This window comes from Citrobacter sp. Cb080 (assembly GCF_030334745.1).
GTDB classification, from domain to species: Bacteria; Pseudomonadota; Gammaproteobacteria; order Enterobacterales; family Enterobacteriaceae; genus Citrobacter; species Citrobacter braakii.
Window position 1 is genome coordinate 113,965 of sequence record NZ_JAOWDG010000081.1, and the last position, 47,166, is coordinate 161,130.

A 47,166-nucleotide genomic window follows, 5' to 3' on the forward strand; every position below is an offset into this window, starting at 1 on the left:
AACCTGACAATAGTGCCGTGATTGCCGCACGCGAGGCGCGTAAGGCGCAAGCTCGCGCAACCCGGATGGAAAACCCTCCCCAAGCTGGAGGCAGCAGCACAGAGGTCGACCCGCGTAAAGCTGCAGTTGAAGCGGCAATCGCTCGTGCCAAAGCCCGCAAGCTTGAGCAGGAAACCGTAACGGAAACAGCCGAACCGGTGGATCCGCGTAAAGCCGCCGTGGAAGCGGCTATCGCCCGCGCCAAAGCTCGCAAGCTCGAGCAGCAGACGGTTACGGAAACAGTCGAACCGGTGGATCCGCGTAAAGCCGCCGTCGCGGCCGCTATTGCACGCGCTCAGGCAAAGAAAGCCGCCCAGCAGCAGGTTGTAAACGAGGAATAAATGGTATTCAGAATAGCAAGCTCCCCTTATACCCATAACCAGCGCCAGACATCGCGTATCATGATGCTGGTATTACTGGCTGCATTGCCGGGGATCGCCGCTCAGCTGTGGTTCTTTGGCTGGGGTACGTTGTTCCAGATAGTTCTGGCCGCCATCAGCGCTATCGCCGCCGAAGCGGGCGTGCTTAAACTGCGCAAACAACCCATTGCCGCGATTTTAAAAGACAACTCCGCGTTGCTCACCGGGTTACTGCTGGCCGTAAGTATTCCCCCGCTCGCCCCCTGGTGGATGGTAGTTTTAGGCACGGTATTCGCCGTTATCATTGCTAAACAGCTGTATGGCGGCCTCGGTCAGAACCCGTTTAACCCCGCCATGATTGGTTACGTGGTGCTGCTTATCTCATTCCCGGTACAGATGACAAGCTGGCTGCCGCCGCATGAAATTGCGGCGACTGTGCCTGGTTTTTTTGACGCCCTGAACGTTATCTTTAGCGGACATACCGCCAGCGGCGGGGATATGAACACGCTGCGTATGGGTATTGATGGTATCAGTCAGGCAACACCTCTCGATACCTTTAAGACTTCGCTGCATGCGGGACGTACTGTTGAGCAGGTGATGCAATACCCAATCTACAGCGGCATGCTTGCAGGTGCTGGCTGGCAGTGGGTTAACCTTGCCTGGCTGGTGGGCGGCGTCGTGTTGCTATGGCAGAAAGCGATTCGCTGGCATATCCCGGTGAGCTTCCTGCTGTCGCTCGCCGTTTGTGCCACTTTAGGCTGGATTTTCTCGCCAGATTCGCTGGCCTCGCCTCAGTTGCACCTACTTTCCGGCGCGACCATGCTGGGTGCATTTTTTATTCTTACCGATCCCGTTACAGCATCAACAACCAACCGTGGTCGCCTGATTTTTGGCGCACTTGCGGGCCTGTTAGTGTGGTTGATTCGCAGTTTTGGCGGTTATCCTGATGGCGTGGCTTTTGCCGTATTGCTGGCAAATATCACGGTTCCCCTGATTGATTATTACACCCGCCCTCGCGTGTACGGACATCGCTAAGGACTCCCTATGCTGAAAACGATTCGTAAACACGGTATTACTCTGGCGCTGTTTGCAGCGGGCTCGACGGGGTTAACCGCGGCAATCAATCAATTAACCAAGTCCACCATTGATGAACAAGCCGCGCTGCAGCAAAAAACGCTGTTCGATCAGGTTCTGCCAGGCGATCGCTACAATAATAACTTGTCCGAAAGTTGTTATCTGGTCGATGCGCAGGCGTTGGGCAAAGGCACTCACCGAGTGTATATTGCCCGCCAGGACGATCGTCCCGTTGCAGCAATTCTTGAAGCTACGGCGCCAGATGGTTATTCCGGGGCTATTCAACTGCTGGTTGGTGTCGATTTTTCGGGTACCGTGTTGGGTACGCGGGTGACCGAACATCATGAAACGCCAGGGCTGGGTGATAAAATCGAACTGCGACTGTCCGACTGGATCACCCACTTTAGCGGCAAAACGATCGCTGCGGGTAACGACGCTCACTGGGCGGTGAAAAAAGACGGCGGCGACTTTGACCAGTTTACTGGCGCAACCATTACGCCGCGTGCGGTAGTTAATGCAGTAAAACGCGCCGGTTTGTATGCGCAGACGCTGCCCGCGAAACTTCCTCAACTTAGCGCCTGTGGAGAATAAACCATGAGCGAAATTAAAGACGTTATTGTCCAAGGGTTATGGAAAAATAACTCCGCGCTTGTGCAGTTACTCGGGATGTGTCCGCTGTTGGCCGTCACCTCGACCGCCACTAACGCGCTGGGCCTGGGACTCGCGACTACGCTCGTCCTGACGCTGACGAACCTGACGATTTCTGCCCTTCGTCGCTGGACACCGCCTGAAATACGTATTCCGATTTATGTCATGATCATCGCCTCCGTGGTGAGCGCGGTGCAAATGTTGATCAATGCCTACGCTTTTGGCCTGTATCAGTCTCTGGGCATTTTTATCCCGCTGATTGTGACCAACTGTATTGTTGTTGGCCGCGCTGAAGCCTTCGCAGCCAAAAAAGGCCCTGCGCTATCCGCACTCGATGGCTTTTCCATCGGCATGGGCGCAACTGGCGCCATGTTTGTTCTGGGCTCGCTACGTGAAATAATTGGTAACGGTACACTCTTTGATGGCGCAGACGGTTTGTTGGGTAGCTGGGCCAAAGTATTGCGCGTTGAGATCTTCCATACCGATACGCCGTTTCTGCTGGCCATGCTGCCACCAGGCGCGTTTATTGGCCTGGGTCTGATGCTGGCTGTTAAGTATCTGATTGATGAGAAAATGAAGAAACGTCGTGCCGAGGCGGCTGTCACGGACAGTCCGGCCGGTGAAACAGGGAATGTGTAATGAACAAAGCAAAACGGCTGGAAATACTGACGCGCCTGCGTGAGAACAATCCGCATCCGACAACCGAGCTAAATTTTACATCGCCGTTCGAACTGCTGATTTCAGTCTTGCTCTCCGCGCAGGCCACCGATGTCAGCGTCAATAAAGCGACGGCTAAGCTCTACCCCATCGCCAATACGCCAGCCGCGATGCTGGAGCTTGGCGTTGAAGGGGTTAAGTCCTACATCAAGACAATCGGTTTGTTTAACAGCAAAGCGGAGAACGTGATTAAAACCTGCCGCATTCTGCTGGAGCAACATAATGGCGAAGTGCCTGAAGACCGGGCCGCATTAGAAGCCCTGCCCGGGGTTGGGCGAAAGACGGCTAATGTGGTGTTAAATACCGCCTTTGGCTGGCCCACTATTGCCGTAGATACCCATATTTTTCGCGTTTGTAATCGTACCCAGTTCGCCCCGGGTAAAAACGTCGAGCAGGTTGAAGAGAAGCTGCTGAAAGTCGTACCTAGTGAATTTAAAGTCGATTGCCATCACTGGTTAATTCTTCATGGCCGCTACACCTGTATAGCCAGAAAGCCGCGCTGCGGTTCCTGCATTATCGAAGATCTTTGCGAATTCAAAGAGAAAGTCGATATCTGATGCTGCCGGGGCATACTGCTTGCCCCTCGCTAACATAACGATTAGTTATGCACTCCCCTGAGTTTATTTTCCCGACAATGATGCCGCTCAACCGCCCATATCTAATGCAATATTCTTGTTAATTAACACCTGAGCAGGTTAATCGTTTTTTTAGTAAAAGAAATTTCTATCTATACGTGATCCAGATCATCCAGATAACATAATGTTAAAAAATATTTATTTTTTAGTTAAAGTGACAATCAGATGACCTAACTGAACAGTTTCTAAACAAAACATTACACTGGCTATTTTTCAGATAATGGCCTATATCACTGGATTCAAGCGCAAATAGCAGAACATATCGCCACATTGCGGTTTTTACCCTGATTAAACAGTGTAAAAATCTGCCATTTTTCAAATGAAGAAATTTAACGCTAGATAACATTTCACAGTCCCGACGATTTCACCAGTCATGATATATGTAACAGATTATTACAAACCACTTGTCTGAATGGTCAAGATAGTGAACATTACTTGCCGTTTCCCCTCCCACTATAACAATCGGACGGATGAACTTGACTCATCACGTGCCTGAACACCCCCGTTGATATGGGATGTAAAAAAAGAGGTAAAAGTGTCTACTGCAAACAATAAACCAACAGAAAGCGTGAGTTTAAACGCCTTCAAACAACCAAAAGCGTTCTATCTCATTTTCTCTATTGAGCTGTGGGAGCGTTTTGGTTATTACGGCCTGCAAGGAATTATGGCCGTCTACCTGGTTAAACAACTGGGTATGTCAGAAGCGGATTCCATCACCCTTTTCTCGTCCTTTAGCGCCCTGGTGTACGGTCTGGTTGCCATTGGCGGCTGGTTAGGTGATAAAGTTCTGGGTACAAAACGTGTCATTATGCTGGGTGCCGTTGTCCTGGCCATCGGTTATGCGTTGGTAGCATGGTCTGGTCACGATGCGGGTATCGTTTATATGGGCATGGCGGCCATCGCGGTCGGTAACGGCCTGTTTAAAGCAAACCCATCATCCCTGCTCTCTACCTGCTATGCCAAAGATGACCCGCGTCTTGATGGTGCATTTACCATGTACTACATGTCCGTCAACATCGGTTCATTCTTCTCTATGCTGGCAACACCGTGGTTGGCTGCGCATTACGGCTGGAGCACCGCGTTCGCTCTGAGCGTCGTGGGTATGCTGATTACCGTTGTTAACTTCGCATTCTGTCAGCGCTGGGTTAAACAGTACGGTTCTAAACCTGACTTTGAGCCGATCAACTTCCGTAACCTGTTGCTGACTATTGTTGGCGTCGTGGTGCTGATCGCGATTGCAACCTGGTTGCTGCACAACCAGCAGATCGCACGTATGGTTCTGGGCGTCATTGCTCTGGGTATCGTGTTTATCTTCGGTAAAGAAGCATTCACCATGCACGGTGCTGCGCGTCGTAAAATGATCGTCGCCTTCATTCTGATGCTGGAAGCGATTATCTTCTTCGTGCTGTACAGCCAGATGCCGACCTCACTGAACTTCTTCGCGATTCGTAACGTTGAGCACTCTATTCTTGGCATTGCTTTCGAACCTGAGCAGTACCAGGCACTGAACCCGTTCTGGATCATCATTGGTAGCCCAATCCTCGCCGCTATCTATAACAAGATGGGCGATACCCTGCCGATGCCAACCAAGTTTGCGATTGGTATGGTGCTGTGTTCCGGTGCATTCCTGATCCTGCCGCTGGGTGCTAAATTCGCTACCGATGCGGGCATCGTTTCCGTTAACTGGCTGATCATCTGCTACGGTCTGCAAAGTATCGGTGAACTGATGATCTCCGGCCTGGGTCTGGCAATGGTGGCTCAGTTGGTTCCGCAACGCCTGATGGGCTTCATCATGGGTAGCTGGTTCCTGACCACTGCCGGTGCAAACATCATCGGTGGTTACGTAGCCAACATGATGGCTGTACCAGAGAACGTCACTGACCCGCTGATGTCCCTTGAAGTCTACGGTCGTGTGTTCCTGCAGATTGGTGTTGCTACGGCTGTTATCGCTGTTCTGATGCTGCTGACGGCACCGAAACTGAATCGTATGACTCAGGACGATGACGTCAATGAGAAAGCCTCTAAGGCTGCGACAGCGTAATTCTCAGGGAAACTCTTTTTCAGGCCGCTAACTAGTGTTAGCGGCTTTTTTTTTGCCTGAGCTAGCACTACCATACGATATACCTCAGCCAAAAGGAGTTACCGATGAAACTGTTCTACAAACCGGGCGCTTGTTCTCTTGCTTCCCACATCACACTTCGTGAGAGCGGTAAAGATTTCACGCTGGATGGTGTTGATCTGATGAAGAAGCGTCTGGAAAACGGCGATGATTTTTTCGCGGTAAACCCAAAAGGGCAAGTTCCCGCGCTGCTGCTGGATGACGGTACGCTACTGACCGAAGGCGTCGCCATCATGCAATACCTGGCGGACACCGTTCCAGACCGTCAACTCCTTGCCCCGACCAGCAGCCTCTCCCGTTACAAAACCATTGAATGGCTTAACTACATTGCGACAGAACTGCATAAAGGCTTTACCCCACTGTTCCGTCCCGATACGCCGGAAGACTTCAAGCCAACCGTTCGCGCGCTGCTGGAGAAAAAAATGCAGTATGTGAACGATGCGCTGCAAGATAACCAATGGATCTGCGGTTCGCGCTTCAGCATTGCGGACGCCTATCTGTTCACCGTGCTGCGTTGGGCGTATGCGGTTAAGCTGAATATGGCAGGATTAAGCAATATCGATGCGTATATGGCGCGTATGGCTGAACGTCCGGCGGTTGCCGCGGCGTTGAAAGCAGAAGGGTTAAATTAATTGTTGTTGCCGGGTAGCGCTTGCGCTTACCCGGCCTTCAGCCAAACGCAGGCCCGATAAGCGTGAGCGCCATCGGGCATTGCTTACAGCTGCGTCGCGCTGAAGTAGTGTTCAGGCTTCGCGATACAATCCTGCGCAGCCACGACCTGCAGCTCATACTCGTGCATTTTTTTGGTGGCAATCATCACTTCGTACACCGCCGCCGTCACGTGCTCCAGCGCCTGCTGTAAAGACGCGCCCTGCAGCAGTTTAACTAACAATAAGCCGCTGGTGACATCACCTACGCCAACCGGTTGACGTGCGCCAAAATCGACTAACGGTCGGCTGATATGCCACGCCTGTTCAGCAGTAACTAACAGCATCTCGAAACGATCTGCGCTGATACCCGCGCGAGCCAGATGCTTCACCAGCACAATTTCTGGTCCCTGAGCGATGAGCTCACGCGCTGCCGCCACGGCCTCATTGACATTATTCACCGCATGCTCGCACAGAATTTCGAGCTCAACCAAATTCGGGGCGATAATATCGCTGGCCGGAAGCGCATGGCGTACATGAAACTCCGCTACGCCCGGCGCGACGATACACCCTTTTTCCGGATGGCCCATCACCGGGTCACAAAAATATTTCGCCTGCGGATTGGCCGCTTTTACTTTGCGTACAATACCCAGAATATGCTCGCCCTGTTCAGCCGAGCCAAGATAGCCGCTCAGTACTGCGTCACAAGTCTGGAGTTTATCGATATCGGCAATGCCCTGGACAATGTCAGTCAGATGACTCGGCGGCATAACGCAACCGGTCCATTTGCCGTACTGTGTGTGGTTAGAAAACTGAACGGTATTCAGCGGCCAGACATTTGCGCCAAGACGACGCATTGGAAATTCTGCTGCACTGTTGCCCGCATGACCAAAAACAACGTGGGACTGGATGGCGAGGATATTCTTCATTTTACTTACCACAACCCTGAAAAAATAAAGGGGCGTAGTTTCCCACGCCCCTGCTAACTAAATCTTACTTCCAGCAAATCAGACAATAGTTCTTCTTGCCACGGCGCAGTAAGGTGTAGCGCCCGAACAGGATATCACTCTCCTGGAAGAAATATTCCGGATCGGATTGCTTCTCACCGTTGATAGTCACCGCATTAGACGCGATAGTCTTACGTGCCTGGCCGCGAGAAGGTTGCAGCTCGGAGTCCACCAGCGCCTGCATCAGATCGGCACCTTTGTCCATCTCGATCATCGGCACGCCATCTTGCGCCAGCTGTTCGAAATCCGCTTCGCTCAAATCGCTCAGATTACCGTTGAACAAGCTTTCGGTAATACGTTTTGCCGCTACCAGACCTTCTTCGCCGTGAACCAGACGCGTTACTTGCTCAGCCAGAACATACTGGGCGCGCGGCGCTTTACCGCTATTTTTATCTTCTTCTTCCAGCGCATTGATCTCTTCAATGTCCATGAAGGTGAAGAATTTCAGGAAGCGATAAACATCCGCATCGGCGGTATTGATCCAGAACTGGTAGAATTTGTACGGACTGGTTTTCTTCGGATCCAGCCACACAGCGCCGCCTTCCGTCTTACCGAATTTCGTGCCGTCAGCTTTAGTGATCAACGGAACGGTCAGGCCAAACACCTGGTTCTGGTGCAGGCGACGGGTCAAATCGATACCCGAAGTAATGTTACCCCACTGGTCAGAACCGCCAATCTGCAGCGCAACACCGTGCAGTTTGTTCAGGCAAGCAAAATCATAACCCTGCAGCAGGTTGTAAGAAAACTCGGTAAAAGAGATCCCCTGATCGTCACGGTTCAGACGCTGCTTCACCGCTTCTTTGTTGATCATCTGGTTAACGGAGAAGTGTTTGCCGATATCACGCAGGAAAGTCAGTACATTCATACTGCCAAACCAGTCGTAGTTGTTCGCAGCAATCGCCGAGTTGTCGCCACAGTCGAAATCGAGGAACGGCGCAACCTGTTTGCGGATTTTATCCACCCACTCCTGCACGGTGTCTTCGGTATTCAGTTTACGCTCGGCGGCTTTAAAGCTCGGGTCACCAATCAGACCGGTTGCGCCACCCACCAGTGCGACAGGCTTATGGCCTGCCTGCTGGAAGCGTTTCAGGCATAACAATGGAACCAGATGCCCCAAATGCAAGCTGTCAGCGGTAGGATCGAAGCCGCAATAGAGCGCGATCGGGCCTTGCGCCAGTCGCTCTGCTAACGCTTCCTCGTCCGTCACCTGGGCCACCAGCCCCCGCTCTTGCAATTGTTTAATCAAGTTACTGCTTGCCATCAAAATCTCCATGTATAAAACGACTGCACCTTAGCCGGTACACGACTTTTCGCCTGATGCGAAAGAAACATAGAATAAAGCGCCGGATTGTTCAGCACCAGCGCTTAAAACAAGAATTTTGCATCTTTAGGGGGCCAGGCGATCAATTTTCCACGCGTTATCTTCGCGTTGGTATAAAAAACGATCGTGCAGACGGTTTTCGCCACCCTGCCAGAACTCCATCTGCTCAATACTTACGCGAAAGCCTCCCCAGAAACTGGGCAGTGGAACTTCTCCTTGCTGAAACTTCTGCTTCAGTTCGAGGAATTTGCTTTCCAGAATACCGCGCGCGGAGATCCGACTGGATTGCTTAGAGACCCAGGCACCAATCTGGCTATCACGTGGGCGACTGTGGAAGTATTTCACCACTTCCAGCGTGGAAAGGCGCTCAGCCTTGCCGATCACCATCACCTGCCGTTCCAGCGTATGCCAGGGAAACAGGAGGCTGATGCGTGGGTTTTTCTCAATCTGATGGGCCTTACGGCTACCGAGGTTGGTATAGAACACCAGCCCTTTGTCATCATAATGTTTGAGCAACACGATACGCTGATAAGGCTGACCGTTTTCATCGACGGTAGCAACGACCATCGCAGTGGGATCGGCCAGTTTGGCGTCACAGGCTTGCCCCAGCCAGCGCTCGAACAGCGCAAGGGGCTCGGCGGGAAGATCGCGGCGGCGGAGACCGCCTTTCGTGTATTCACGGCGCAAATGTGCGATTTGCTGCAATTCGTCGTTATCAGACATGATGTTGGCTACGGATTGTCAGTGGGTGACGCTATTGTGCGCCGCCCAGGTGAAAATCTCAACGCTTCGGGTTCTGTAACTGACAGTTATTTAGCACAATTCTGTCTCGTTTATAGACCGTTGCCTCGTCGCCTTTAGACCAGAAGACGTAAATACCATCGGTATAGCGAGCACCTGATGCCGACACGCCCTGTTTGAGGTTCAATAGCTGATTATCATAAACAAAACTCGCCATCTGACGGGTATTGTTCAGCTTCACGGTAAGCGGTTTTTCGTCACAGCGGTATTCAAGCGTATCCGTTTGCATACGCTCGACAAATTGGTTGTACACGCTGCACCCGCTAAGCAGTACCGGCAGACACACTAACAACAGTTTTTTCATAGCCATATCCTGAAGACTTTCCTGGTCCTGGAGGGTAATGGCACCCTCCCTAATATCCCTAGTTTATCGACATATGGCGCTGAATAATTTCAGTTAACTCTGAGTTCGTGGGTTAGCAGGATAAATCGCCCCTAAAACGCTCGGTTCTGATGCGCCGGTCACGGAAGGCAGATTTCCCGGTAATCCCGCCAGCGTTCGCCACGCCAGCCAGGCAAAAGCCAGGGCCTCCATATCATCGCCGCTGATCCCAGCCTCATCGGTTGAAGTGACCTCTGTCCCTGGCAATAATGCCGCCAGACGCATCATCAGCAGCGGATTACGGCTGCCGCCGCCGCATACCATTAGCCGTTCACAGCCTCCGCTTAGCAAGACCTGCTCGGAAATGGTCACGGCCGTCAGTTCGGCAAGCGTCGCCTGCACATCCCGCGGGCTTATTCCCGGGAACTGCGCCATATGACGTTCTATCCAGCCATAATTGAAATACTCGCGGCCAGTGCTTTTCGGCGCAGGCGCAGAAAAATAAGGATCGTTAAGCATATTTTGCAGTAAAGGCAGGATCACCGTTCCCGATGTGGCCCACTGCGCATCTTTGTCGTAGGGTTGGCCGCATTGCCGCCAGATCCAGGCATCCATCAACATATTGCCCGGCCCGGTGTCGTAACCGCGAACGGGTTGCTGTGGGATAAGCAGAGACAGATTGGCAATTCCGCCGATGTTTAGCACCATCCGCCGCTCCGTTGGATGAGCCAACAGCGCCTGATGAAAGGCGGGAACCAACGGCGCGCCCTGCCCGCCGAGAGCGATATCGCGGCGACGAAAATCGCCGATCACCGTTATCCCGGTACGCGCAACGATTTGATTGTTGTCGCCAATTTGCAGCGTGTGCGGCGCGATTCCCGTCGGTTCATGCCACACGGTTTGCCCATGACAGCCAATCGCAACGATCTCCTGCGGTTTCAATTTTTCCTGTGCCAACAGTGCATTCACCGCCTCGGCAAACAGATAACCGAGCTGTGCGTCGAGTTGGCCAAACTGCGATAGCGTAAGCTGCTGCCCCTGGCAGATATCCAGGATCGCCTGCTTTATATGGAGAGGGATAGGCCAGGTCAGACTCGCCTGTTGCGCAACCATCGTTTCATCTATTGTCGCCAGCACAACATCGACACCATCAAGGCTGGTTCCAGACATTACACCGATAAAACGGCCCGATTTCATATGTCATCCTTTTAAGCAAATTAGCCTTGACACTCAACCATAAAGTGCCGACTAATGCCATGCTTCCTTAATGATTTTTGAGGGTTAATCATTACAATGGACGCTTTATTACATCAATTATATGAATGATTCGTTTATACTCGGTATATCCGATTTCGGTTAAGATTTTCATATTGTTCCAGTAGAACATGTGACCTTAGGCTCACAAGTGCCATATAATTTAGCCATGAAGGGTGCTTTATTAGCGTTTCGTGGTGTTAAAGGAGATTTGTAAATGATTAAACGTGTGCTGACTGTTGCATTAATGGGTGTATCTTTGGCGGGCTGCGTTAACAATGATAGCCTTTCAGGCGACGTATACACCGCATCCGAAGCGAAACAAGTTCAGAACGTTACCTACGGTACAATTGTTCATGTTCGTCCGGTGCAAATCCAGGGTGGCGATGACGCAAACGTGATTGGCGCCATTGGTGGTGCGGTACTCGGCGGGTTCCTGGGTAACACCGTCGGCGGCGGTACGGGTCGTTCATTAGCCACGGCGGCTGGCGCAGTTGCCGGTGGCGTAGCGGGTCAAGGCGTACAAGGTGCGATGAATAAAACCCAGGGTGTAGAACTGGAAATCCGTAAGGACGACGGTAATACCATCATGGTGGTTCAGAAACAGGGTGCGACCAAGTTCTCAGCTGGCCAGCGCGTTGTTATGGCTAACAACGGCAGCCAGGTTACCGTGTCTCCACGCTAATCGAATTCACGTGTGGTCAGGCTCTGGCCACACGTCATCTCATCGTTTCAGCCCTGTGACTGCAGTTCAATAATATTGTGTTCCAGTCTGGCGACCAGTTTAATCAGCAGATCAATTTCCTCAGCTGAAATCCCTTCCAAAATTTCTCCACGCGTCTTGTTGATAACCGCTTCCATATCTGCAATCAGCGGCTCTGCTTTTTCTGTCAGTTTAATTCTCTTTGCCCGACGATCGCTGGCGCAAGTCTGTCGTGAAATGAGTCCCTTTTCTTCCAGCTGGTCAAGCGTGCGTACCAACGAAGGCTGCTCGATGCCAATCGCTTTAGCCAACTGAATCTGCGATTGATCAGGCGGCAATTGATGAATGTTGTGCAGCGTAACCCAATGCGTCTGCGTCAACTCCAGAGGTTTCAGGCGATGGTCAATCAGAGCACGCCAAATGCGCACCAACCGTGCCAGATCAGAACCTAATGGCGATTCCAATTTCATCTCCTTATAATTAGCTTGCTAAGTTATTATGCTGATTTTAGAATAGTGTGCAGCATTTGTATTCCCAAAACAAATGTATTGCCAAATTTGCTTACCGGCTGACATTTTTTCAGACATTATGCGTTACAGAGACTCATTGTCTCTTTTTTGCTAAACCTATAGCAATGCTCTCTTCCGCCAAGGATTTTGCCCGTGAAGTTTATGTTTAATGCAACAGGATTGCCCCTACAAGATTTAATGATCGGAGCATCTGTCTACTTCCCTCCTGTTTTCAAGGCGTTTGTAGCAGGATTTATTCTCTGGCTGGTTGTTCATCGCCTCCTGCGCGACTGGATTTACTCCGGCGAAATCTGGCATCCCCTGTTAATGGATCTGTCACTCTTTACGCTTTGCGTATGTCTGGCCTTTGTAATGCTGATTGTGTGGTGATTATGTCGCTTAAAACCATTAAATACTTCTCCACCATTATAGCCGCTGCCATCGCAGTTTTCGCCGGATGGTGGATGTGGAATTACTATATGCAATCGCCCTGGACACGTGATGGCAAAGTGCGTGCTGAGCAGGTCAGCATCACGCCGCAGGTCTCAGGCAGCATTAGCGAACTCAATATAAAAGATAACCAGTTTGTTAACAAAGGCGATGTCCTTTTTATCATCGACAAGACGCCGTTTCACATTGCTGAACTGAATGCGCAAGCGCAGCTGGCGAAGGCACAGTCCGATCTGGCGAAAGCCAATAACGAAGCCAACCGCCGCCGTCATTTATCGCAAAATTATATCTCAGCCGAAGATCTGGATACTGCTAACCTCAACGTGAAAGCCATGCAGGCCAGCGTTGAAGCAGCCGAGGCCAGCCTGCGCCAGGCACAGTGGCAACTGACGCAGACGGTGGTCAAAGCGCCCGTAGCGGGCTGGGTCACCAACCTATCAACTCGTACTGGAGACTACGCCTCAACCGGTAAGCCCCTGTTTGCCCTTGTCGACAGCCACTCTTTCTATGTGATGGGGTATTTTGAAGAAACCAAGTTGCGCCACATTCGTGAAGGTGCACCTGCGGTTATCACGCTCTACAGCGGCAACATAAAGTTACAGGGTCACGTATCCAGTATTGGTCGCGCCATCTACGACCAAAGTGTGGAAAGCGATTCCGGCCTGATTCCCGACATCAAACCCAATGTGCCGTGGGTGCGTCTGGCCCAACGCGTTCCGGTCCGCATCGAATTCGACGCTCTGCCGCAGGATGTCACCCTGGTTTCTGGTACGACCTGCAGCGTGTCTATCGGCCAGCGTAAATGAAACTGTCCCACCTGATGCCAGGCCATTGGCCGTGGTTTAAAGCCACGGTAGCGCAGTGGCGTTATGCGTTGCGAAATACCATTGCGATGTGTCTGGCGTTAACGTTCGCCTATTACCTGAATCTGGATGAGCCCTACTGGGCGATGACCTCGGCGGCAGTGGTCAGCTTTCCCACCGTCGGCGGGGTTATCAGCAAAAGTCTGGGTCGTGTTGCGGGTAGCTTGCTGGGTGCCACCGCCGCGTTGATTATTGCCGGTCATACCCTCAATGAGCCGTGGTTGTTTTTGCTGAGCATGTCAGTGTGGATCGGTTTTTGTACCTGGGCCTGCGCTCACTTCACCAATAACGTCGCCTACGCCTTTCAACTGGCCGGTTATACGGCGGCGATCATTGCTTTTCCCATGGTCAATACCATAGAGATTACGCAGTTGTGGGATATCGCTCAGGCCCGCGTATGCGAGGTCATCGTCGGTATCCTGTGCGGCGGCATGATGATGATGATCCTCCCCAGCACCTCCGATGGCACCACATTGCTTACCGCGCTGAAAAACATGCATTCGCGTTTACTGGAGCATGCCAGCTTACTCTGGCAACCGGAGACAACGGATGCGATTCGCACAGCTCATGAAGGTGTTATTGGTCAGATTTTGACCATGAACCTGCTACGTATTCAGGCGTTCTGGAGTCACTACCGTTTTCGCCGTCAAAATGCGTTGCTCAATTCGCTGTTGCATCAGCAGTTACGTATGACCAGCGTGATCTCCAGTCTGCGCAGGATGCTCCTGAACTGGCCCACTCCCCCGGCTAATACCCGGGAAATCATCGAACAACTGCTCAGCGAGCTGGTCAAATCCAATACCGACACCTACACCGTCGCGCGTATTATCGCCCCCTTGCGTCCTCTCGATGCGCGCGACTATCGGCACGTCGCCTTCTGGCAAAGACTGCGTTATTTTTGTCGGCTCTACTTACGCAGCAGTCATTATCTGCATTTACTGGAAAATGGCGTTACCGCCGAGCGTATTACTATCGCCCGCACGCCAGGACTTGCCCGTCATACCGATAATGCGGAAGCTCTCTGGAGCGGATTGCGTACGTTCTGTACCCTGATGCTTATCGGCGCATGGAGCATTGGCGCGCAATGGGAATCAGGCTCTGGCGCACTAACGCTCGCGGCCATCAGCAGCGTGCTCTATTCCGCCGTAGCCACGCCGTTCAAGTCACTTTCTTTGCTGATGCGCACGCTGGTTCTGCTGTCGCTGTTTAGCTTTGTGGTTAAGTTTGGCCTGATGGTGCAAATCTCTGACCTCTGGCAATTCATTCTGTTTCTCTTCCCGCTGCTCGCTACCATGCAACTCCTGAAGCTGCAAATGCCCGCGCTGGCGGGTCTTTGGGGACAGCTAATCGTGTTTATGGGATCGTTTATCGCGGTGACTAATCCGCCGGTTTATGATTTTGCTGATTTCCTGAATGACAATATGGCGAAAATAACCGGCGTGGCGCTATCGTGGCTGGCATTCGCCATTCTACGGCCCGGATCGGATGCGCGGAAAGGTCGCCGCCATATTCGCGCCCTGCGCCGGGATTTTGTCGATCAGCTCAGCCGACATCCCTCGCTCAGTGAAAACGAATTTGAGTCGCTGACCTATCACCACGTCAGCCAGCTCAGCAACAGTCAGGATGCACTGGCGCGACGCTGGCTATTGCGTTGGGGGGTTGTCTTGCTTAACTGCTCGCACGTGGTGTGGCAACTGCGCACCTGGGAGGTGCGTTCAGATCCTCTGGCTCGCGTCAGAGACGTGTGTATCTCGCTGCTTCGCGACGTAATGAGTGAGCGCGGCGTTCAGCAACGACCGCTGAATGCCACGCTGAGTGAGCTACAGCGTATTTGCGACACGCTCGCCCACCATCATCAACCTGCGGCGCAAGAACTGTCGGCGCTTATCTGGCGACTACACTGCTCGCTTTCTCAGCTCGAACAGGCGCCTCCGCCGGGTACGCTAGGCAATTGATTATTTGATAACGCCACAGGCGTAGCGCGCTCCACCACCGCCAAGCGGTTTTGGTTGATCGGACATATTATCGCCACCGACATGGATCATCAGCGCTTTGCCTTTAACCTCATCGAGCGTTTTCAGCTGCGGCGCAATGACCGGTGTTGTGGCGTTACCGTCGTTATTCACCACCAGCAGCGGCAGGTCGCCCATGTGGCCTGCGCCTTCCGGACCTTCGTGCTTGCCGGTTTGGTGCGGATCATAATGGCCTCCAGCCGATTCCGCGGCTGAGGCTTTTCCTTCTTTAATCGCCGGTTGGCAACTGCCATTCGCATGGACATGGAAGCCATGTTCACCCGGCGGCAGCGCTTTCAGATCGGGCGTAAACTCCAGCCCTTTCCCGGTTTCAGCAATAGTGACCGTACCAATCGCCTGGCCGACGCCTTGCGACGTTACCAGATTCATCGTCACTTTTTCTTCACTGGCAGCCTGCGCACCTGCACAGGCGAGTAGAGTAATAATGGCCAAACTCAAACGCTTCATAAGACCTCCGTCCAAAAGGTGTCTGATTGATAAGTGTAAACCAGTGACACAAATTTGAACGGAGAAGCGTCAAAAACGCGATTACGGTACGTCGTAACCCAGCGCAGCTTTGCGAATACGGAACCACTGCTGGCGAGACATGTTCAATGACTCAGACTCAACGGCGGCGCGTACACGCTCTATCTTCCCTGAGCCAATAATCGGCAGCGGCTGAGACGGCAGACGTAAAATCCAGGCATACACCACCTGCTCAATGGACTGCGCGTTTAACTCTTCTGCGATTGTGGCAAGTTCATTACGTAATGGCTGGAACGCATCGTCATTAAACAGACGACCACCGCCGAGGCAGGACCAGGCCATCGGACGAATGCGCAGTTGTTGCAGTTGATCTAAAGTACCATCCAGCAGGAGCGGCTGATGTACCGGTGAGATCTCAACCTGGTTAGTCGCCAGCGTGAACGGCAGACGCGATTGCAGCAGTGAGAACTGTGCCGGGGTGAAGTTAGATACGCCAAAGTGACGCACTTTTCCGCTATGGTGCAATTTTTTGAACGCGTCGGCTACGTCGTCCGCATCCATGAGCGGATCGGGACGGTGGATGAGCAGCAAATCAATATGATCGGTCGCCAGTAACTTCAACGATGCTTCCGCACTGGCAATGATATGCGCGCTGTCGGTAATGTAATGACCCAGCGCATTTTCCGTGCGTGCCGTCGTGGCGATCCCGCACTTGGTAACAATCTGCATTTTTTCACGCAGATGCGGAGCCAGCCTCAGTGCCTCACCAAACGCCGCTTCACACTGGTATCCGCCGTAAATATCGGCGTGATCGACGGTGGTAACACCCAGATCCAGATGTTCTTCAATAAAGCTGACTAGCTGGCGCGCGGACATATTCCAGTCCATCAGGCGCCAATACCCCATTACAAAGCGAGAAAATTCCGGACCTTGCGGCGCAATAGTAATACGCTGAACCATAGCAGCTTCCTTATAAGTGAATGTGCATCGAGTATACGCAATTACGCTTTTAAAAGAGTGAAGGTTGTTGCGGTTCTTCCGAAGGGTTGGCTTTGTTTGCTCGTAATTTACGCATCAGGCGCTGACGACAAAGCCGTAGCACTTCCTGCTTTTCGGCATCGCTCATCTTTTGCCAGTTAAAACGCTCATCCCGACTGCGAAAACAGCCGCGGCAAAAACCGCGCTCGTCAGACTGACATATTCCACGGCATGGGCTCTGGACGGGGAAAAACTCCAGCTGTTCGGCCACATCCCCTCCTTTCGTAAGATTGATATACATATTGAAGACGTTAACTGAATTTCTCGCAAGCGCTATTGCATTAGACCGACTGGTCTATTACACTCCTTTCCATGAACAAAATCACTGAACACGATACACGCGAACATCTGCTGGCGACTGGCGAACTGCTGTGCATGCAGCGCGGTTTCACCGGTATGGGCTTAAGCGAACTACTGAAAACCGCTGAAGTCCCCAAAGGTTCGTTTTATCACTATTTTCGCTCTAAAGAAGCGTTCGGTGTTGCGATGCTGGAACGCCACTATGCGGCCTATCATCAGCGACTGGCTACGCACTTTGATACGGGGGCAGGAAACTATCGCGACCGCATTCTGGCCTACTATCAGGAAACACTGAACCAGTTTAGCCAGCACGGCATTATCAGCGGTTGTTTAACCGTAAAACTGTCCGCCGAAGTGTGCGATCTGTCAGAAGATATGCGCACGGCGATGGATAAAGGCGCGCGGCACATTATTGCGCTGTTAGCGCAGGCGCTGGAGAAAGGTCAGGCAAACCATTGTCTGTCCTTTGTTGGCGAGCCGTTACAACAGGCGCAGGTATTGTATGCTCTGTGGCTGGGCGCCAACCTGCAGGCCAAGATTTCTCGTAGCGCCACCCCGCTGGAAAATGCGCTGGCGCACGTTAAAACCATCATTACTACGCCTGCCGTTTAACAGGCGTTTTTATTTCTTTTATTACTAGACGACCGGTCTATTCAGGAGTGTCATATGTCATCTGAAAAACTTTTTTCCCCACTGAAAGTGGGTGCTATTACGGCAGCAAACCGCGTATTCATGGCGCCACTGACGCGTCTGCGCAGCATTGAGCCTGGCGACATCCCTACTCCGCTGATGGCGGAGTATTACCGTCAACGCGCCAGCGCGGGTCTTATCATCAGTGAAGCTACACAGATTTCCGCACAGGCGAAAGGCTATGCGGGGGCACCCGGCTTACACAGCGAAGCGCAAATTGCCGCATGGAAAAAAATCACCGCTGCCGTACATGCGGAGCAAGGTCATATTGCGGTCCAGTTGTGGCATACCGGGCGCATCTCTCACGCCAGTCTGCAGCCCAACGGTCAGGCACCGGTCGCACCTTCCGCAATTAGCGCCGGTACCCGGACCTCGCTGCGTGATGAAAATGGTCTGGCAACGCGTGCGGATACCTCAATGCCGCGTGCGCTGGAAACGGAAGAAATTCCCGGCATCGTTAATGACTTCCGTCAGGCGATTGCCAACGCGCGCGAAGCGGGTTTCGACATGGTTGAACTGCACTCCGCTCACGGCTATCTGCTGCACCAGTTCCTGTCGCCAACGTCTAACCAGCGTACCGATCAATACGGCGGCAGCGTCGAAAATCGTGCACGTCTGGTGCTGGAAGTTGTCGATGCCGGTATTAAAGAATGGGGTGCCGACCGCATTGGTATTCGCGTCTCTCCGATTGGCTCATTCCAGAATGTTGACAACGGCCCGAACGAAGAAGCCGATGCGCTGTATCTGATTGAACAACTGGGCAAGCGCGGAATCGCTTACCTGCATATGTCTGAGCCGGACTGGGCTGGCGGCGAGCCGTATTCCGATGCGTTTCGCGAAAAAGTTCGTGCACGTTTCCACGGTCCGATCATTGGTGCGGGTGCCTACACACCTGAAAAAGCAGAAGCACTGATCGAGAAGGGCCTGATCGACGCCGTTGCTTTTGGTCGCGCCTATATCGCAAACCCGGATCTGGTTGCGCGTCTGCAGCGTAAAGCGGAGCTGAATCCGCAACGTGCCGAAAGCTTCTACGGCGGCGGCGCGGAAGGTTACACCGATTATCCTACCCTCTAACGTCACAAACTCCGTTCTGCCATTGATAGCGGCGTCACAACGCCGCTATACTAAAACAACATTTTGAATGTATTAGCCATTTTCGAAGGGGAAAAAGATGCGTTTACTTCATACCATGCTGCGCGTGGGTGACCTGCAGCGTTCCATCGAGTTTTATACCAACGTGCTGGGCATGAAGCTGCTGCGAACCAGCGAAAACCCTGAATACAAATACTCCCTGGCCTTTGTCGGCTACGGTCCTGAAACCAGCGAAGCCGTGATCGAACTGACCTATAACTGGGGTGTCGACAAGTATGAGCTGGGCACTGCCTACGGCCATATCGCCCTGAGCGTAGACAACGCGGCCGAAGCCTGTGAACGTATTCGTCAGAATGGCGGTAACGTCACGCGTGAAGCCGGTCCGGTAAAAGGCGGCACCACCGTAATTGCGTTCGTTGAAGATCCAGACGGTTACAAAATTGAACTGATCGAAGAGAAAGACGCCGGGCGCGGCCTGGGCGACTAACCTCCCCACGGGCGCAGATCGTCTGTGCCCGTAGTTTTATACTCATCATTTTGCCATAATACGCGCTGCAATTTTCCCGTATTAAGAGACCCAGATGTCCGATAACGCTCAACTTTCCGGTCTGTGTGACCGTTTTCGTGGTTTTTATCCTGTCGTCATTGATGTCGAAACCGCAGGGTTCAATGCCAAAACCGATGCGCTGCTTGAGATCGCAGCCATCACACTGAAAATGGATGAACAAGGCTGGCTGATGCCGGACACGACGTTACATTTCCACGTAGAGCCATTTGAAGGCGCGAATTTGCAGCCGGAAGCCCTCGCCTTTAACGGAATTGACCCTAACAATCCGCTACGCGGAGCGGTCAGCGAATATGACGCTCTGCATGCCATCTTTAAAATGGTGCGTAAAGGCATTAAAGACAGCGGCTGCAATCGGGCGATCATGGTGGCGCATAACGCTACATTCGACCACAGTTTTATGATGGCCGCAGCAGAACGCGCCTCGCTCAAACGTAATCCATTTCATCCGTTCGTCACCTTTGATACTGCGGCCTTAAGCGGCCTGTCTCTGGGGCAAACTGTGTTATCGAAAGCGTGCCTGGCGGCAGGAATGGAATTTGACGGGACTCAGGCGCACTCGGCGCTGTATGACACCGAACGGACGGCCGTGCTGTTTTGCGAAATTGTTAACCGCTGGAAACGTCTCGGCGGCTGGCCTCTTCCCGTGCCTGAAGAGGCATAACGGACCGATAAAAAAAGCGACCATCACGAGGTCGCTTTTTATTTACGCTGATATTATTCAGCGTCCGGCTCTTCGGTTTTGTATTTCGCCGCTGTTTCTTTAATCAGCTGCTGCAACTCACCGCGCTGGTACATTTCGATCAAAATGTCACAGCCGCCAACCAGCTCGCCATCAACCCACAGCTGCGGGAAGGTTGGCCAGTTTGCGTATTTCGGCAGCTCGGCGCGAATATCCGGGTTCTGCAGAATATCAACATAAGCAAAGCGTTCACCACAGGCGGACAGCGCCTGCACAGCCTGAGCGGAGAAACCGCAGCTTGGCAGTTTAGGGGAACCTTTCATGTACAGGAGAATCGGGTTTTCAGCGATCTGGCGCTGGATTTTTTCGATAGTGGTGCTCATTATCTTGCTTCCTTAAACTTCTTTTACGGCAGTAGTCTGACATTGTAGCGGGTCAGACAGGCAACGGAAAATAACATTTTCATTACGCGTTATTATTTTATCCCCTGACGCCAAAAGTTGCATTCACAATCTCATTTATCCCCTTAAAGCCTGTGGATTTGATTATTCGTTCACCAACGCCAACTTTAATTGCTGATTTTTTTTGCGGTCGGTTACGAAACGTAGTTTTAAACAAAAAAGCTATTAACTTTCCCTCTTTCTATAGATTAGAATCATCAAGTTTTGAAAATCACACGCAGGCATGATAGACCTGCCTTACCAGAGGATTGCTCAGTGGCGCGGATAAACCGAATCTCGATCACGCTCTGTGCTTTACTTTTTACTACACTGCCCTTTACGCCCATGGCTCATGCTTCCAAGCAGGCCAGGACGACACCTACCCATTCCCACACCATCAAAACGGTAGATAAAAAGAAAAGCGCAACAACCAGCCAAAAAACAACAAAAACCAGCAAGAAAACGGCGACAAAAACCACCAGCAAAACCAGCACCAAAACCGCTTCCTCTTCTAAACATCGCACTGCCGCTCCGGCAAAGTCGACTAAAACGGCAAACCGTCGTGGTAAAAACACCGCAGCACAAACCGCTGCCGTTACCTGGACTGAAAAATGCACGCCGCGCAAAGGTCATAAGCCGCGCTGTGTAAAAGTGAAAACCACCGCACCAACGACGCTGGCTGACGCGCATAAAGTGAAAGTGCAGAAAGCCACTAAAACCGCCATGTCCACACTGATGAACCAAATCGGCAAGCCTTATCGCTGGGGCGGCACCTCACCAAGAACCGGGTTTGACTGCAGCGGTCTGGTCTATTACGCCTATAAAGATCTGGTGAAATTCCGCATTCCACGCACTGCGAACGAAATGTATCATCTGCGCGATGCCGCGCCGATTGAACGTGGCGAACTGAAAAATGGCGACCTGGTATTTTTCCGTACCCAGGGACGTGGAACTGCCGATCACGTTGGCGTTTATGTTGGCAACGGTAAGTTTATTCAGTCACCGCGCAGCGGTCAGGAAATTCAAATCACCTCTCTGAGTGAAGATTACTGGCAGCGCCACTATGTGGGCGCTCGTCGGGTAATGACGCCAAAAACAATTCGTTAAAAACTTACCCTACAGGACATGCTGTAGGGTAAGTTCTTCTTTTGCATAACCTTTCAATTTGCTACCCTATCCTTACTCACAATGAGGCTATTGTGTGTACTCAATATAAATAATAAGGAGAGAAGCAATGTCGTTTGAATTACCTGCATTACCGTATGCCAAAGATGCTCTGGCACCGCACATTTCTGCCGAAACGCTGGAATATCACTATGGCAAACACCATCAAACTTACGTGACTAATCTGAACAACCTGATTAAAGGCACGGCGTTTGAAGGCAAATCACTGGAAGAGATCGTACGTAGCTCTGAAGGCGGTGTATTCAATAACGCAGCACAGGTATGGAACCACACGTTCTACTGGAACTGCCTGGCACCGAACGCAGGTGGCGAACCTACCGGTAAACTGGCCGAAACAATTGCCGCCTCCTTTGGCAGCTTTGCGGATTTCAAAGCGCAGTTCACCGATGCCGCTATTAAAAACTTCGGTTCTGGCTGGACCTGGCTGGTAAAAGGAACGGATGGCAAACTGGCTATCGTTTCCACCTCCAATGCAGGTACACCGCTGACCACCGACGCGACGCCGCTGATGACCGTTGACGTATGGGAACACGCCTACTACATCGATTATCGCAATGCCCGTCCTGGCTACCTGGAAAACTTCTGGGCGCTGGTGAACTGGGAATTTGTTGCGAAGAACTTCGCAGCATAAAAAAGATGACGCAGAAGGAGAACCCTTCTGCGTTTTAGCATTAATTCGCGGTAGTGAACGCCTCTTCAGGCTGTTTGCGCGCCGAGATAAAGACCAGCAGCAGCGCAAGCCCCGCCACAATTGCCCCCATCACCGGAACAAAGCTGTAGCCCAACCCACCGGAAATCACCGCCCCACCGGCTGCGGCACCCAGAGCATTCCCCAGATTAAACGCGCCAATGTTGACTGACGATGATAATCCAGGCGCTTCGCTGGCAACGCGCATCACGCGCATCTGCAACGGCGGAACGACCGCAAACGTCGCTGCCCCCCAGACCACCATACTAACTGCCGCACCCAGCTCATTACGCGCCAGGAAAGGAATGGCCAGCATAATAACCATCAGCAGCAGTAAAAAGCCTTTCAGCGTACCGTTGACGGAACGGTCAGCCAGTTTGCCACCAAGATAGTTACCGATAGAGAAGCCAACGCCAATCAGCACCAGCATACCGGTCACAAACGCCGGTGTGGCATGGGTGATCGTATGTAACACTGGTGAGATATAGGTATAAAGCGTGAACATCGCCCCGGCTCCCAGAACGGTCGTCAGCAACGCCGACAGCACCTGCGGACGCATAAGTACCGCCAGTTCGCTACGGACATCCGGGCGCTCTCCCGCCCCACCTTTGGGTAATGAGAAGAACAGGCTGACCATGGCGATGACGCCCAGACCCGCCGTTGCCATAAACGACATACGCCAGCCGATGGTTTCACCAAGCCAGGTCGCCGCAGGAACGCCGCCAATATTGGCAATGGTCAACCCCATAAACATGGTTGCCACGGCGCTGGCCTGCTTATGTTTGGGTACTACGCTTGCAGCGACAACGGAGCCAAGACCAAAAAATGCCCCATGGTTCAGACTGGTCAAAATACGCGATAACATCAGGGTGGTGTAATCCGGCGAGATAGCCGAAAGCACGTTGCCCAGCGTGAAAATCGCCATCAGGAATATCAACGCATTACGTCGCGCACGATGGGACAGCAGTAATGTCATCAGCGGAGCACCCACCATCACCCCAACCGCATACGCGCTGATTAACATTCCGGCCGCGGGAATCGAGACATCCACACCTTTGGCAATGACGGGCAATAATCCCATTGGCGAAAATTCAGTGGTGCCAATGCCAAATGCGCCGATCGCCAGCGCCAGTAAAGGATAATTGAGTTTCATATTTCGACTCCGTAACGTCGAGCCGGAGCGCGACATAAAATAAGAGTCAAAAGCATGACATTGATCGCAAAATTAATAAAGTTAACAAAATTGCAAAAGACTTTTGCTTATTCGCAAACAATCGACGGGAAAGGCAAGCGGAAAGGATGAGGGAGAGCGAACTCCCTCGGGGGAAATCAATGCAGCGCTGCGGTCAGGCCACCCGCGACGATCAAACCCAGAACAATAATGGTAGTCACTAACGAAAATTTCAGATCGGTGCTCATCAAGTTTTCTCCTTTTTATTCCCACACAAAAAGTGATATTGCGCATTTTTACACACTTGAAAGCAAAAATCTCTCACGATTTATATTGATAACTGCTTTTAACTCTTCCCCTTTTCGTTAAGATCAGACAAAATTCCACGCTTACTTGATTAGCGTACCGGCCATTGACCCCTTCCTGACGTTCCGTGTCGTTTTCCCGGCGTGCCGCAACCCTTACGTTGCGCTAAGGGTGTGTTAAGGCAAACGTTTACCTGGAGTATTCTCAGGAGCTTAGGATATGGTCTGGAGTGAGATGTAATGGCAACAATTAAAGATGTAGCGAAGCGAGCAAACGTTTCCACTACAACCGTATCACACGTAATTAACAAGACGCGCTTTGTCGCGGAAGAAACGCGTAATGCTGTCTGGGCGGCGATCAAAGAGCTGCACTATTCTCCGAGCGCCGTGGCGCGCAGCCTGAAGGTGAATCACACCAAGTCTATTGGCTTGCTGGCCACCAGCAGCGAAGCGGCCTATTTCGCTGAAATTATCGAAGCCGTTGAGAAAAACTGTTTCCAGAAAGGCTATACCCTGATTCTGGGTAACGCATGGAACAGCCTCGAAAAACAGCAGGCTTATCTGTCAATGATGGCGCAAAAGCGCGTTGATGGTCTGCTGGTGATGTGTTCAGAGTATCCGGAGTCGCTGCTTTCGATGCTCGAAGAGTACCGCCATATTCCGATGGTCGTCATGGACTGGGGCGAAGCTAAAGCCGACTTTACCGATACGGTCATTGATAACGCCTTCGAAGGCGGTTACATGGCGGGTCGGTATCTGGTAGAACGCGGTCATCGTGAGATTGGCGTGATCCCAGGCCCAATGGAGCGTAATACCGGAGCCGGGCGTCTGGCAGGCTTTATGAAAGCGATGGAAGAAGCGCTGATTAAAGTTCCTGAAAACTGGATTGTGCAGGGCGATTTTGAGCCTGAATCGGGCTATCGCGCCATGCAGCAAATTCTGTCACAGTCGCATCGTCCGACCGCCGTCTTCTGCGGTGGCGATATCATGGCGATGGGTGCGCTGTGCGCCGCTGACGAGATGGGACTGCGCGTACCGCAGGATGTTTCGCTCATCGGTTACGACAACGTGCGCAATGCCCGCTTCTTCACGCCGGCTCTGACGACCATTCACCAGCCTAAAGATTCACTGGGGGAAACGGCCTTCAACATGCTGTTAGACCGTATCGTGAATAAACGTGAAGAGTCGCAGTCTATCGAGGTTCATCCGCGCCTGGTAGAACGCCGCTCCGTTGCCGACGGCCCGTTCCGCGATTACCGTCGTTAAGACTGTTGTGCGGGAGCCTCATCGGGCTCCCGCAACCATTCCTTATTCAGCGTTTCACTATCCCCTAAATAGTCCAGCAGCCAGCTCAATGCCGGCGACGTATCGTTCTGTTGCCATGTCAGGCAGCATGCGGCATCAGGAAATGGATTCTCCAGCTGTAGCGCGACCCATTTGCCGCTATCGATCCACGGTTTGGCAAAATGCGTCGGTACCATACCCACGCACAAACCTGCCGATAAACAGGTCGCAGAAGATTCCCAGTCAGGCACCACGACGCGCTTTTGGTTATCCAGCAGCCAGGTAATACGCTTAGGAAGCGTCCGCGACGTGTCTTCACGCACCAGCGACGGCCAGTTGCGCAACGTGTCGTCGCTTAGCGGTCCGGGCATTGACGCCAACGGATGATGGCTTGCCACCACGCAGCTCCAGCTCAGCATTCCCATGTCGCGGAAGGTATAGCGCCCCCCCACCGGAATCGCCTGCGTGGCGCCGATTGCCAGCTCAACGCGCCCATCGGACAGCGCATCCCAGACACCGTTAAACACCTCCTGGAAAACCAGCAGTTCCACATCATCAAAATGACGATAGAAATCCACGATCATCTGTCGGGTACGATCCGGGCGGACAATGTTATCTACCGCGATCGCCAACTGCCCGCGCCAGCCATTGGCAATTTGCTGACATTGCTGGCGGGTGATCTGCATTTTTTTGATAACAGAGCGGCCTTCCTTGAGAAACCATGCACCGGCAGGCGTCAATTCCACGTCCCGATGGCGTCGCTCAAAAAGCGGCACCGCCAGCCACTCTTCCAGTTGACGCACGGTGTAGCTTACCGCCGAGGGTACGCGGTGCAACTCCTGCGCGGCCGAACTAAAGCTACCGTTACGCGCAACCGCATCCACAACTTCAAGTGAATATTCCGACCACATGTTCTGCCTACAAAAAATTTGAAATCAGTAAGCAAATATTAGCGTTTCACAGCAAGAATTACACTCACTACACTCAGCGGCATTGTACTACTGCTAAAAAAAGAGAAATGATGATGCAACCTGGGAAAGGATTTTTAGTCTGGCTGGCGGGTCTTAGCGTACTCGGCTTTCTGGCAACGGATATGTATCTGCCCGCCTTTGCCGCAATTCAGTCCGATCTGCAGACGCCTGCATCTGCCGTCAGCGCCAGCCTTAGCTTATTCTTAGCGGGTTTTGCCGTCGCGCAACTTCTGTGGGGGCCGCTCTCTGACCATTATGGTCGCAAGCCTGTTTTGCTACTGGGTTTATCCATCTTCGCGCTGGGCAGTTTGGGCATGCTGTGGGTTGAAAATGCCACCGGTCTGCTGGTACTGCGCTTTGTTCAGGCCGTTGGCGTTTGTGCGGCATCGGTTATCTGGCAGGCGCTGGTCACCGATTATTATCCTTCACAAAAAGTAAACCGCATCTTTGCCACCATTATGCCATTGGTCGGGTTATCCCCGGCATTAGCGCCGTTATTAGGCAGTTGGATCCTCGTACATTTTTCCTGGCAGGCCATTTTCGCCACCCTGTTTGCCATTACCCTGATCCTGATGCTTCCGGCTCTGCGCTTAAAACCAACAGCTAAAGCACGCGACGACAGCCAGGATAAACTGACTTTCGCTACCCTGTTGCGCTCAAAAGTTTACCGCGGAAACGTGCTGATTTATGCCGCCTGCTCCGCGAGCTTCTTCGCGTGGCTGACAGGTTCCCCGTTCATCCTCAGCGAAATGGGCTACAGTCCGGCGGTGATTGGCCTGAGCTATGTTCCACAAACCATCGCTTTCTTAATTGGTGGTTACGGCTGCCGCGCTGCGCTGCAAAAATGGCAGGGCCGTCAGTTGCTGCCCTGGTTACTCATTCTGTATGCCTTTAGCGTAGTGGCCACCTGGGCAACCGGCTTTGTTCACCATGTTGCGCTGGCTGAAATCCTCATCCCATTCTGCGTTATGGCGATTGCCAATGGAGCAATCTACCCAATTGTTGTGGCTCAGGCGTTACGTCCTTTCCCACAAGCTACGGGACGCGCAGCGGCATTGCAGAACACACTGCAACTGGGTTTATGCTTCCTGGCAAGCCTTGTGGTTTCCTGGTTGATCGCCACCCCGCTGCTCACCACCACCAGCGTGATGCTGACAACGGTGCTGCTGGCGGCCGCGGGTTACAAAATGCAGTCGCAGAAGGCTAACGCCCCGCACACAGATGATCGGGCGCAAATTGCCCACGGTGAGTCTCACTAGTAATCACCTTTGATAATTGATTAGCCTGCTAATATTTATTGGTTGAATCGTCAAAAATTCAGGCCTATACTGATTTCCGGTTGTTAAAAAAACGATAATTGTTATGTGTTAACGGGGACAAGAACGTTCCCGTTTTCCCATGGATGGTCTTTTCGGCAAGGGTTCCTCCCTTCCTCTGTTCTACGTCGGATTATAGATTCGCGGATTAATTCCGTGAGAGTTCTCACAAAGCCCAAAAAAGCGTCTACGCTATTTTAAGGTTCTGATCACCGACCAGTGATGGAGAAGCTATGAGTTCATCGTGTATAGAAGACGTCAGCGTACCGGATGATGACTGGTACCGCATCACCAATGAATTATTAAGCCGTGCAGGTATTACCATTAATGGTCCGGCACCGGCAGATATTCGCGTAACGAACCCCGATTTTTTCAAACGCGTACTGCAGGAAGGATCGTTAGGGTTGGGCGAAAGTTATATGGATGGCTGGTGGGAATGCGACCGGCTGGACATGTTTTTTTGTAAAGTCCTGCGCGCCGGTCTTGAAAACCAACTCCCCCGCCACTTTAAAGACACGCTACGTATCGCCACGGCTCGCCTGTTCAATTTACAGACCAAAAAACGTGCGTGGGTCGTCGGCAAAGAACACTACGATTTGGGCAACGATCTCTTTACCCGCATGCTGGACCCTTATATGCAGTATTCCTGCGCCTACTGGAAAGATGCCGATACCCTGGAATCTGCCCAACAGGCGAAGCTAAAAATGATTGCCGAAAAACTGCAGTTGAAGCCAGGCATGCGGGTGCTCGATATTGGCTGCGGCTGGGGCGGCTTATCCCAGTTTATGGCGTCACAATATGGCGTTAGCGTGGTGGGCGTGACCGTTTCGGCAGAACAGCAGAAAATGGCGCAGGCGCGTTGTGCGGGGCTGGATGTCACAATTTTGCTGCAGGATTATCGCGACCTGAACGACAAATTTGATCGCATTGTCTCCGTCGGCATGTTTGAGCATGTGGGGCCGAAGAACTACGCGACTTATTTTGAAGTGGTTGATCGTAATTTAAAACCCGATGGTCTCTTTTTGCTGCATAGCATCGGTTCCAAAAAGACCGACAATAACGTTGATCCGTGGATCAATAAATATATCTTCCCGAACGGCTGTTTACCGTCAGTTCGCCAGATTGCCAACGCCAGCGAGCCGCATTTTGTGATGGAAGACTGGCATAATTTTGGCGCGGATTACGATACAACGTTGATGGCCTGGCACGAGCGTTTCATAAGATCCTGGCCTGAAATCGCCGATAACTATACCGAACGCTTTAAACGGATGTTCAGCTATTACCTGAACGCCTGCGCCGGTGCGTTTCGTGCTCGCGACATCCAGCTGTGGCAGGTGGTATTTTCCCGCGGCGTTGAACACGGCCTACGCGTTCCCCGCTAATCGTTATCACCCCCGTGCCAACGGGGGTTTTACCTTCAGGCTTAGGCTCCCGCCTCACCCGTTACGTTACTGATGGCGCTTTCACGCGCCGCCAGTACGCGCTCAACGGTATCAACCACCGCCTGGGTTTGAGGATCGATTTCGATATTGACCCGCGCGCCTAACTTTTTCTTACCCAGCGTCGTACGTTCCAGCGTTTCCGGGATCAAATGCACACAGAAACGCGTCGGTGTCACCTCACCGACCGTCAGACTGATGCCATCAATTCCGATAAATCCTTTGTACAAGATGTATTTCATCAGCGACGGATCCTGAACTTTAAACCACACCTGGCGGTTGTTCTCCGAGGTCAGAATTTTCGACACTTCGGCGGTCGTCATAATATGGCCCGACATTAAATGTCCGCCAATTTCATCACTGAATTTTGCCGCACGCTCAACGTTGACCAAATCCCCAACCTTCAGGTCACCCAGATTGGTGATACGCAGCGTTTCTTTCATCAGATCAAAGCTTATCTGGTTACCGTTGATTTCGGTTACCGTCAGGCAGCACCCATTGTGGGCAACCGATGCGCCGGTCTCCAGCGCATCCAACATATATTCAGGTAACTCCACAACATGCGTACGAAAATTTGGTTTTTCATCAATGGACACCAATTTCGCGGTGCCCTGCACAATACCCGTAAACATACTTCTAACTCCTGAACTGAATTAAGACATCTCTGCACAGCACAATAGCAGGTGGAAATTCAGGTTGCCAGCAATGCGCCGCTACTGCCTGTTTTTTCACTGGAGAATTACGTATTCCTCGCTACAATAGACTGAAATTTCCCCTGCTTTTTCTCCTTGCTGCCATATAAGGCGGCTTTTTTAGTCTCTCAAATAACAACAATATAGTGGTGTACACGTACAAAAGTATGTAAGTGAAGCGCGTCAGTTATTAGCTCTGGCAATTCCGGTGATTCTTGCGCAAATCGCTCAAACCGCAATGGGATTCGTTGATACCGTCATGGCGGGCGGATACAGCGCCACGGACATGGCGGCCGTCGCCATTGGCACATCTATTTGGTTGCCGGCCATTTTGTTTGGTCACGGACTGCTGCTGGCCTTGACGCCAGTGATTGCGCAACTCAATGGTTCCGGGCGCCGCGATCGTATAGCCCATCAAATACGCCAGGGTTTCTGGCTGGCGGGCAGCGTCTCCATTCTGATTATGATCGTGCTCTGGAACGCGGGATACATTATTCGCTCCATGCATAACATCGACCCGGCGCTGGCAGATAAAGCCGTCGGCTACCTGCGCGCGTTGCTGTGGGGCGCGCCGGGGTATTTGTTCTTCCAGGTAGCCCGTAACCAGTGTGAAGGTCTGGCCAAAACCAAACCGGCGATGGTGATGGGATTTCTCGGCCTGCTGGTGAACATTCCTGTTAACTATGTTTTCATTTATGGGCATTTTGGCATGCCGGAGCTTGGCGGCGTGGGCTGCGGCGTGGCAACAGCGGCGGTTTACTGGGTGATGTTTATCGCCATGCTGTCATACGTTAAACGCGCACGCTCGATGCGTGATATCCGTAATGAGCGTGGTTTCCAGAAACCGGACACCGCCGTAATGAAGCGCCTGGTACAGCTGGGTTTACCTATCGCGCTGGCGTTATTTTTCGAAGTGACGCTGTTTGCTGTGGTGGCGCTACTGGTTTCCCCGCTGGGGATTGTCGACGTGGCCGGACACCAGATCGCGCTCAACTTCAGCTCGTTAATGTTCGTCCTGCCGATGTCTCTGGCTGCAGCCGTCACCATTCGAGTCGGTTATCGTCTGGGCCAGGGTTCCACGCTGGATGCGCAAACCGCAGCCAGAACAGGTCTGGGCGTCGGCGTCTGCATGGCGGTTGTGACGGCGATTTTCACCGTAACATTCCGTGAGCACATTGCCCTGCTCTACAACAATAACCCGGAAGTTGTCGCTCTGGCAGCGCAGCTCATGTTACTGGCCGCGGTGTATCAAATATCGGACTCTATCCAGGTTATTGGCAGCGGTATCCTACGTGGTTATAAAGATACGCGTTCCATTTTCTTTATTACCTTTACGGCATACTGGGTACTGGGTCTGCCGAGCGGCTATATTCTGGCGCTGACCGATCTGGTGGTTGACCGGATGGGACCGGCAGGATTCTGGATGGGCTTTATTATCGGCCTGACCTCTGCGGCCGTGTTGATGATGCTGCGGATGCGTTTTCTGCAGCGCCAGCCGTCAGCGGTTATTTTACAACGCGCTGCACGATAATCCCCAAATAGCCGCCATCTGGCGGCTTTTTTATATCCTCAAAACGGGCTGGCGTTTTGGGCCGTCATCCATTCCTGACTGACCGGATGCCTGAAATGCAGTTCACTGGCATGCAGCATCAGTCTCGACGTCCGTTCGGTGCCTGGCAGCAGACGCCCACCATATAAATCGCACCCCAAAATGGGATGCCCCAACTGCTGACAGTGGATCCGCAACTGGTGGGTACGCCCGGTTTCAGGTGTCAGCCGTACCCGCGTCAAAGCGAGTAACTCCCCATCTTGCTGGCGATGATGAAAACGCTCAATAACCTGATAGCGCGAGCGCGCGGGTTTACCGTTAATGGCGCAAATCGACATCCGTGGAAACAGCGCCGGGTCCTTGGCAATCGCTGCGTCTATAACGCCTTCATCGTTTTTCAGATGCCCGCACAACAACGCACTATACACCTTGCTTACCGCGCGCTGACTGAACTGCTGGCAAAGCGCGGCGTTGATAGCCTTGTTACGGGCAATCACCATCAGCCCTGACGTCCCAAAATCAAGCCGATGTACCAGCGTACAGCCGGGGTAAATCTGTACCAGCCGGTGATGTACCGAATCGAAATTCTGCGGGTTTTTCCCCGACAAGCTAAGCAGTCCGGTGGGTTTATTGATAAGCACCAGATGCTCGTCCTGATAGAGGATCGCTATCTCCTCATGACAAGGCGGGGCAATAAAGGTATCGAGGATCGTAGACATGAGCGGCCAGGATGAAGTGTGGAAACGGATGATAGCGAATTTTTACCACGCAGGCGAATCAGGGCGCTTAACCAATGACAATCATTGCATGATAGAGTGTGGGATATCCTGAGTGCGATGAGAGGGTTACACCGTGCAACAAATCGATTTCTACATGGTAGATGCCTTTACCACTACGACGTTTGGCGGTAATGCCGCAGCAGTATGCCCGCTCGATGACTGGTTGCCCGATGAAATATTATTAAAAATGTCGCAGCAGCATAACCAGTCGGAAACCGCTTTTTTTGTCGCCAATGAGAATGGCTTCGAGCTGCGTTGGTTTACCACGCAAGGCGAAATTAATCTGTGTGGGCATGCCACGCTTGCCGCCGCACATGTCATCTTTGAACATCTGGATTTCCCGGAAGCGACCATCCATTTTTCCACCCGTTTTGTGGGTCCACTGACGGTCACGCGCAGCGGTGATTGGCTGACGCTTGATTTTCCTGCCTGGCAAAGCGAACCTGCCGAACCGCCCGCCTTACTGCTGGAAACATTGGGTATCACCGAATATAAAGAAGTGCGCGTCGCGCGCGATTACATGGTCGTGATGGAGAATCAACAGCAGGTTGAGGCTGTGCGCACGAATATCCACGCCATGATTCCCCTCGGGAAAATGGTATGTATCACCGCGCCGGGTGACGGGGAATACGATTTCGTCAGCCGTTTCTTCTGCCCGGGTGAAGCGGTCGCGGAAGACCCGGTTACCGGTTCGACGCATAGCATGCTGATTCCTTACTGGGCTGCAAAACTGAATAAAACGCAGATGCTGGCGCGCCAGGTCTCTGAACGCGGCGGCGATTTACGCTGCCAGCTGACAGGAACGCGTGTTTATATTGGTGGACAAGCAGTAACTTATCTGACGGGTAAAGTGCTGTTACGCTAGCAGCCTTACCCGAATTAACCAATCCATGGAGGATTTATGGCAAACAAACTCGTGCAGATACACTTTGATTTTCCTGGTCCGTTTGGCGCTGAGATGTCACATCAGCTTGTTGAACTGGCAGAATCCATCAACCAGGAACCGGGTTTCATCTGGAAAATCTGGACCGAGAACGCAGCAAACCACGAAGCGGGTGGCATCTACCTGTTTCAGGATGAAGACAGCGCTCTGGCCTATATCAAAAAACACACGGCCCGCCTGAAGCACCTGGGTGTAGATGACGTGACGTGCAAAATCTTCGATATCAATGAACCGTTAAGTAAGATTAACCACGGCCATATCGGCTAATTTTTGGCTTTAACGCCCCGCCCCGGGGCGCTTCTTCACTCCCCTGCTTTACCCTCATCAAAAGCGTTCCCCCTCTTTCACTGCACCTGGATAGCTATATAACGTGGGTCACGTTTGCCATAGTTCACAAAATCATCACCTGTGAAAACTATCACTAGCCGAACGCGGTATGAAAGCGTATAAAATAATACAAACAGTATTATTTTATACAAAATGGATTATCAATAACTACAGGAGATTCACTTATGTCCGTGGACATTACATTGAACTCATCTGCAGGAGGTTTTCCGCCTGCAGGTCATTACTCACACAGTACAACGGCTGGCGGATTCGTCTTCATTTCTGGTCAGTTGCCGGTCACAAGTGATGGCGAAAAAAAAACGGATGCCTCTTTTGAAGAGCAGACGCGGCTGGTACTGCAGAATATTGATGCCTGCCTGGCTGGCGCTGGGATTTCTCGACAGCACCTGGTGTCAGTACGCGTCTATGTGACAGATATCAACCAATGGCCAACGTTTAACAAAATCTATGGGGAGTGGATCGGTGATTTCCGGCCCTCCCGCGCGGTAGCGGGCGTTGCAGAACTTCATTATGGTTTCGCGCTGGAAGTTGAAGCTATAGCCCTGGCCCCACAAGCATGACGTTTAACGACATACAGGTGAACAACAATGACTGAAATGACACTGCCTGATTATAACGATGTTGCCGCCGCGGCAGAGCGCATCGCCGACTATGCCAACAAAACGCCGGTGATGACCTCCCGAACGGTTAATGACGAATTTGGTGCTGAAGTTTTCTTCAAGTGCGAAAACTTCCAGAGAATGGGCGCGTTTAAATTTCGCGGAGCCATGAATGCGTTACGCCAGTTCACGCCAGAACAACGCGCTGCGGGCGTCGTCACCTTTTCGTCCGGCAACCATGCGCAGGCCATTGCCCTGTCGGCAAAATTGTTGGGGATCCCGGCGACGATTATCATGCCGCATGATGCCCCGGCGGCTAAAGTTGCAGCCACAAAAGGCTATGGTGGAAATGTGGTGATTTACGATCGCTATACTGAAGATCGTGAAAAAATCGGGCGGGAGCTGGCAGAGAAACAAGGATTGACGCTGATCCCGCCATACGACCATCCGCACGTGATTGCGGGCCAGGGTACCGCCACAAAAGAGCTGATTGAAGAAGTGGGTCAGCTAGACGTTCTTTTCGTGTGTCTGGGCGGTGGCGGCCTGCTTTCGGGCTCCTCACTGGCAGCCAGACATCTGTCACCTGACTGCATCATCTATGGTGTCGAGCCGGAGGCAGGAAACGATGGTCAACAATCGTTTCGCAGCGGAAAGATTGTTCATATCGATACGCCGAAAACCATTGCTGACGGTGCTCAGACCCAACATCTCGGGAATATTACGTTTCCGATTATCCAGCGAAATGTGCACGATATTCTGACTGTCTCAGACGATGAATTAGTCGCCTCGATGAAATTTATCGCTGAGCGAATGAAAATTGTCGTGGAGCCGACTGGCTGTCTGGGTTTTGCCGCCGCCAGAGCGCGCAAAGCTGAACTTCGCGGCAAAAAAATCGGCATTATCATCAGCGGTGGGAACGTGGATATCAGCCGCTACAGTGAATTCCTTGCCGGGTAATCAAGAAGGTATCTGCCATGCGGATACCTTATTACCGTCTGAACACTCGCGTCTGGAAAAGCGAACCCTGCTCACTGTAAACTGCCCGCAATCATGGCAACAGGCATCACCGCAGGAGACTGGCATGCCAAAAACCGATAACAACTCACTTCTCAGCCAAATTGACACTATCGCCAGGGGCTTGAGCGAGACCTTTTCTCCGTTTTGCGAAGTGGTGGTTCACGATCTCAAAAATCCTGAACATGCCATTTTATCCATCCATAATAACCTGTCCGGGCGAGAACCCGGTCAACCGGCAACAGAACTGGGTCTGGCGCGAATCGCATCGCCTGAATTTCCCAGCATTATTGCCAACTACAGCAACCAGTTTGCCGATGGCCGCCCGGTGAAAAGTACCTCCATCGGCATCAAGGATGATGAAGGCAAATACGTAGCAGCACTCTGTCTGAACGTGGATATGACGCTGTTTCGTGGCATGCAGAGTGCTCTTGCGCGTTTTACTGAAACCGCTGACTCTCCCATTAAGGAACATATCGATCCCGGCAGTAACGAAGTCATCCGCCAGCGTATCGATGACTTTGCCGCTAAATGCGCAACGACGGCCCGCGCCCTGAAACCTGAAGACCGTAAACGACTGATTCAACAATTACGCAAAGACGGTTTGCTGAACGTACGAAAATCTATGGACACTGTGGCGCAGCATCTGGGCGTCTCCAGAGCGACCGCGTATCTGTATGCCCGCCAGTCGGCTCAGGCTGGCGAATAAACCAGGTTATGCGGCGCTCAGCAAGGTTTATCCGCCTGGCTCATGCAGCAAGCCAGCGCGGCATATTCCCCCAATCTCGGTGTATCCAGCCATTGATAAGTTCATTAAGTTGCTGACGATCCCGTAGGTGATTTTGCATATTTTGAATTCCTGATAATTGACTATTTTTGAACGTCTGCTACGCCTGTGTAATCTAATCCCGGGAATAGGCAAAAGTTCGATTTATTCAACAAGGTTACCCGCCGATAAAACAACGATTCCCTGTCGCTGCACAAAAAATAAACCTTTATGATCGTGTGATTTTTTAACAACCACAGAGTGTGGTGTTTTTTGTACAGACACAACAAAAATCACCGTCCGTTAATAACAGACTTCGCCTGATTTAATAAATATTCATAACCATTAAGCATGGCAACACATTGATTTAAATGAATTAAAATACAAACAACTTCACATCATCAATAATAGACAGGCGGAATATATAAATAGCGTGATATCTAAATTATAATTCTTTTACATCCGGCTGATTGGTGAGGTTAGAATGCGGTTAATAGTCATGTTGGTAAGCGTTGTGCTCTCCACCCAGCTTTGGGCGGGTGAACTTTCCAGGCCCACCGGTAAAGTTCTTTTAACGTTATCCGGTAATATTGAAAATACAAATGAAGACGGGAAAGCGGTTTTTGATACCGCCAGCCTTGAGAAGCTGGGCATGGTAAGTTTTCAGACCACCTCCCCCTGGTATAATGGACGTACGACCTTTACGGGTATTCCACTACAAAAACTCATGGATTATGTTGGAGCGAGCGGCTCCGTTGTAAAGGTTACTGCGCTTAATGACTACACCACCGTTATCCCTCTCAGTGATTTCAAAAAATACAATGCCATCCTTGCTTTAAAAATCAACGGAAAATATATGCGCATCCGTGATAAGGGCCCATTATTCATTGTGTACCCCTATGACAGCATGCCGGAACTAAATAATCAGATTTATTATTCAAGGTCTGCATGGCAGGTCAGTAGTATGGATATTGAGTAAGCGTTCAGAGGAACATCATGAACAGAATACTGGCTGGCATCATCTTTTTTCTTTTTATATCGACCGGATATATCTCTTTCCTCGTGCATGAAAGGCAACAAGAGCTACAGAAACTGACTCACTACACCGATTCCTGGTCTGCCGCTCAGTTGGTATCACAATATTACCGATTTGAATCGTTGCTTGGTCTTTACACTATCGATGATACGATGAATCTTGATGATGTACGCATGCGTCTCGACATTATGCTCAGCCAGAGTGATTTGATAAAAGAAGGTGATTTGGGGCGCTACATAGAAAGCAACATTGCCCACCGTGAGCTAGCGGTAACACTTGAAAATACCCTTAGTTATCTGGATGATAATCTCGAGAAAATGAACCGTCCAGCACTCCAGGCGTATCTGAAAAAAATGCATACCCTGGATGCACAACTTGGGCGTCTTTCATCCGGCGCATTAAACAAAGATGTAAACTCGATTAATAACGCCAACCAAAAAATTCAAACGCTGTACTATATTTACTCAACGACATCTGTACTGCTAATAATACTGAGTGCGATTCTGGGCGTGCTCATTTTTTATCAAAACAGAAATATTCTGCGGGCGCACCTTCAGGTCAAGAGTCTTGCCGAAGAACTGCAGAAATCGAAGGAAAAGCTACAAATTCAGAATGCCAAACTGGAATATGACGTCTACCATGACTCGCTCACCGAGATGAATAACCGCCAGCTATTCTGGAGCGATTTAAATAAAACAATCGAAATGGCAGAGAAAAATAACGATGCTGTGACGGTGATGTTGTTTGATTTAGATCGATTCAAAGAGGTCAATGATACGTATGGTCATGATGCCGGTGATATGTTACTGCGCCAGATATCCGATCGTCTGATTTCGACAAGCCTTACGTCGGATACGCTGTATCGCTTAGGCGGGGATGAGTTTGCGTTTCTCTCAAGTGGCCTGACAGAAAGTCGGGCCGTTTCGCGAGCCCAGAAAATATGTGAGTTTATCAGCCAGCCCTACACTATTTACAACACAATTATCAACATAACCACCTGTGTTGGCATTGTTATCTCAGAAAATGAGCGCCGCTCCGACTATCTTTATAAATTTGCCGATCTGGCCCTTTATGAAGCCAAAAATGAAGGCTCTGGCAAAATAAAAGTCTTCCGGCAACGAATGTTAGAAAAATTGCAGGAAAGCAGAACGCTTGAGCATGATATGGCATTAGCAATAGTGAACAAAGAGTTCGTGGTGTATTACCAGCCTATTGTCGATTCTTTCAGTCAGAAAATATACAGCTATGAGGCGCTAATTCGTTGGGTCCATCCTCTCAAGGGCCTCCTGTCGCCGGATAGCTTTATTCCTGTTGCTGAAAAAACAGGGATGATTAATGAGATGGGGAAAGCGGTACTGGAAATTGCCTGCAGGGAAGCCGCGGGTTGGGCGGTTCCGGCTAAAATTTCAGTCAATGTCTCCCCTGTCCAGCTAAGCAGCAAGGCCTTTGCAGGAATCGTGTTAACCATTCTGAAAGAAACTGGACTTCCACCTGACCGCCTCGAACTGGAAGTGACTGAATCCTCTCTCTTTACCGAGAGTGCTACGCCGATAAATACGCTTAATAAGCTCCGGGCCATGGGGGTAAAAATCTCCATCGATGATTTTGGTACCGGATACTCTTCTCTTTCGCGCCTCAGCAGACTTGCCTTCGATAAAATCAAAATAGACAAGTCCTTTGTGCATTCGATATCTACGCAGGAAGACGCCCTGACTATCATCAAACTGATCACGGGCATGGCGAAATCTCTCAATATGAAGGCTGTTGCAGAAGGTGTTGAAACGCAGGAGCAACTGACAAGACTTCAGGCTCTGGGCTGCGATTTCGCGCAAGGATATCTGTTTGGCAAACCTCAGCCTTGTATCGATGAAGAAATCAGAAACGGTTAAATCGCGGCCGTCACATTTGCCCGTGGGTGCAGGGCCGCATTTTTATCATCGATTACACACCGTGAAAGTTATCCCTGCTTAAACGCATCAGAAAACAGCAGGGATAACCTTCGCGAACAACGGATATTTTTGCCCCTGATTTACTCGCTATCAGGCTAATTAATCATTAACCGTAGGGCTAAATCCTTCGGATAAGGATCAAAATAGTTCTGGGTAAGTAAATAGCTGTCTGGGTATTCAGCAAGGTAGTGCTTGAGCAGAGTCAGTGGCGCCAATATTGGCAGCAGTCCGCCGCTATAGTTGAGGATAACGTCACGCAACTCTCCGCGCTGGCGGATGTTCAACCGATCGCGGAAGTAGCCCTGAATATGCATCAGTACGTTGGTATGATTTTTCCGTGAGGCGGGCTTTTTGAGGATCGCCATTAGCTTTTCGCGATATACCACGAAAAAAGCGTCCAAATCATCCCACTGATGGAGCGAGGCGACAAAAGGGCCAATATCCCGGTAACCCGCCTGGTGATGAGCCAAAAGCTGGAGCTTATAGCGACTGTGGAAGTTGAGTAAACCGTGGCGAGTAAGACCAGAGGCTCGCAGCATATTAAGCTCATGTAACGCAAACACTCGCTCAACAAAATTCTCCCTCAGCACCGGATCGTGCAAGCGGCCATCTTCTTCGACCGGCAACCATGGGTATGTTTCCATTAAGGTGCCGGTAAACAGACCGGTTCCCTCTTTTCGCCCGCGATTTCCCTTTTCGTCATACAGCCTCACTCTCTCCATTCCGCAGCTCGGTGATTTAGCACAGACGATAAAACCCGACAGACCGCCAAGCCCATTGATATATGAAGCGGTGAAATCGGACATTTTATCGGTTACATCCTCACCAGGCGCATGGCTAAAACACATGCGGATATTCCCCTGGGCGGTTTGAACCAAACGCAACGCGGGGCGTGGTACAGGCAAACCGATGGACATCTCCGGACAGACAGGTTTAAAAGTCACCCACTGAGCCAGCTCGTCCATCACAAATCCCATCCGTTTATGCCCGCCGTCAAATCGCACGGCTGAGCCGGTTAAACATCCACTAATCCCGATGACAGGTTGAGTGTTCATAACGCCCCCTCTTTTTTTGACGCCCTTTTTCGGGAAGAAAAGTATGACTGTTTCACTAATAAATCATAGCGTACGTTATTTATCTGTCGCAGGCTCCCTACGAAAAACAGGTTAACCAATTTAAGTAAATATGCGCAGCGAAAGTTGGTAATTCCCCTGAACGGTTCTATAGTCGGGACTGCTTCTCATTACAGGGTTCACTAATGCGATTTAACGGACTGACTAAAGGTTTCTTCATTTTCATACTTGCCCTCGTGACCTGGGCGTTCTTCGATGTGTTGTCTCCCTATTTCTCTGCCATTTTGTGGGCCGCAATCTTAACCACCATCTTTAACCCGGTGAAAAACAGACTGCGCAGCGCGCTTGGCGAACGTAACGGGCTGGCGTCACTGCTCACCATCGGCATCATCTGTCTGATTGTTTTTATCCCACTGATGGTGATCTTCTCCTCGTTGGCTATTGAGCTGAACGTGGTGTATGCCAAATTACAACAAAACGACACTCAGTTCCCGGAAGTGGTCACCGCCATTATTTCGTATCTTCCTGACTGGGCCAGAGGATTCCTCGCAGAACATAATCTGGATAACGTCGCGCAGATCCAGAAAAAACTGTCCGACGTTGTACTGCAGGGTGGACAGTACCTCGCCGGCAGCGCGTTCCTGATTGGTAAAGGGACATTCGGCTTTGCTATTAGCTTTGGCATCATGCTGTATCTGCTGTTTTTCTTACTGAAGGACGGGCCGTACCTGGTGCGCCAGATTCTGGACTCATTACCGCTTTCTGATTTTGCCAAACAGCACCTGTTTGCCAAATTCGTCGGCGTGACGCGGGCAACGGTCAAGGGTACAGCGGTCGTGGCGTTGGTTCAGGGTATTCTTGGCGGCATCGCGTTTGCAATTGTCGACATCGACGGCAGCGTCCTGTGGGGCGCGCTGATGGCGTTTCTCTCCCTCGTGCCCGCGGTCGGCTCAGCGATCGTCTGGGTACCTGCGGCAATCTTCCTCTTCGCCACGCACCAGCTGTGGCAAGGGCTGTTTATCGTTGGCTTCTTCGTGATTATCGTCGGGCTGGTGGACAATATCCTGCGCCCGCTACTGGTGGGTAAAGACACCAAAATGCCGGATTATCTGATTCTGATTTCCACTCTCGGCGGAATGGAGATCTACGGCATTAACGGCTTTGTGATTGGCCCCCTGATTGCCGCACTGTTCATTACCTGCTGGAACCTGTTTTCCGGGCGCGATCATGAAGGTAACGTGGAAGGAATCGACGAAGCCTTTATGGAAGAAGGAAAAAATCCTCCAGATTTATGATGGCAGGACGATAACAGAAGGCGGTCCTGAGACCGCCTTTTTTATTTTCACGCAAAATCATACGTTTCCTATAATTTCAATCATGCTTATTCATTAATCGTCGCAGAAGGAACTAATCAGTGCGAATTGCCACAATCACCAACTGGGCCTACAGCGCGACGGTGTGTCTGACCATTGCCTCCGGCGTTGTCATGTTGATGGCCTCCAGCGCCGATAACACCGAACGCCAGGTGGTGGAGCAACGTTATCAATTCGATCAACTGACCGAAGAAGTCGAGCTCGATGCCTGGTCGCTGTCAGATCTGGCACGCGAATATGTTATTGCAAAAGACCCGGAAGCGCTTAACGCCTACCGCCAGAAAGAAGCGTCGCTGAAAGCCGTTGAACAGCGGCTGTCGAAACTAAAAGATATTGGGGCGACGGATGAAGAGCTGGCGCTATTGCATGAAGGGCTGCAGATTGTTGATGCCCTGCAGGATGAGCAAGCTGCGGCGCTTGCCAGCGTCGCGCGCGGAGAAGAGTCGCAGGCCATCGCCCTGCTGTATGGCAAATCCTATGAACAGGAACTGGAGCGAGCCCAGGACCGGATAGATCATTTCCGTCAGTTACTCGACAGCCGCGTACGCAACACCATTGAAGATGCCACTCAGACATCGCGCACGCTACGTACGGCTTCGGAAGTGATGGTCGGGCTGACGGCGCTGTTATTTTTGTTCGTTCTCGGTTTTATTTTAAAACGCCGCGTACTGCGTCCCGTGGTGCGTTTGAGCGATGTGGTTAACCGTCTGGCGTCGCAGGATTACGCCGTTGAGACACCCAGCTTTAATCAGATCGATGAAATCGGCGATATGGCACAGGCGATCCGCATTTTTCGCGAGAACGGTCTGGCACGTCAGCGACTGGAGAAAGAACGAGACGCCGACTGGGCAATCCGCGAGCTGCTCGCACGTATGACTCAACGTTTGCAAGGCTGCGAGAATTTTGCCGATGTCATTAATGTGGCAGAGCTGTTTGCGCCGAATGTTGCTCCCGGTATTGCCGGGCGGCTTTACATACTGGATCGAGAGCCCTGGCAAATGCGCTGCGTTGCGCAATGGCTTTCACCGCAGGGCAAAGCGGATGCTTTCCACCCGGACGAATGCTGGGCAGTGCGCCGCGGTCAGAGCCATCCACCGGTGCAAGGCGAACCCGATATCGCCTGCTACCATCTACCGGAATCATGCCAGCAGCATACCCTATGCGTGCCACTGATTGCCCAGGGTGAAGCCATCGGCCTGCTCTCATTCCAGAACCTCAGCAATGATTCCGCTCCCTCTCGCGCGTATCTGGAACTGATGGCGGAAGCACTCGGTCTGGCGTTAGCCAACCAGCGCCTGCGTGATGCGCTGCTGGAGAAAGCACTCTACGACCCGCTAACCGGCCTGCGCAACCGTCATCATCTGGAAGATACGCTGCGCACCCAGATGAGCCAGGCAGTGCGTAACAAAGAGCCAATCAGTTGCCTGATGATCGATATCGATCATTTCAAAAATATTAACGACCGCTTTGGCCATGAGGCGGGCGATAGCGTGATAAAAAGTATCGCCACCACTATTCAGCGCGTTGTCCATGACAGCGGCATGGCCTTCCGTTACGGCGGTGAAGAGTTTCTGGTGTTGCTGGCCAATACGGATGAGCAGGCCGCCAACCGCTTTGCGACAGATATTTATAATGGTGTACGCGAACTGTCGCTGCGCTTTGGACTTTCAGAGATTGGTCACGTTGATGTCTCTATCGGCGTTGCCAGCTATCCGCAGCACGCCCAGAGCGACAATCTTCTGCGCGCCGCAGACGTGGCGCTGTATCGCGCGAAAGAGTTAGGCCGTTCGCGCATCGTGAGCTTTGGCATGCTGGAAGCGAGCTAAGATACGCCAGTACGCCGCGCATTGCTTTACCTCTGAGCCAGGCGGTGATATGTTGACTGGATGAACACAAAACACAATATCACCGCGTTTAATCACAACCTGTGGTGGCTGCCTTCTTAAAGGCGGTCAGAATGTGTTTTCCCCATTTTAAATAACCGCCGAAAGGCGGTTATTTGCATTTAAAGACCCCTTTCGGTTTTTTGATTAAGGAGTCTTACATGAACAACAAAACTATCATCCTCACTGGCGATCGTCCCACTGGCCCGCTGCATCTCGGCCACTATGTTGGCTCTCTGCGCCAGCGCGCCACGCTGCAACATAATTATCAGCAGTTTATATTGGTTGCTGATCTGCAAGGGCTAACCGATAACGGCAGCACACCACAAAAGATCCGCAACAATATTCCCGAAGTGCTGGCTGATTACCTCGCCGCAGGAATCGACCCGTCACTCACCACCATTTGTCTGCAGTCGGCCCTGCCCGCCCTCGCTGAGCTGACCGCGCTTTATATGAACATTGTTACCGTGGCTCGCGTGGAGCGAAATCCTACGGTCAAAAACGAAATTGCGCAGAAAGGATTTGCCCGCTCGTTACCGGTTGGCTTTCTGGTTTATCCCATCAGCCAGGCGGCAGATATTACCGCCTTCAAAGCCGAGGTGGTTCCCGTCGGCGACGATCAGTTGCCCATGATCGAACAGACCAATGAGATCGTGCATAAGATGAATAGTCTGTTACCGACCTCTGTCTTGTCGCATTGTAAAGCGCTACTGAGTGAGACCAGCCGTCTTCCAGGGATCGACGGTAATGCCAAAATGTCAAAATCGCTCGGCAACACTCTACTCCTGTCCGCCAGCGAAGAGGCCATTCATCATGCGGTCAGCGCAATGTACACCGATCCCAATCATCTAAAAGTGTCCGATCCGGGGCAGATTGACGGCAATATGGTATTTACTTACCTCGATGCTTTTCATCCGGATAAAGCGAAAGTGGCGGAGATGAAAGCACATTATCAGCGCGGCGGGCTGGGTGACCGGACATGCAAAAACGAGCTGGAGATGTGCTTGCAGGAGCTTATCGCCCCGATGCGCGAGCGGCGGGCAACCTACATCCAGGATAAAGGTATGCTGATGGCGATGCTCAAAAAAGGAAGCGAAGAGGCGCACGAGGTCACACAGCAGACATTAAAAGAAGTAAAGCAAGGGCTGGGTTTGCCGGTGTTCTGAACTCGAAGCACTACAGGTTCGATAAATAAAGATAGCTCCCGACGAATGACAATCGCCGGGAGTGGCGCAGCTATGCGTTGACGCGTAAAGATAACCTCTGTCACAGAGGCTAATTAATTCGCTGTTTAATAATCCACGCAATACGATATGTCGTTTTTTATGCAGTGTTATTTCTACCCTGCACCTTCAATTATTTCAACTAATCATTATGAATTACCCATTACATGTACGGGTTCGAAATCCTCACCTTGCCTGAGATATGATTATTTGTTAAATTAACCGCATTAGCGTCAAATACATTGAGCATTACACAGACGCTATTTATACAATAATGAATGATGGAGTTAAAATGAAGTATGCGTTTGCATTAATGTTGAGTATTGTATTGTCAGGTTGTACCGCAAATGATTGGGTGGATGCTGCAAGTGGGATAATGCAGGCAAAAGACCAACACGATAAAGACGCAAGAAACAATCGCATCAAAGAAGCCAACAGGGCTGCAGGCTACTGATATCTAAATGATTAGCACATCCCTCTCCTTGTCTTTATAAACAGAAGAGGAATGGTATTCTAAACAAATTTACTGACTAAATAGCACAATTAAAATTGGTGTATAGCGCATACATATCCTTGCAGAGAATATAATAACCTAACGCTCAGTCCGCTCCGCGCCAAATACTGGCTTTGCAAGTCCTCTATCCCTATTCCTCATGTAAAAATGGCACTAATTGAAAGATGCCAATCCACCTCCTCATGTATATCTATATCCACACATAGTCATAAAGAAAAGGATGGATGAAGATGCTAAGAGGTAAAAGAGCTGTAATTACGGGTGGAGGTGGAGGATTTGGTCAGGCGCTGTGCGTGTGGCTGGCGCGAGAAGGCGTCGAGGTGGATTTTTGCGCGCGGCGTGCTGATGATATTCAAAAAACTTGCAGTATCATCGCGTCTGAAGGCGGGATTGCAAAAGGATATATCTGTGATTTAACCCAGCCTGAATCCCTTTCGCAGTTTTCTTCACAGTTGTTAACTTCAGACAAGCCCATCGACATTTTAATCCTTAATGCCGCCCAGTGGCTGTCAGGAACGTTAGACGATCAACCAGACGCAGAAATTATCAATACCGTCAGTTCAGGCCTGACAGGTGCGATTTTACTGACTCATGCATTGTTGCCTGGGTTAAGACGTTCAGAAAGCGCGGATGTCGTCTCAATAATATCTTCATGTGGGATTCCGAATTTTACGGATTCAATTGCGCATCCCGCTTTTTTTGCCAGCAAACACGGGCTGAGCGGATTCACAACTAAACTGTCACACCAGTTGTCCGAAGAAAATATACGTGTGACCGGGTTGTATCCACCGGATTTCGAACTTACAGGGTTAGATACGTTTGTTGATAGTCAATCCAGAATGGGGGAACGTTTATTAAATGGACGCTCAGTCTGGGAAACAATTCGTTTTGTGCTCGCTCAACCGCGTAGTTGCCATATAGGTAGTATCTACTTTCAAGGTCCGACTCGCGAGAAACTGATGTAGCCCCCTGAAACACCGGACAGTAGCTGTATCTCCAGATAAGAGATAGGCTTGAATATATGTCTAACACTAACGCCAATTTTGAGATGACCGGGATCCTGTTAGGGCAAGAAGTCCGTAAACGTAAAACTCCTCAGGAGAAGATCGCCATTATCCAGCAGACGATGGAGCCGGGTATGAATGTCTCCCATGTCGCCCGCCTGCATGGTATCCAGCCCAGCCTGCTGTTTAAGTGGAAGAAGCAATATCAGGAAGGCAGCCTCACCGCCGTTGCGGCTGGAGAGGAAGTCGTTCCTGCTTCTGAGCTTACTGCTGCTCTGAAGCAGGTCCGGGAGCTTCAGCGCCTTCTGGGCAAGAAGACGATGGAAGTTGAGATCCTGAAAGAAGCCGTGGAGTACGGTCAGTCGCGAAAATGGATAGCGCACGCGCCCTTGTTGCCAAAGGACGGGGAATAGCCATGGTCTGCCGGACCATGGGCGTGTCGCGTGCGCAACTGTCACTGCGGATTAACCGTTCTGCCGACTGGCAGGACAGGCGCTGTAACCGGCGTAATGAAGAAGCAGACGCAGAAATACTGTCGGCTATCCTCAACATTATCAGCGATATGCCGAGTTATGGTTATCGACGCGTGTGGGGCATCCTGCGCAAGCAACGTCGCACAGAGGGACAGCTACCTGTGAATGCCAAACGGCTTTACAGGATAATGCGTGAGCATAACCTGTTGTTGTTGCATCACAAACCAGAGCGACCGAAGCGTGAACATAAGGGCAAGATAGCGGTGGCAGAAAGCGATATGCGCTGGTGTTCAGATGGCTTCGAGTTCGGCTGCGACAACGGCGAAAAACTGCGGGTAACGTTCGCGCTGGACTGCTGCGACCGTGAGGCCATAGACTGGGCAGCAAGCACGGGAGGCTATGACAGTTCGACCGTGCAGGATGTGATGCTGAGGTCGGTGGAAAAGCGCTTCGGCGACAGGTTGCCCGACACAGCGGTGCAGTGGCTGACGGATAACGGTTCAGCGTATACCGCGTATGAAACGCGGAGGTTCGCGAGAGAGCTGAATCTGGAGCCCTGCACAACAGCGGTGAGCAGCCCGCAGAGTAATGGCATGGCCGAACGGTTCGTGAAAACGATGAAAGAAGACTATATCGCGTTCATGCCAAAACCGGATGTGAGAACAGCACTGCGAAACCTTGCAGTAGCGTTCACGCATTACAATGAAAACCACCCGCACAGCGCGCTGGGATATCACTCCCCGAGGGAATACCGGCGGCAGCGGACATCGTTAACTTAAGATACAAAAGCTGTTCGGAGATGGAGGGTCAAGATCA

The 47,166-nt window shown here is 51.4% G+C and carries 49 protein-coding genes and 1 pseudogene (1 of these 50 only partly in view); 34 read left to right on the plus strand and 16 right to left on the minus strand.

The annotated features are described in order from the left end of the window. The 7 genes from rsxC to gstA all read left to right on the plus strand — a co-directional run. Nucleotides 1-380 carry the 3' portion of an electron transport complex subunit RsxC gene (gene rsxC, locus OGV38_RS20730; RefSeq protein ID WP_142689577.1) on the plus strand. It extends 1,552 nt beyond the left edge of the window, so 380 of the gene's 1,932 nt are visible here — the last part of the coding sequence; its start codon lies off the left edge, out of view; the stop codon is at nt 378-380. Next, a complete protein-coding gene (gene rsxD, locus OGV38_RS20735) occupies nt 381-1,433 on the plus strand; it encodes an electron transport complex subunit RsxD (protein WP_094169213.1) in 1,053 nt (350 codons plus the stop codon). It abuts the gene before it with no gap. Nucleotides 1,434-1,442: 9 nt separating this feature from the next. Further along, complete coding sequence (gene rsxG / locus OGV38_RS20740) at nt 1,443-2,063, plus strand: electron transport complex subunit RsxG (protein WP_047358431.1); 621 nt, start codon at nt 1,443-1,445, stop codon at nt 2,061-2,063. A 3-nt stretch (nt 2,064-2,066) separates the two neighbouring features. Further along, nucleotides 2,067-2,759, plus strand: coding sequence for an electron transport complex subunit E (locus OGV38_RS20745; RefSeq protein WP_016153005.1), 693 nt, complete (start codon nt 2,067-2,069; stop codon nt 2,757-2,759). Continuing rightward, nucleotides 2,759-3,394 (plus strand): endonuclease III, encoded by a 636-nt coding sequence (gene nth, locus OGV38_RS20750; RefSeq protein WP_016153004.1) that lies wholly within the window; start codon nt 2,759-2,761, stop codon nt 3,392-3,394. The genes OGV38_RS20745 and nth overlap by 1 nt, the downstream gene beginning before the upstream one ends. Before the next feature lie 613 nt (nt 3,395-4,007). Beyond that, nucleotides 4,008-5,513: a dipeptide/tripeptide permease DtpA gene (gene dtpA, locus OGV38_RS20755; RefSeq protein ID WP_016153003.1), complete on the plus strand. Its 1,506-nt coding sequence runs from the start codon at nt 4,008-4,010 to the stop codon at nt 5,511-5,513. A gap of 104 nt (nt 5,514-5,617) precedes the next feature. Then, nucleotides 5,618-6,223, plus strand: coding sequence for a glutathione transferase GstA (gene gstA / locus OGV38_RS20760; protein WP_016153002.1), 606 nt, complete (start codon nt 5,618-5,620; stop codon nt 6,221-6,223). Between the two features lie 83 nt (nt 6,224-6,306). Here gstA and pdxY read toward each other — a convergent pair whose 3' ends face one another. The 5 genes from pdxY to anmK form a co-directional block, all read right to left on the minus strand. Beyond that, the gene (gene pdxY, locus OGV38_RS20765; RefSeq protein WP_019076734.1) at nt 6,307-7,167 is read right to left on the minus strand and encodes a pyridoxal kinase PdxY; all 861 of its coding nucleotides are present in this window, start codon (nt 7,165-7,167) and stop codon (nt 6,307-6,309) included. A gap of 64 nt (nt 7,168-7,231) precedes the next feature. Continuing rightward, nucleotides 7,232-8,506: a tyrosine--tRNA ligase gene (gene tyrS / locus OGV38_RS20770; protein ID WP_003836431.1), complete on the minus strand. Its 1,275-nt coding sequence runs from the start codon at nt 8,504-8,506 to the stop codon at nt 7,232-7,234. Between the two features lie 126 nt (nt 8,507-8,632). Beyond that, on the minus strand, nt 8,633-9,289 hold the full coding sequence (gene pdxH / locus OGV38_RS20775; RefSeq protein ID WP_003029169.1) for a pyridoxamine 5'-phosphate oxidase: 657 nt from the start codon (nt 9,287-9,289) through the stop codon (nt 8,633-8,635). 58 nt (nt 9,290-9,347) lie between these two features. Then, the gene (mliC, locus tag OGV38_RS20780; protein WP_085951051.1) at nt 9,348-9,677 is read right to left on the minus strand and encodes a C-type lysozyme inhibitor; all 330 of its coding nucleotides are present in this window, start codon (nt 9,675-9,677) and stop codon (nt 9,348-9,350) included. An 87-nt stretch (nt 9,678-9,764) separates the two neighbouring features. Continuing rightward, complete coding sequence (gene anmK, locus OGV38_RS20785; protein ID WP_016152999.1) at nt 9,765-10,886, minus strand: anhydro-N-acetylmuramic acid kinase; 1,122 nt, start codon at nt 10,884-10,886, stop codon at nt 9,765-9,767. A gap of 274 nt (nt 10,887-11,160) precedes the next feature. On the opposite strand from anmK, the gene slyB reads away from it, so the two are divergent. Next, on the plus strand, nt 11,161-11,628 hold the full coding sequence (slyB, locus tag OGV38_RS20790; protein WP_016152998.1) for an outer membrane lipoprotein SlyB: 468 nt from the start codon (nt 11,161-11,163) through the stop codon (nt 11,626-11,628). 47 nt (nt 11,629-11,675) lie between these two features. On the opposite strand, the gene slyA is transcribed toward slyB, so the two are convergent. Further along, nucleotides 11,676-12,116 carry a transcriptional regulator SlyA gene (slyA, locus tag OGV38_RS20795; RefSeq protein WP_019076732.1) on the minus strand — a complete coding sequence of 147 codons (441 nt, stop codon included), beginning with the start codon at nt 12,114-12,116 and terminating at the stop codon, nt 11,676-11,678. A 192-nt stretch (nt 12,117-12,308) separates the two neighbouring features. On the opposite strand from slyA, the gene OGV38_RS20800 reads away from it, so the two are divergent. From OGV38_RS20800 to OGV38_RS20810, 3 genes and pseudogenes are all read left to right on the plus strand, one after another. After that, nucleotides 12,309-12,545: a DUF1656 domain-containing protein gene (locus tag OGV38_RS20800; RefSeq protein WP_016156432.1), complete on the plus strand. Its 237-nt coding sequence runs from the start codon at nt 12,309-12,311 to the stop codon at nt 12,543-12,545. Nucleotides 12,546-12,547: 2 nt separating this feature from the next. Next, a complete protein-coding gene (locus tag OGV38_RS20805) occupies nt 12,548-13,411 on the plus strand; it encodes an efflux RND transporter periplasmic adaptor subunit (protein WP_019076730.1) in 864 nt (287 codons plus the stop codon). Then, nucleotides 13,408-15,448 (plus strand): annotated as a pseudogene (locus OGV38_RS20810) (FUSC family protein). Before OGV38_RS20805 ends, OGV38_RS20810 begins: the two are co-directional and overlap by 4 nt. Here OGV38_RS20810 and sodC read toward each other — a convergent pair. The 3 genes from sodC to OGV38_RS20825 form a co-directional block, all read right to left on the minus strand. After that, the gene (sodC, locus tag OGV38_RS20815; protein ID WP_286474776.1) at nt 15,424-15,948 is read right to left on the minus strand and encodes a superoxide dismutase [Cu-Zn] SodC; all 525 of its coding nucleotides are present in this window, start codon (nt 15,946-15,948) and stop codon (nt 15,424-15,426) included. The pseudogene OGV38_RS20810 and the gene sodC sit on opposite strands and share 25 nt — an antisense overlap. Nucleotides 15,949-16,029: 81 nt before the next feature. Further along, a complete protein-coding gene (locus OGV38_RS20820; protein ID WP_019076729.1) occupies nt 16,030-16,926 on the minus strand; it encodes an aldo/keto reductase in 897 nt (298 codons plus the stop codon). Between the two features lie 49 nt (nt 16,927-16,975). Continuing rightward, nucleotides 16,976-17,215: a DUF1289 domain-containing protein gene (locus tag OGV38_RS20825; protein WP_016156428.1), complete on the minus strand. Its 240-nt coding sequence runs from the start codon at nt 17,213-17,215 to the stop codon at nt 16,976-16,978. Nucleotides 17,216-17,316: 101 nt separating this feature from the next. Between OGV38_RS20825 and OGV38_RS20830 the strand changes: the two genes are divergently transcribed. The 4 genes from OGV38_RS20830 to rnt all read left to right on the plus strand — a co-directional run bounded on the left by OGV38_RS20830 (nt 17,317) and on the right by rnt (nt 20,315). Next, nucleotides 17,317-17,916 (plus strand): TetR/AcrR family transcriptional regulator, encoded by a 600-nt coding sequence (locus OGV38_RS20830; protein WP_016152991.1) that lies wholly within the window; start codon nt 17,317-17,319, stop codon nt 17,914-17,916. 54 nt (nt 17,917-17,970) lie between these two features. Next, nucleotides 17,971-19,068 (plus strand): alkene reductase, encoded by a 1,098-nt coding sequence (locus OGV38_RS20835; protein WP_003029197.1) that lies wholly within the window; start codon nt 17,971-17,973, stop codon nt 19,066-19,068. Nucleotides 19,069-19,165: 97 nt separating this feature from the next. Further along, nucleotides 19,166-19,573 carry a lactoylglutathione lyase gene (gloA, locus tag OGV38_RS20840; protein ID WP_003029198.1) on the plus strand — a complete coding sequence of 136 codons (408 nt, stop codon included), beginning with the start codon at nt 19,166-19,168 and terminating at the stop codon, nt 19,571-19,573. Between the two features lie 94 nt (nt 19,574-19,667). Next, nucleotides 19,668-20,315, plus strand: coding sequence for a ribonuclease T (rnt, locus tag OGV38_RS20845; protein WP_016152990.1), 648 nt, complete (start codon nt 19,668-19,670; stop codon nt 20,313-20,315). 53 nt (nt 20,316-20,368) lie between these two features. Here the strand turns inward: rnt and grxD are convergent, their stop codons facing one another. Further along, nucleotides 20,369-20,716, minus strand: a complete 348-nt coding sequence (gene grxD / locus OGV38_RS20850) for a monothiol glutaredoxin 4 (RefSeq protein ID WP_003832760.1) — start codon at nt 20,714-20,716, stop codon at nt 20,369-20,371. Nucleotides 20,717-21,049: 333 nt separating this feature from the next. On the opposite strand from grxD, the gene OGV38_RS20855 reads away from it, so the two are divergent. After that, nucleotides 21,050-21,880, plus strand: coding sequence for a C40 family peptidase (locus OGV38_RS20855; protein WP_019076728.1), 831 nt, complete (start codon nt 21,050-21,052; stop codon nt 21,878-21,880). A 127-nt stretch (nt 21,881-22,007) separates the two neighbouring features. Beyond that, a complete protein-coding gene (gene sodB / locus OGV38_RS20860; protein ID WP_269517290.1) occupies nt 22,008-22,589 on the plus strand; it encodes a superoxide dismutase [Fe] in 582 nt (193 codons plus the stop codon). Nucleotides 22,590-22,629: 40 nt separating this feature from the next. Here sodB and OGV38_RS20865 read toward each other — a convergent pair whose 3' ends face one another. Next, on the minus strand, nt 22,630-23,799 hold the full coding sequence (locus OGV38_RS20865; protein ID WP_046276347.1) for an MFS transporter: 1,170 nt from the start codon (nt 23,797-23,799) through the stop codon (nt 22,630-22,632). 176 nt (nt 23,800-23,975) lie between these two features. After that, nucleotides 23,976-24,065, minus strand: a complete 90-nt coding sequence (cydH, locus tag OGV38_RS20870; protein WP_003029209.1) for a cytochrome bd-I accessory subunit CydH — start codon at nt 24,063-24,065, stop codon at nt 23,976-23,978. 297 nt (nt 24,066-24,362) lie between these two features. On the opposite strand from cydH, the gene purR reads away from it, so the two are divergent. Continuing rightward, complete coding sequence (gene purR / locus OGV38_RS20875) at nt 24,363-25,388, plus strand: HTH-type transcriptional repressor PurR (RefSeq protein ID WP_003832757.1); 1,026 nt, start codon at nt 24,363-24,365, stop codon at nt 25,386-25,388. Here the strand turns inward: purR and punR are convergent. Beyond that, on the minus strand, nt 25,385-26,317 hold the full coding sequence (punR, locus tag OGV38_RS20880) for a DNA-binding transcriptional activator PunR (RefSeq protein WP_019076726.1): 933 nt from the start codon (nt 26,315-26,317) through the stop codon (nt 25,385-25,387). The two genes, purR and punR, sit on opposite strands and share 4 nt — an antisense overlap. Before the next feature lie 113 nt (nt 26,318-26,430). Here punR and punC point away from each other — a divergent pair, with 113 nt between their 5' ends. Together punC and cfa are read left to right on the plus strand one after the other, a co-directional pair. Further along, nucleotides 26,431-27,636 (plus strand): purine nucleoside transporter PunC, encoded by a 1,206-nt coding sequence (gene punC / locus OGV38_RS20885; protein WP_109017346.1) that lies wholly within the window; start codon nt 26,431-26,433, stop codon nt 27,634-27,636. Nucleotides 27,637-27,926: 290 nt separating this feature from the next. Beyond that, nucleotides 27,927-29,075: a cyclopropane fatty acyl phospholipid synthase gene (cfa, locus tag OGV38_RS20890; RefSeq protein WP_103928183.1), complete on the plus strand. Its 1,149-nt coding sequence runs from the start codon at nt 27,927-27,929 to the stop codon at nt 29,073-29,075. A 41-nt stretch (nt 29,076-29,116) separates the two neighbouring features. Here the strand turns inward: cfa and OGV38_RS20895 are convergent, their stop codons facing one another. After that, entirely contained in the window at nt 29,117-29,764 is a 648-nt protein-coding gene (locus OGV38_RS20895; RefSeq protein ID WP_016152982.1) for a riboflavin synthase, read from the minus strand. Nucleotides 29,765-30,020: 256 nt separating this feature from the next. Between OGV38_RS20895 and mdtK the strand changes: the two genes are divergently transcribed. Continuing rightward, the gene (gene mdtK / locus OGV38_RS20900) at nt 30,021-31,355 is read left to right on the plus strand and encodes a multidrug efflux MATE transporter MdtK (protein WP_153647268.1); all 1,335 of its coding nucleotides are present in this window, start codon (nt 30,021-30,023) and stop codon (nt 31,353-31,355) included. Nucleotides 31,356-31,393: 38 nt separating this feature from the next. Here the strand turns inward: mdtK and OGV38_RS20905 are convergent, their stop codons facing one another. Next, nucleotides 31,394-32,092, minus strand: coding sequence for an RluA family pseudouridine synthase (locus OGV38_RS20905; protein WP_269517293.1), 699 nt, complete (start codon nt 32,090-32,092; stop codon nt 31,394-31,396). Between the two features lie 133 nt (nt 32,093-32,225). Here OGV38_RS20905 and OGV38_RS20910 point away from each other — a divergent pair, with 133 nt between their 5' ends. The 7 genes from OGV38_RS20910 to OGV38_RS20940 all read left to right on the plus strand — a co-directional run bounded on the left by OGV38_RS20910 (nt 32,226) and on the right by OGV38_RS20940 (nt 38,747). After that, entirely contained in the window at nt 32,226-33,017 is a 792-nt protein-coding gene (locus tag OGV38_RS20910; RefSeq protein ID WP_286474783.1) for a PhzF family phenazine biosynthesis protein, read from the plus strand. Between the two features lie 36 nt (nt 33,018-33,053). Then, complete coding sequence (locus tag OGV38_RS20915) at nt 33,054-33,362, plus strand: monooxygenase (RefSeq protein ID WP_019076722.1); 309 nt, start codon at nt 33,054-33,056, stop codon at nt 33,360-33,362. Nucleotides 33,363-33,607: 245 nt separating this feature from the next. Further along, a complete protein-coding gene (locus tag OGV38_RS20920) occupies nt 33,608-34,003 on the plus strand; it encodes a RidA family protein (RefSeq protein WP_016152977.1) in 396 nt (131 codons plus the stop codon). A 27-nt stretch (nt 34,004-34,030) separates the two neighbouring features. Next, nucleotides 34,031-34,999, plus strand: coding sequence for a threo-3-hydroxy-L-aspartate ammonia-lyase (locus OGV38_RS20925; RefSeq protein ID WP_016156418.1), 969 nt, complete (start codon nt 34,031-34,033; stop codon nt 34,997-34,999). Between the two features lie 124 nt (nt 35,000-35,123). Next, nucleotides 35,124-35,765, plus strand: coding sequence for a helix-turn-helix transcriptional regulator (locus OGV38_RS20930; protein ID WP_016152975.1), 642 nt, complete (start codon nt 35,124-35,126; stop codon nt 35,763-35,765). Between the two features lie 541 nt (nt 35,766-36,306). Then, nucleotides 36,307-36,801, plus strand: a complete 495-nt coding sequence (locus OGV38_RS20935; RefSeq protein ID WP_016152974.1) for a putative pterin-binding protein — start codon at nt 36,307-36,309, stop codon at nt 36,799-36,801. Nucleotides 36,802-36,818: 17 nt separating this feature from the next. Continuing rightward, the gene (locus OGV38_RS20940; protein ID WP_153647264.1) at nt 36,819-38,747 is read left to right on the plus strand and encodes a putative bifunctional diguanylate cyclase/phosphodiesterase; all 1,929 of its coding nucleotides are present in this window, start codon (nt 36,819-36,821) and stop codon (nt 38,745-38,747) included. 155 nt (nt 38,748-38,902) lie between these two features. On the opposite strand, the gene OGV38_RS20945 is transcribed toward OGV38_RS20940, so the two are convergent. Continuing rightward, nucleotides 38,903-39,862, minus strand: a complete 960-nt coding sequence (locus OGV38_RS20945; RefSeq protein ID WP_286474787.1) for a YbgA family protein — start codon at nt 39,860-39,862, stop codon at nt 38,903-38,905. 203 nt (nt 39,863-40,065) lie between these two features. Between OGV38_RS20945 and OGV38_RS20950 the strand changes: the two genes are divergently transcribed. The 6 genes from OGV38_RS20950 to OGV38_RS20975 all read left to right on the plus strand — a co-directional run bounded on the left by OGV38_RS20950 (nt 40,066) and on the right by OGV38_RS20975 (nt 47,129). Continuing rightward, nucleotides 40,066-41,175, plus strand: a complete 1,110-nt coding sequence (locus OGV38_RS20950; protein ID WP_016156415.1) for an AI-2E family transporter — start codon at nt 40,066-40,068, stop codon at nt 41,173-41,175. Between the two features lie 119 nt (nt 41,176-41,294). Continuing rightward, complete coding sequence (locus OGV38_RS20955) at nt 41,295-43,079, plus strand: diguanylate cyclase (protein WP_047417683.1); 1,785 nt, start codon at nt 41,295-41,297, stop codon at nt 43,077-43,079. 218 nt (nt 43,080-43,297) lie between these two features. Further along, nucleotides 43,298-44,302 (plus strand): tryptophan--tRNA ligase, encoded by a 1,005-nt coding sequence (gene trpS, locus OGV38_RS20960; RefSeq protein WP_109017961.1) that lies wholly within the window; start codon nt 43,298-43,300, stop codon nt 44,300-44,302. Between the two features lie 331 nt (nt 44,303-44,633). Next, a complete protein-coding gene (locus OGV38_RS20965; protein ID WP_286474790.1) occupies nt 44,634-44,813 on the plus strand; it encodes a hypothetical protein in 180 nt (59 codons plus the stop codon). 290 nt (nt 44,814-45,103) lie between these two features. Beyond that, nucleotides 45,104-45,838 (plus strand): SDR family oxidoreductase, encoded by a 735-nt coding sequence (locus OGV38_RS20970; protein WP_286474793.1) that lies wholly within the window; start codon nt 45,104-45,106, stop codon nt 45,836-45,838. 83 nt (nt 45,839-45,921) lie between these two features. Continuing rightward, a protein-coding gene (locus tag OGV38_RS20975; protein ID WP_117086587.1) for an IS3 family transposase occupies nt 45,922-47,129 on the plus strand; the annotation gives its coding sequence in 2 pieces (ribosomal slippage) (nt 45,922-46,243 and nt 46,243-47,129; 1,209 coding nt in all). Nucleotides 47,130-47,166 lie beyond the last annotated feature (37 nt).

Coding starts and splice junctions, on each gene's coding strand:
- OGV38_RS20820 (WP_019076729.1), bottom strand. CDS start 16,926: ATGGTTCAGCGTATTACTATTGCGCCGCAAGGTCCGGAATTTTCTCGC.
- pdxH (WP_003029169.1), bottom strand. CDS start 9,289: ATGTCTGATAACGACGAATTGCAGCAAATCGCACATTTGCGCCGTGAA.
- sodC (WP_286474776.1), bottom strand. CDS start 15,948: ATGAAGCGTTTGAGTTTGGCCATTATTACTCTACTCGCCTGTGCAGGT.
- OGV38_RS20805 (WP_019076730.1), top strand. CDS start 12,548: ATGTCGCTTAAAACCATTAAATACTTCTCCACCATTATAGCCGCTGCC.
- pdxY (WP_019076734.1), bottom strand. CDS start 7,167: ATGAAGAATATCCTCGCCATCCAGTCCCACGTTGTTTTTGGTCATGCG.
- OGV38_RS20865 (WP_046276347.1), bottom strand. CDS start 23,799: ATGAAACTCAATTATCCTTTACTGGCGCTGGCGATCGGCGCATTTGGC.
- OGV38_RS20920 (WP_016152977.1), top strand. CDS start 33,608: ATGTCCGTGGACATTACATTGAACTCATCTGCAGGAGGTTTTCCGCCT.
- tyrS (WP_003836431.1), bottom strand. CDS start 8,506: ATGGCAAGCAGTAACTTGATTAAACAATTGCAAGAGCGGGGGCTGGTG.
- OGV38_RS20970 (WP_286474793.1), top strand. CDS start 45,104: ATGCTAAGAGGTAAAAGAGCTGTAATTACGGGTGGAGGTGGAGGATTT.
- rsxD (WP_094169213.1), top strand. CDS start 381: ATGGTATTCAGAATAGCAAGCTCCCCTTATACCCATAACCAGCGCCAG.
- nth (WP_016153004.1), top strand. CDS start 2,759: ATGAACAAAGCAAAACGGCTGGAAATACTGACGCGCCTGCGTGAGAAC.
- punR (WP_019076726.1), bottom strand. CDS start 26,317: ATGTGGTCGGAATATTCACTTGAAGTTGTGGATGCGGTTGCGCGTAAC.
- cydH (WP_003029209.1), bottom strand. CDS start 24,065: ATGAGCACCGATCTGAAATTTTCGTTAGTGACTACCATTATTGTTCTG.
- mliC (WP_085951051.1), bottom strand. CDS start 9,677: ATGGCTATGAAAAAACTGTTGTTAGTGTGTCTGCCGGTACTGCTTAGC.
- OGV38_RS20830 (WP_016152991.1), top strand. CDS start 17,317: ATGAACAAAATCACTGAACACGATACACGCGAACATCTGCTGGCGACT.
- OGV38_RS20895 (WP_016152982.1), bottom strand. CDS start 29,764: ATGTTTACGGGTATTGTGCAGGGCACCGCGAAATTGGTGTCCATTGAT.
- OGV38_RS20835 (WP_003029197.1), top strand. CDS start 17,971: ATGTCATCTGAAAAACTTTTTTCCCCACTGAAAGTGGGTGCTATTACG.
- OGV38_RS20905 (WP_269517293.1), bottom strand. CDS start 32,092: ATGTCTACGATCCTCGATACCTTTATTGCCCCGCCTTGTCATGAGGAG.
- rnt (WP_016152990.1), top strand. CDS start 19,668: ATGTCCGATAACGCTCAACTTTCCGGTCTGTGTGACCGTTTTCGTGGT.
- OGV38_RS20940 (WP_153647264.1), top strand. CDS start 36,819: ATGAACAGAATACTGGCTGGCATCATCTTTTTTCTTTTTATATCGACC.
- OGV38_RS20945 (WP_286474787.1), bottom strand. CDS start 39,862: ATGAACACTCAACCTGTCATCGGGATTAGTGGATGTTTAACCGGCTCA.
- trpS (WP_109017961.1), top strand. CDS start 43,298: ATGAACAACAAAACTATCATCCTCACTGGCGATCGTCCCACTGGCCCG.
- OGV38_RS20915 (WP_019076722.1), top strand. CDS start 33,054: ATGGCAAACAAACTCGTGCAGATACACTTTGATTTTCCTGGTCCGTTT.
- OGV38_RS20935 (WP_016152974.1), top strand. CDS start 36,307: ATGCGGTTAATAGTCATGTTGGTAAGCGTTGTGCTCTCCACCCAGCTT.
- slyB (WP_016152998.1), top strand. CDS start 11,161: ATGATTAAACGTGTGCTGACTGTTGCATTAATGGGTGTATCTTTGGCG.
- punC (WP_109017346.1), top strand. CDS start 26,431: ATGCAACCTGGGAAAGGATTTTTAGTCTGGCTGGCGGGTCTTAGCGTA.
- OGV38_RS20930 (WP_016152975.1), top strand. CDS start 35,124: ATGCCAAAAACCGATAACAACTCACTTCTCAGCCAAATTGACACTATC.
- anmK (WP_016152999.1), bottom strand. CDS start 10,886: ATGAAATCGGGCCGTTTTATCGGTGTAATGTCTGGAACCAGCCTTGAT.
- purR (WP_003832757.1), top strand. CDS start 24,363: ATGGCAACAATTAAAGATGTAGCGAAGCGAGCAAACGTTTCCACTACA.
- gstA (WP_016153002.1), top strand. CDS start 5,618: ATGAAACTGTTCTACAAACCGGGCGCTTGTTCTCTTGCTTCCCACATC.
- OGV38_RS20925 (WP_016156418.1), top strand. CDS start 34,031: ATGACTGAAATGACACTGCCTGATTATAACGATGTTGCCGCCGCGGCA.
- gloA (WP_003029198.1), top strand. CDS start 19,166: ATGCGTTTACTTCATACCATGCTGCGCGTGGGTGACCTGCAGCGTTCC.
- OGV38_RS20965 (WP_286474790.1), top strand. CDS start 44,634: ATGAATGATGGAGTTAAAATGAAGTATGCGTTTGCATTAATGTTGAGT.
- grxD (WP_003832760.1), bottom strand. CDS start 20,716: ATGAGCACCACTATCGAAAAAATCCAGCGCCAGATCGCTGAAAACCCG.
- sodB (WP_269517290.1), top strand. CDS start 22,008: ATGTCGTTTGAATTACCTGCATTACCGTATGCCAAAGATGCTCTGGCA.
- rsxG (WP_047358431.1), top strand. CDS start 1,443: ATGCTGAAAACGATTCGTAAACACGGTATTACTCTGGCGCTGTTTGCA.
- OGV38_RS20950 (WP_016156415.1), top strand. CDS start 40,066: ATGCGATTTAACGGACTGACTAAAGGTTTCTTCATTTTCATACTTGCC.
- OGV38_RS20745 (WP_016153005.1), top strand. CDS start 2,067: ATGAGCGAAATTAAAGACGTTATTGTCCAAGGGTTATGGAAAAATAAC.
- cfa (WP_103928183.1), top strand. CDS start 27,927: ATGAGTTCATCGTGTATAGAAGACGTCAGCGTACCGGATGATGACTGG.
- slyA (WP_019076732.1), bottom strand. CDS start 12,116: ATGAAATTGGAATCGCCATTAGGTTCTGATCTGGCACGGTTGGTGCGC.